This is a genomic window from uncultured Comamonas sp. (assembly GCF_964277875.1).
GTDB classification, from domain to species: domain Bacteria; phylum Pseudomonadota; class Gammaproteobacteria; order Burkholderiales; family Burkholderiaceae_C; genus Comamonas; species Comamonas sediminis.
The window spans coordinates 170,179-223,807 of record NZ_CAXYJV010000038.1; the positions used below are offsets into that span (position 1 = coordinate 170,179).

Below are 53,629 nucleotides of genomic sequence, written 5' to 3' on the forward strand. Positions count from 1 at the left end.
CCATTCAGGAGCATCTAAAGGAGACTGCTTGTGCGCCATGTGAGACTGATAGGGATCGCAGCCGCCATTAGATCCACAACTAGGTGCTTGGTGTATACCATTGGCATAGAATGGATCTCTTCCAAACCCATTGGGTCCTGGAACATTTACACCCAAAGGTCCAGGGACTTTGAATATTGGCATACCTTCTCCATTTGCAAGCATTAAAAATCATAGAGTCGTGAAAAGAATTTGCAACGCTTAATTAATTAATGGATTAAAAATTTTTAAATTCTCACCTCTAAATCATTTATACATAAAATAGCTGATAGCATCATCGGTATCTCCCACCACAACATGAGTTAGTCTCCGCACATAGAGGCTGAATTCCTACATTAACGACACTCAGCCAATAAGGCCACATAACTTTTGGAGTATTTTTTAATTCTGAATCACCGTATTTTATTTCCGAGCCGTTTTTATTCAGGGCCTCTAGCAATCGTTGTATGCTTTCACGACGAGCTAACGAGATTGCATGGGTTCGGCTATCACCAGCTATTGAACTAGTGAACGCATAGGCGTAACTGATACCAATACCATCCCGCAAATCTATAAACCACTCTGCCAGTTTGCGCGCTTCCGTCGCACTCATTGAAGTGCTGTCGTCACCGTATTTCACGTCATATTGCAGTCCTGCAAGACTGCATGCCGAGGCAGAGAATGAAATGAACATCAACAAATAAAGATATATTTTTATTGAATTAAATCTCATATCAAACCAAGCTTTCATGAAGGAATCGTCACCAAGACTACCATGATTGGTTTAGAAAAACTATCGTGCAATTAACTGTATGTGCTTAATACAGACATATACCAAATTAAATAGGTCGATGTGTTAATGGATAGACAGCGCGAATTCGAGATTAAGTCTTCAAGAAGTCATTTTGAAGTCTAAGATGCTATGCGCAGGGAAAAGAGAGTACCGGCCGGCCTTAGCACTGAGCCCGGGAAGGGCGCGACCGATATATCAAGTGCTATACCTGCGACTATCGTTAGAGAAGGTGTTACATCCAATTAACGAACACACTTCATCACACTCCAATGGGGCGCCTGTAGCCCTGCAGAATCGGTCAGAGGAGAAGACAAGCTGATGTTGCGAGGCAGTCGGCCCGTGAAGCGGCGACGTGCGCGCTGGCGCGTGCAGAGAGAGAAACGGCATTGAGCATTGTTAAGGCCCTTGAACACATGCGCGCAATAAAAGAAAAAGGACTTAGCTCTCTCGAGCTAAGTCCTTGTCTTTTTGGTCGGAATGGCGGGATTCGAACTCGCGACCCCTTGCACCCCATGCAAGTGCGCTACCAGGCTGCGCTACATTCCGAAGACTTGAATTATATACCTAGTTTTCCGGGTCTCCGGAAAGAATGCGACGAATTTCTTGCAACTCGACCGCGGCCTGCTGCCAGCTCAGCGGTTCAGCGCTTTCGGGCATGCCGGCAGCCAGCGCATCGGCGCCCTCTTCCTGCAGCGCGAACATGCTGTCGTCTTCCAGCGCATCGAGCATGGCCTGGCCGCGCGGCAGCGACTGGAGCTGGTTGCGCGCGCCGCTGATCGTGAAGCCGCGCTCATAGAGCAGCTCACGGATGCGGCGGATCATCAGCACCTCATGGTGCTGGTAGTAGCGGCGGTTGCCCCGGCGCTTGACCGGGCGCAGCTGCGTGAACTCCTGCTCCCAGTAGCGCAGCACATGCGGCTTGACGTCGCATAGCACCGATACCTCACCGATGGTGAAGTAGCGCTTGGCAGGGATGGGGGGCAGCTGTTTTTCCATGGACAAATTGTAAACAGCCGCGAAAGCGGCCGTGTTGCATATAGGCGAAAGCGGGCAATGGCGGGACCGTCAGTGCTGGTGCGCTGGCGCCCCATGCTCACAGGGCCTGCGTCATCCCATGTCGGCCGGAGCCTGCACCGAATCCTTGAGCTTGCCGCTGGCATGGAAGGTCACCACGCGGCGCGCCTCGATCGGCACCTCTTCTCCGGTGCGCGGATTGCGGCCGGGGCGGGCCTTCTTCATGCGCACCTGGAAGTTGCCAAAGCTCGACAGCTTCACATCTTCGCCCTTGATCAAGCTCTCCGAGATCAGGTCGAAAAAGGCATCGACCATGTCCTTGGCTTCGCGCTTGTTCAGGCCGATGTTGTCAAACAGCATGTCGGCCAGCTGCGCCTTGGTCAGCGCAGGTTGTTCCAGGCTCTCAACGGTGAATTCCATATAGCAATCCTCGCGTGTGGGATCAGCGCAGACGCGCACCCAGGCTTTGTGTGAGTTGTTCCACCACGGCCTGCACGGCCGCTTCGATCTCGGTGTCTTCCAGCGCGCGCTCGTCGTGGCCCAGGCTCAGACGCACGGCCAGGCTCTTCTCGTCCTGGGCCAGGCTGCCGGCGGCGGCCTCTTCACCGGCCTTGAGCTTCTTGGGCCGGAACACGTCGAACAGCACGGCACTGCGCAGGATAGCACCTGCGCTGGCAGCCGTGATGGCCTGCATGATCTGGGCGTGGGTAACGGCTTCCTTGACGACGACGGCGATGTCGCGCTCGACCACCTGGTGCTTGGCCACCGGTGCGAACACCGGCACCTGGCGTGCCAGCACGGCATCGAGGGCCAGCTCGAACATCACCGGCGCCTGGGCCAGATCCCATTGCTGGCGCCACTGGGGGTGCAGCTCGCCGACAAAGCCGATGGCCTTGCCATCCAGCAGCACGCGGGCGCAACGGCCGGGGTGCAGCGCGGGGTGCTCGGCCGCTTCAAACACCGGCTTGAGCGGCGCGAGCAGTGCCTCGACATCGCCCTTGACGTCGTAGAAATCGACCTTGGTCTCGTCGCGGCCCCATTGCAGCTGGTCGGCTGCGCCGTAGGCCAGGCCGGCCACGCGCATGGGCTGGTGGAAGCCCTTGACGGTGGTGTCAGACTCGGCGACCGAGTCGTCCTTGAAGAACACGCGGCCCAGCTCGAACACGCGCACGCGCTGTGCCTTGCGGTCCACATTGAACTTGAGCACCTGCAGCAGCGAGCCCAGCAAAGACGAGCGCATCACGCTCAGGTGGCTGGCGATGGGGTTGAGCAGCTTGATGGCATCTTGGTTGCCGGCCAGCTCTTGCTCCCACTTTTCTTCGACAAAGCTGAAGTTGATGGTCTCCTGGTAGCCCAGGCCGGCCAGCACATGGCGCACGGCGTAAGGGCTGCGGGAATTCTCGGCACGCAGCTTGGGCGAGATCGGCGCCAGCGGCTTGCTGGTGGGCAGGTTCTCGTAGCCAATCATCCGTGCGATTTCTTCAACCAGGTCTTCTTCCAGGTTGATGTCGAAACGGAAGGTGGGCGCGGTCACGCTGATCACGCCTTCTTGCACCACGGTGGCAGGCAGGCCCAGGCCGTTCAGCGCATCCAGGCATTGCTGCTGGGTCACCGGCATGCCGATGACCTTGGCCGCACGTGCCACACGCAGCTGCACCGTCTTGGGCGCAGGCATGTTGGGCTGCTGGTCGTCCATGGCAGCCACCTGCGTCTCAGACGTGCCGCAGATCTCCAGCACCAGCTGGGTGATGCGCTCGATATGCTCGGTGGTGAACTGGGGGTCCACACCGCGCTCGAAGCGGTGGCCCGCGTCGGTCGAGAAGTTGAAGTGGCGCGAGCGGCCGGCCACCGCCTTGGGGAACCAGAAGGCCGCTTCGATGTAGATGTTCCTGGTGTCATCGGACACGGCCGTGGCGTCGCCACCCATGATGCCGGCCAGCGACTCCAGGCCGTGCGCGTCCGCGATCACGCCGACCTTGAGGAAGTCGTCAATGGTGATGGTGTTGCCGTTGAGCAGCTTGAGCGTCTCGCCCTGCTTGCCCCAGCGCACGCTCAGGCCGCCGCTGATCTTGTCCAGATCGAAGATGTGGCTGGGACGGCCCAGCTCGAACATCACGTAGTTGGAGATGTCGACCAGCGGGCTGACAGCGCGCTGGCCGCAGCGGGCCAGGCGGTCCACCATCCACTGCGGGGTCTTGACCTGGGTGTTGACGTTGCGCACGATGCGGCCGGAGAAACGGCCGCACAGGTCGGTCGCCTCGATCTTGACGGGCAGCTTGTCTTGCGAAGCCACCGCAGCGGCCGGGAAGGACAGAGCCTTGAGGGGCGTGCCGGTCAGTGCCGACAGCTCGCGCGCCACGCCGTAGACCGACAGGCAATGCGCCAGGTTGGGCGTGAGCTTGAGGGTGAACAAGGTGTCGTCGAGGTTCAGGTACTCGCGCACGTTCTGGCCCAGCGGCGCATCGGCGGGCAGCTCCAGCAGACCGCCGTGGTCATCGGCAATGCCCAGCTCCTTGGCCGAGCACAGCATGCCAAAGCTTTGCACGCCGCGCAGCTTGCCGATCTTGATCTTGAAAGGCTTGCCGTCTGCGCCGGGTGGCAGCTCGGCGCCCACGGTGGCGCAGGGGATGCGGATGCCGACGCGCGCATTGGGCGCGCCGCAAACGATGTTCAGCAGCTCAGGGCCGCCCACATCGACCTGGCAGACGCGCAGGCGGTCGGCATCGGGGTGCTGCACGGCTTCTTTGATCTCACCGACAACGATGCCGGTGAACGGAGGCGCGACAGGGTCGAGCTCTTCGACCTCGAGACCCGCCATGGTCAAGGTATCGGCCAGCTCTTGGGTGGTCAGCGACGGGTTGCAGTATTGGCGCAACCAGGATTCAGGAAATTGCATAGTCGGACTCTTTGGCGTTCAGGCCTGCAGTGCCATATCGGGCATCGGCAGGCAGGGCGTTCTTGCGTTTCAATGGGGAGCGGGTGGCAGCACCTGCTGCCCGGGCGCTGGGGATGGCATCGCCCATCTGCAGCACCGCCCGCTCCGTTTTCATGACTGGAACTGCGACAGGAAACGGATGTCGCCGTCAAAGAACAGGCGCAGGTCATTGACGCCATAACGCAGCATGGTCAGGCGGTCAGGGCCCATGCCAAAGGCAAAGCCAATGTATTTCTCGGGGTCCAGGCCCATGTTGCGCACCACGTTGGGGTGCACCTGGCCAGCGCCCGAGACTTCCAGCCAGCGGCCGGCCAGCGGCCCGCTCTGGAACTGGATGTCGATCTCGGCCGAGGGCTCGGTGAACGGGAAGAAGCTGGGGCGGAAGCGCAGCACCAGGTCATCCTGCTCGAAGAAGGTCTTGCAGAAGTCGGTGAACACGACCTTGAGGTCCTTGAAGCTCACGTTCTCGCCGATCCACAGGCCTTCGCACTGGTGGAACATCGGCGAGTGGGTGGCGTCCGAATCCACGCGGTAGGTACGCCCCGGGGCGATCACGCGGATCTCGGGCATGGTCTGGCCCGCGTCGATCAGGTTGCGGTAGCGCTTGACGTGCTGCACGGCATGGCGCACCTGCATCGGGCTGGTGTGCGTGCGCAGCAGATTGGGCGCGTGCTGCATGCCGCCTTCCACATAGAAGGTGTCGTGCATGGAGCGCGCGGGATGGTCTTCCGGCGTGTTGAGCGCGGTGAAGTTGAACCAGTCGGATTCGATCTCGGGGCCTTCGGCCACATCGAAGCCCATGGAGCCGAAGATGCCTTCGATGCGCTCCATCGTGATGGACACCGGGTGCAGACCACCGCTGCCACGGCGGCGGCCGGGCAGGGTTACATCCAGCACTTCGGCCTTGAGGTGGGCTTGCAGCTCGGCATCGGCCAGCGCCTTGCGGCGCGCCGTCAAGGCCGCCTCAATCGCCTGCTTGGCCACATTGATGGCGGCGCCGCGCGATTTTTTCTCTTCGACGGAAAGCTGTGCCATGCCCTTCATGAGTTCGGTCATCTTGCCCGACTTGCCCAGAAACTGCGCCTTGGCGTTTTCCAGATCAGCGGGGGTATGGGCCTGCGCAAACAACTGTTGCGCGCTTTCGACCAGAGAATCCAACTCGTTCATATCGACTCTTATCGACTTTGGTGCCGGGCCGCCAAAAGCAGCCTGGCGATAAAAAAACAAGGGCTAGCGCCTTTTCAAGCCCTAGCCCTTGCTGTGTGTGCACCAGCAGCTACCAAATCAACAGTAACTACCGATCGTGACCTTAGGCAGCCAGCTTGGCCTTGACTTGGTCGACGATAGCTGCAAAAGCAGCCTTGTCGTGCACGGCGATATCGGCCAGCATCTTGCGGTCGATTTCAATGGCAGCCTTCTTCAGGCCGTTGGCGAACTGGCTGTAGGTCAGGCCCAGTTCACGGGAAGCGGCATTGATACGGGCGATCCACAGTTGGCGGAACACGCGCTTCTTGGTACGACGGTCACGGTAGGCGTACTGGCCTGCCTTCATTACCGCTTGCTTGGCAACGCGGAAAACGTTACCACGGCGACCGCGGAAACCCTTAGCAAGGGCCAGAACTTTTTTGTGACGGGCGCGTGCCGTTACACCACGTTTGACGCGAGGCATGTGTTTTCTCCTAGTTCGTCAGTGAATTACAGGCCCATGCCGGGCAACATTTGTGCCATGTGACCCATGTTGGTCTCATGCACAGCGGTTGCACCACGCAGATGGCGCTTGTTCTTGGTGGTCTTCTTGGTCAAGATGTGACGCTTGAAGGCTTGACCGCGCTTGACGGTGCCACCTGGACGAACGCGAAAACGCTTCTTCGCGCTGCTTTTGGTCTTCATTTTGGGCATGTGAATGCTCCTTATGTTTGTGCTCGTGAGGCGTTCCATCGCCATGACGGAACTTGTTTTGGCCCCGAGCCACTTCTGTGACAGACCTAGATTACATCTACTCTATCAATGCGCAGAGTGTTGACTGCACCCCTCCGAGGCACCAGAGTCAAGACCCCGGACTCCGGCAGGCGCCGCCGCTGCTCTGCTAAAAACCGAAAGCGGCCTAAGCCGCTTATCGGTAATCCGGTATTCTAACCGCTTCTTTAAGCTGTGGCTACTGGGGAGGAATTTCCCTCCACCGGCTTGCCAGCGGCAGCGCCACCGGGCTTCTTGCGCGCCGGGGCGATCATCATGATCATCTGGCGGCCTTCCAGCTTGGGGAACTGCTCGACCTGGATCAGGTCGGCCAGCTCGTCGCGGATGCGGTTGAGCAGGTCCATGCCCAGGTTCTGGTGGGTGATTTCACGACCACGGAAGCGCAGGGTCACCTTGACCTTGTCGCCGTCAGCCAGGAAGCGGCGGATATTGCGCATCTTGACGTTGTAGTCGCCATCATCAGTACCGGGACGGAACTTGATTTCCTTGATTTCGATGACGGTTTGCTTGGCCTTGGCCTCGGCCGCCTTCTTCTGCTCCAGATACTTGAACTTGCCGTAGTCCATCAGGCGGCAGACTGGAGGCGTGGCCGTGGCGACGATCTCGACCAGATCAACATCCAGCTCTCCGGCCATGCGCAGCGCTTCCATCAGCGGCACGATGCCCAGGGGTTCATTATCAGGACCGGACAGACGCACTTCAGGTGCCTGAATCTCACGGTTCAGACGGTGTTTGCGCTCTTCGCGGTGGCGGCGATCACGGAATTCAGTAGCTATGGCTTTCACCCTAAAAATTTAAAAGCTACGACAGCGTAGCTGCTATTAACGCAGTCCACGCTGTCCAAAGCCTTTCAGTGCCTGGGTAGGCTTGTTACGCTTTAGCGGCGATGTCCTGGGCAATCAGTTCTACGAATGCATCTACGGACATCACACCGAGGTCTTTACCGCCCCGGGCGCGCACTGCTACGGCTCCGGCTGCCTTTTCCTTGTCGCCGGCGACAAGAATATAGGGCAGCTTTTGCAACGAATGCTCCCGTATTTTATACGTAATCTTCTCATTGCGCAGATCGGTAACCACACGCAGCCCTTGGAACGGCAAGGCCTTACGCAGTTTGTCGGCCACTTCCTGCACGTAGGCGCCTTGTGCGTCGGTGATGTTGAGCACCGCCACTTGCGTGGGCGCCAGCCAGGCGGGCAGCGCGCCGGCGTGCTGCTCGATCAGGATGCCGATGAAGCGCTCGAGCGAGCCCACGATCGCACGGTGCAGCATGATGGGGCGGTGGCGCTCGCCGTCTTCGCCGACGAACTCGGCATCGAGACGCTCGGGCAGGTTCGGGTCGACCTGGATGGTGCCGCACTGCCATTCACGGCCCAGTGCGTCCTTCAAGGTGTACTCGATCTTGGGGCCGTAGAACGCGCCCTCGCCCGGCAGGTATTCGAACTCGCAACCCGAGGCACGCAGGCCTTCGGCCAGTGCCGCTTCGGCCGCATCCCAGCTCTCGTCGGTGCCGATGCGCTTTTCAGGGCGCGTCGACAGGCGGTAGAGGATGTTGGTGAAGCCAAAGTCTGCATAGACCTTTTGCAGCAGCGCCGTGAACGCGGTCACCTCGGCCTGGATCTGCTCGGGCAGGCAGAAGATGTGGCCGTCATCCTGCGTAAAGGCACGCACGCGCATGATGCCGTGCAGCGAGCCGGTGGGCTCGTTGCGGTGGCAGGCGCCAAACTCACCAAAGCGCAGCGGCAGATCGCGGTAGCTCTTGATGCCTTGCTTGTAGATGAGGATGTGGCCGGGGCAGTTCATCGGCTTGAGCGCGTATTCGCGCTTTTCCGACTCGGTCGTGAACATGTTCTCGCGGTACTTGTCCCAGTGGCCGGTCTTCTCCCACAAGGTCTTGTCCAGAATCTGCGGACCCTTCACCTCCTGGTAGCCGTTGTCGCGGTACACCTTGCGCATGTACTGCTCGACCTCTTGCCAGATCGACCAGCCCTTGGGGTGCCAGAACACGGTGCCGGGCGAATGCTCGTCGATGTGGAACAGGTCGAGCTCGCGGCCCAGCTTGCGGTGGTCGCGCTTTTCGGCCTCTTCCAGCATCGTCAGGTACTGCTGCAGATCGTCCTTGCTGGCCCAGGCCGTGCCGTAGATGCGTTGCAGCATCTCGTTGTTGTGGTCACCACGCCAGTAGGCGCCTGCCACCTTCATCAGCTTGAAGTGCTTGAGCTTGCCGGTGCTGGGCACGTGGGGGCCACGGCACAGGTCTTCAAACGCGCCTTCGCGGTACAGGCTCACATCTTCATTGCTGGGGATGGAGGCGATGATCTCGGCCTTGTAGTTCTCACCCAGGCCCTTGAAGTAGGCCACGGCTTCGTCGCGCGGCAGCACGCGGCGCACCACGGGCTCGTCCTTGCTGGCCAGTTCGGCCATGCGCTTTTCGATCGCCACCAGGTCTTCGGGCGTGAAGGGGCGCTTATAGGCGAAGTCGTAGTAGAAGCCATTGTCGATCACCGGGCCGATGGTGACCTGGGCTTCCGGGAACAGCTCCTTGACGGCGTAGGCCAGCAAGTGGGCGGTGGAGTGGCGGATCACTTCCAGGCCGTCAGCGTCCTTGGCCGTCACGATGGACAGCGGCATGTCGCGGTCGATGACAAAGCTGGTGTCCACCACCTTGGCGTTGTCGCCCAGACCCACCTTGCCAGCCAGCGCAGCCTTGGCCAGGCCGGCGCCAATCGATGCAGCGACATCGGCCACCGACACGGGGCCCGGATAGTCGCGCTTGGAGCCATCGGGAAGCGTAATTTGAACCATGAGAAATCCTAAATAATCGTGCTGTACAGAGCCGCGCCGCCCAGAAAAGCAAAAAGCGCGGAGCTTGTCCGCGCTTTGGTGTGAGGAGACGAAATCGTCGTACAGGCGCGAACCACCGGCCTTATTGGCCAGTCAAACCCCAAGTGGTTGTAGTTCGCGGTGTCATAACCGATGTTGCCTTTCTCGCTCTTACCAGTGGATGAAATCTAAAACGACTGTCATTTTCCCACATTCTGATGCAATCTGCTGGTCTTCCCGCAATCCAGCCGCCACCGCGCTTGCCATAATCAAAACGATAGCAGACCTTGACGATTAGATATGCCCTATCGCTACGCCCGATCTGTTGGAATGTCCGCCTGCCTGGCTGCGCTATTGCTGCAAGGGGGCTGCACCAGCACCCCCGCCACCCGTGGCAAAGTCCCCGAACGCGACATGCAGGCCCAGGAATGGGGCCAGTCCGATGTGAACCGCATGGCTACCTTGAGCATGCGCGCCAACCTGCAAAGCCTGTATGTGCTGATGGACAAGCTCTACCGCCGCAATCCTCAGGAGTGGCGCAAGGGCGGTTTCGACAACCGGGAAGCAGCGATGAAGGCCGTGCGCGAAGCGATAGAAAACCAGCAACCCTGGCCGGATTTGTTGGATCAACGCGACATTGCCGGCATGAGCATGGCGCTGGCACCCGAATTCGCGGGCGACCGGGTCGCCGCCTTCACCTGGGCCACGGCCGACATGCTGATCACCGCCTACGGGGGCCGCACCACCTTTTATCTGATCCATGGGCTCGATGCCCAGGCGGTGTACAACGCCTCACGCAATCTGGAGATTGCCAACTGGATGCTCACCCACCGCAGGCTGGGCAATGGCCAGGCGATGCTGCTGAGCAACGAGCTCAATGCCAACGAACGCAACCTGAGCTTCGAGCGCGAATTTGGCAAGATGATTGCCCGCAATGACCTGATGGCCGATGTCGTCTCCGAGAAATACCGGCGCGCGGTGATTGGCTATGTGCAGGGGCTGGCCGGCGGCAGCCTGCTGCAGTTCCTGCCGGTGCAGGCGGTGGCGCATTAAGGACCCTCTTCGCGTCGCTGCGCCCCACCCTGCTCGCCCAGACCAGCCGATTCAGCGCGCAGGCAGCGGCAAATGCAGGCTGCATTTGAGGGTGGCCAGCGCAATCGAGGTGTTGAAGCGCTGGATATTCTGGTCGCCACCGAACAGCCGCTGGGTGATGGCCTGGTACTCCTGCATGTCGCGGGCCGTCACCACCAACAGGTAATCGGTCTGGCCGGTGACCATGTAGCACTGCTGCACAGCAGGCTCGGCCGCCACGCGGGCGCGAAAGCCCTGGGTCAACGCATCGAGCTCATTGACCAGCTGCACCTCGATAAAGATGGTCAGCGGCCGGCCCACGGCCTCCGGACTGAGCTGCGCCGTGTTGGTGGCGATGACCCCGCTGTCTTGCAGGCGACGAATGCGGCGCTGCACAGCCGCCGGCGACAGGTTCACCAGCTCGGCCACCTCACGCTGGGGCCGCAGGTTGTCGCGCTGCAGGATGCCCAAGATAGCCAGGTCGAAAGCATCGAGTTCAGTGTTCATCGCAAAGGCCTGGAGGAGAAGCGCACAGCAAGAGCGAAACTTGCATTTGGCACCGAATTTTCGAGCAATTTACTTCGCTCAGCTGCAATATTATCTCGGCCATGCAAGATTCTCTCTGGCAGCGCCTGCTGCCCTCGTTGGCGGTATTGGGCTCGGTCAGTGCGCTGTGCCTGGGCACCAGCTTTGCCAAACACCTGTTCCCGGTCGTCGGCGCCCAGGGCACTACCGCCTTGCGCGTGGGCTTTTCCGCGCTGCTGCTGCTGCTCATCTGGCGCCCCTGGCGCTTTGGGCCCACCAAGGCCAACCTGGGGCAGATTGCCATCTTTGGCGTGGTGCTGGGGCTCATGAACCTGCTGTTCTACATGGCCATCAAGCGCCTGCCTTTTGGCGTGACGGTGGCCATCGAGTTTGTCGGCCCGTTGTCGGTGGCGGTCTGGACCTCGCGCCGCGTGCTGGACCTGGTCTGGCTGGGGCTGGCGGCGCTGGGCTTGTTTTTGCTGCTGGTGTTGCCGATGTTTGGCGTGCAGACCGCCGCGCTCGACCCGGTGGGCCTGTGCTATGCGGTCATGGCCTCCGCCTGCTGGGCCGGCTACATCGTGCTGGGCAAACGTGCTGGCCATATGCATGGCGGCATGGTGGTGTCGCTGGCGCTGCTGACCGCCGCCATCGTGGTGGTGCCCTTTGGCATTGCCGAGGCGGGCGCCAAGCTGCTGCAGCCCTCCATCCTGCTCTATGGGCTGGCGGTGGCCGCTGTCTCCAGCGCCATCCCCTACACCTTGGAAATGTTCGCGCTCAAACGCCTCAGCTCGGGCGCTTTCTCCACGATGCTCGCCACCGAGCCGGCCATTGCAGCGATTGCCGGCATGCTGGTGCTGGGCGAGCTGCTGACCGCCACCCAGTGGGCGGCCATCGGCCTGATCATGGTGGCAGCAATGGGCAGCGCGCTGACGGCCAAGCCCTCTGCACCGCCGCAGGCAGCAGCGCCCAAACCTGAGGGCCAGGCCGTCGCCTGATTGCAGCAGCCCCCAGCCAAGCAAAAAGCGCTTGCCGCATAGACGGCAAGCGCTCTTTTTTAATGCGCAGCAGAAGGCTTAGTTCTCGCCCGCCCACTCCACCTTGGCGCCCAGGCTCTGCAGGTTCTCCACAAAGCGGGGGTGGGCGCGCTTGATGGGCGCGGCATTGCGGATCTCGGAGCGGCCTTCGATGCTGGCGGCCACCATGAACAAGGCAATCGCCACGCGGATGATGTAGGGGCTCTCCACCACCGCAGGGCTCAGCGGGTTGCCGCCGAGGGTGACGATGCGGTGCGGATCGGACGAGAACACATGGGCGCCAAACTTGGACAGCTCGCCCGTCCAGCCCAGCGCGCCGTCATAGACCTTGTTCCAGAACATCGCATTGCCCTCGGCGCGCACACCCAACGCGATGAAGATCGGCAGCAGATCCACCGGGAAGTAAGGCCAGGGCGCCGCCTCGACCTTGGTCAGCACATTGCGGGTAAACGGCGTCTCGACCTTGAGCGGGCCCTTGCGGATGGCGCGTGACCAGCCGTCCTTGTGCTCGATCTGCACGCCAAACTTGGCAAAGGTGCGGTCGATCAGCGGGAAGTTGTCGGGCGTGCGGTTGCGCACCTGTACATCGCCACCCGTGATGGCACCCAGCGCCAGAAAGGTGGTGATCTCGTGGAAGTCTTCCTCGAAATGGAATTCACCGCCGCCCAGCTGCTCGACGCCATGCACCGTCAGGCGCGAGGTGCCGATGCCCTCAATCCTGGCGCCCAGCATGGCCATGAAGCGGCAGAACTCCTGCACATGCGGCTCGCAGGCGGCATTGGTGAGCACCGAGCTGCCCTGGGCAGTGGCCGCGCACAGCACAAAGTTCTCGGTGGTGGTGACCGAGGCATAGTCCAGCCAGTGCTGGGTGGCCTGCAGCGCGCCATCGCAGCGCACGATCAGCGAACCCTCGCCATGCTCGACCCGGCCGCCAAAGCGGCGGAACACCTCGATATGCGGATCAATCTCGCGCACGCCCAGGGTACAGCCCTTGACGTTGTCCTCCAGCCGCGCCACGCCAAAGCGGGCCAGCAGTGGCGGCACCAGCATGATGGACGAGCGCATTTCTTCGGGCAGGTGGTGCTTGCAGGCGTCAAAGTGCGTATCCCGGTGGTGCAGCTTGAGCACGCCGCTGGCGTAGTCCATCTGCACGCTGGAGCCCAGCTTGCCGAAAATGTCCAGGATCTTGCGCACATCGGTGATGTCCGGAACCCCATGGAGCACGAGCGGCTGCGCCGTCAACAATGTGGCGCACAGCACAGGCAGAACGGCATTCTTGTTGGACGAGGGAATGATGCGGCCCTGCAAAGGGGTGCCGCCGTGCACGATGAGTTTGGACATGGATGGGGGGAGGTCGCGAATTCTTGAGTGGCCCGGGGCAGTGTGCGCTATCCGGGCTGACCCTGCATGTTACAGCGTCAAAAACAACAAAAGGCACTCGGTGGGAGTGCCTTTTGTAAATACCCGTCAACAAAATGTGCGGGATGCTGCTAGGCCATGCTAGGGCAGCTTGTTAGCCGATCAGAACGCGGGAACCACGGCGCCCTTGTACTTTTCCAGGATGAATTTCTTCACATCGTCGCCATGCAGCGCACGGGTCAGCTTGGCAATCGCCTCGTCATTGGCGCGGTCAGCACGGGCAGCAATGATGTTGGTGTAGGGCGAGTCGGCACCTTCGATGAACAGCGCATCCTTGGTGGGGTTGAGCTTGGCTTCGATCGCGTAGTTGGTGTTGATCAGCGCCAGATCGACATCACCCAGCGCACGCGGCAGCAAAGGCGCTTCGAGTTCCTTGAACTTGAGCTTCTTGGGGTTCTTGGCGATATCCAATGGGGTGGAGGTCAGCTTGGACGCATCCTTGAGCTCGATTAGACCGTGCTTTTGCAGCAGCAGCAACGCGCGGCCGCCGTTGGAAGGGTCATTGGGGATGGCCACGGTGGCGCCGTCCTTCAAGTCCTTGATGTTCTTGATCTTGCTGGAGTAGGCGCCAAAGGGCTCCACATGCACCTTGCCGTTGGGCACTTGCACCAGCGAGCTCTTGCGGTCCTTGTTGTAGCTGTCCAGGTAAGGCTGGTGCTGGAAGAAGTTGGCATCGAGCTGCTTGTCTTCCACGGCCGCGTTAGGCTGGATGTAGTCGCTGAACTCGCGCACTTGCAGATCCACACCTTCGGCCTTCAGCTTGGGCTTGATGAAATTCAGAATCTCGGCATGTGGCACCGGCGAGGCCGCCACTTTCAGCACTACATCCGCCGCATGGGCAGACACGGCCAGGGCCGCAATAGCAAGAACGGAAAGCGTTTTTTTGAACATGGTGTTTTGACAAATGAGAAAGACCAGCCCCGGCAACTACTTGGATTTCTCTTGATGGGACTGAACCAAGATGGTGCAAGTCTAGCCTTATTTGGCATATCACCCAAAGAAAATAAAGAGATTTGGTTATAAAGAATTTGATCTTTATGCCAGCCCGCTACAGCCTGCGCCTGCACCGGCGGGCTATGCTTGGACCATGTCTACCCCGTTCGACCCCGATCAGCTGCTGCGGCTGCTCACCACCACCATGCCTTTTGGCAAGTACCAGGGCCGCGCCATCGCCGACCTGCCTGGCAACTACCTCAACTGGTTTGCCCGTGAAGGCTTTCCCAAAGGCGATCTGGGCCGGCTGCTGGCACTGATGCACGAGATCGACCACAACGGCCTGGGCGAGTTGCTGCGCCCGCTGCGCGCCAGCCTGCAAGCGAGTGGGCAGGCGGCTGTCCAGCCACCGCGACAATAAAAAACCCGCCGGCTGCAAGCAGCTGCGGGTGGGTTCAGGTTGTTGAGACGCTGATTACTTGACGGCGGAGCGGGCTGCGTCAGCCTTGGCCTTGGCTTCATCGGCCTGCTTTTGCAGCGCGGCGGCTTCGGCTTCTGCCTTCTTGGCTTCCGCTTCCTTGGCGGCGGCTTCTTCCTTGCCCTTGTCACCGCCCATCGCGCCAGCCATCGCACTGCCGGCCATCGTGCCAGCGACGGCGCCCACGGCGGCTGCGCCCATGGTGCCCATCATGCCGGAGCCGCCGGCGGCCGGTGCTGCTGCGGCAGGGGCTGCGCCCGCTGCTGGAGCGGCGGCAGGTGCAGCAGCGGCTGGCGTCGCAGGCTTGGCTGCAGGCGCGGGAGCTGCCTTTTGGGTCGCTGCTGGACGCTTGACACCGCCACCCAGGCGCTTGGCATGGGCCAGGCCTGGCAGAACCAGACCGGCAATGGTCAAAGCAAGAACGGATGCAGAGGTGCGAAAAGAGGGGTTCACTACGGTATTTCCAAATAAAAGGCCGGGGCTACAGGCCGATTGCCTGCTTGCCTACCCTTGGTACATGAGGGGAAACGCTGCAAATTCAAGTGCTTGGCAGCACGGCTTGCAGCGGTATGGCTCGGCTTTGGTTATTCGTTATGCGTAGCGCGCAGCTACAAATATTGTAGAGCAGCGCTGGCATGCACGGGGTGTACAAAACCTTGGGCACCGTCAGCCATCGCAGGCATCAGGCAGCGCCTATGTTCTCCAGCCCGCTGTACACCCACCAGGCCAGGGCCAGCATCATCACGCCGGTAAAGCCATCCATCACGCGCCAGGCCTGGGGCTTGGCAAACAGGGTTTGCAGGCGCCGGCCGGCGCTGGCCAGCATCACAAACCAGGCCAGGCTGGCACAGGCAGCCCCCAGCACAAAGATCCATTTCAGGCTGCCATCCTGGCGCGCACCGATCGAGCCCACCAGCACGACGGTATCCAGGTACACATGGGGGTTGAACAAGGTGATGACGACCAGCGCCCCCAGCACGCGCCACAGGCCGCGCCGGGCGGCGGTGGCGGGCGCACCCCCGTCATCAGCATCGGCAGCGGGCACTGCGCCAGCGGGCATTGCAGCCCGCCACAGCGCCATCACCCCATAGCCCAGCAGGAACAATGCGCCGCCCAAGGTCAGGTAGTAGGCCAGGGTGGGCGAATCTCCCAGCACCTGGGCCATGCCGGCCACGCCGATGCCGATCAGCAGTGCATCGCTGAACACACACCAGGCGACGCAGGCGCGCACATGCTCGCCGCTCACGGCCTGGCGCAGTACATACAGATTCTGCGCGCCGATCGAGACGATCAAAGAAAGGCAGACGGTAAAACCGGCCAGCCAGGTAGAAGTCATGCTTGTTGTCCACATGGCAGCTATTGTGCGGCGCACCAACAAATAAGTAAAATTAAACAATCTTAGTCAAATGAAGCAAAACTAAATGCTCGACTACCTGGGATTGGCCGCGCTGGCGGCTGTGGTGCGCGAGGGCAGCTTTGAGCGCGCCGCCAAGAAACTCCATGTCACCCCGTCGGCGGTGTCGCAGCGCATCAAGCAGCTGGAAGAGCGCACCGGCCAAGTGCTGGTGCAGCGTGGCAACCCCTGCACCGGCACCGAGGCCGGCCAGCGCCTGTGCCTGCATCTGGAGCAGGTGGCCTTGCTCGAAAACGCCCTGCGCCGCAGCAACCCCGACCTGCTGCCCGATGCACCGGTGGCGCCGACGATCAAGCTGGCGGTCAATGCCGATTCGCTCTCCACCTGGTTCATGGAGGCGATGGCCGAGTTCACCGCCTCGGGCAATGAGCTGCTGGACCTGCGCGTCGACGACCAGGACCACACCGCCCAGGCGCTGCGCGAAGGGGCGGTGCTGGGCGCCGTGACCGGCACCAGCGGCCAGATCCCCGGCTGCAACAGCTGGCCGCTGGGCACGATGCGCTATGTGGCCGCAGCCAGCCCTGGCTTTATGGCGCGCTACTTCGCAGAGGGCGTGAACACGCAGACCCTGGCCCAGGCGCCCATCATGACCTTTGACCGCAAGGACCGGCTGCAGGACCAGTGGCTGCAAGCCCAGGGCATGGCCCCCCGGGGCAGCGGTCCCCGGCATTTTCTGCCGTCCAACCAGGGCTATGTGCGGGCCTGCGAGATCGGCATGGGCTGGGGCATGCACCCCACGGTGCTGATTGCCGACCAACTGGCACGTGGCAGCCTGGTGCCGCTGGTGCCCGATAGCCCGCTGGACCTGCCACTGTACTGGGCGCTGCCGCGCAGCGCGCAGGCCAGCCTGGCCCGGCTGACCGATTGCGTCATGCGCGCAGCCAGCCGTGTGCTGACGCCAGCCGCCTGAGCATTGCTGCCGTGGTGTTGTCCGCACAGCGGGGACCGGTGCGCCTATGATGCGAGCAGCTGCAGCGCCAGATAAGCAACTGGGGCACTGCTGCAGAGGGAGGTATCCATGGTTTTCATCAGAAAGAGCACAGCATGATTGAGGTGCAGGATCTCATCGTCGACTACCCCGGCCACCGCGCGCTGCATGGCGTCAGCCTGCAGATCGAGGCCGGCACCGTCACCGCCCTGGTGGGCCCCAATGGCGCCGGCAAATCCACCTTGCTGCGCTGCATTACCGGGCTGGAAGCACCGCTGAGCGGCAGCACCCGGGTGGCTGGCATCGATGTGCAGCAAGAGCCCCGCCGCGCCCACCAGTACATGGGCTACCTGTCGGATTTCTTCGGGCTCTACGAGACCCTGAGCGTGGCCCAGTGCCTGCAATACGCCGCAGAAAGCCAGGGCCTGAGCCGCAAGGACGCCACCGCGCGCGTGCATGCGGTGGCCGAGCAGCTCGCGCTCAGCAGCAAGCTCGGCCATGCCACGCGCAACCTCTCGCGCGGCCAGCGCCAGCGGGTCGCCATTGGCCAGGCCATCATCCACCAGCCCCAGGTGCTGCTGCTCGACGAGCCCGCCAGCGGGCTGGACCCGGAGGCGCGCAGCAGCCTCTCGACCTTGTTCCGCCAGCTGCAGGCCCAGGGCATGACGCTGGTCGTCTCCAGCCACATCCTGAGTGAGCTCGATGAGTACTGCAGCCATATCCTGTCGATCCGCGAAGGCCGCATCACCAGCCACGGGCCGTTGAATGCCGCCAGTGGCCCTGGCGGCAACGGCGCGCTGCCGTCCGAGCTGGTGATGCAGGTCGAGCTGGCCGTCCCCCTGCCCCAGCCGGATGGGGCGCTGGCCGGCTACCGCCTGGTCGACATGCGTGCCGGCCGGGACGCCGGCGCTACCCACCTGCTGTGGATTGCGCTGCCCGCGCAAGACCGTGCTGCCCGCGTGCAGTTGCTGCAGCAGCTGGTGGCCCATGGCGCACAGGTGCTGGGCTACCAGGAGGCGCGCACCAGCCTGCAGGAGCGCTACCAGCAAAGCCTGGAAGCACCCGTCGATCCCCAAGCGCTGTTTGCCAAGGAGTGGCCATGAATCCGGAATTTCGCCGCCAGCTCAGCCTGGAGCTGAGCCCTGCGCGTTTGGTGCTGATGCCCGCCATCTTGCTGATGCTGGCCATCTGCGTGTTTGTCATCGAGGGCAAGCAGCCGCTGCTGTACCTGCACAAGGGCGCCCTCAGCCTGGTGGGCCTGCTGGCCGCCTGCGTGGGCACCTTCACAGCGCTGTCCAGCATCAATGACGAATTGAACGAGCGCACCTGGGACCAGCAGCGCATGAGCGCCATGGGCCCCTGGCGCATGGCCTGGGGCAAGCTGCTGGGTGGCCCCAGCTATGCCTGGTATGGGGCTTTGCTGTGTACGGCTGCGGCACTGCTGTGCGGCTTCTGGCTCGGCGAGCTGGCAGATACGGTGCTGGTGCTCGTGCTCACCATTCTGGGCGCCTGCGCCTTGCACTGCGCGATGATGGCCAGCCGCCTCTACAGCATGGACCCCAACAAACCCGCCACCAGCCGCAATGTCTGGGTGCTGGTGGTGCTGGTGTTCCTGCTGCTGCAACTGGTCAGCAGCGTGGTGGTGGGACTTGACAGCCTGCTGGGCGGCAGCGGCGGCGGCGCTTGGTGGGGCCTGCCGCTGAACGCGGCCAGTCTGCTGCTGGTCTTTGCCATAGCGGGCCTGCTGCTGGGCCTGCTGGCACTGTGGCGGGCGATGTCGATGCAGCTGTCGGTACCCACCACACCCTGGGCCTGGGCACTGGGCAATGCGGCTGGCTGTTTGCTGCTGGTGGGCCTGGTGCCCACCGGCACCGGCCGGGCGCTGACCGCGATGATGCTGTTCGCCCTGGTGACCTACTATGCCGCTGCGCTGGAAAGCCAGGTCGCGCAGCGCTGGCGCGCCCTGCTCTACAGCGCGCGGCACGGCCAGTGGCGGCGCTTTTGGCAGAACATGCCACTGTGGCCCATCAGCTGGTGCATGGCCTTTGCGGTGCTGCTGCCGGCCTATTTGCTGTGGAATGCCGACCCGCTGTCCAACCGCTCGCAGCTGGGCCCCCTGGCCTTCATGGTGTTGCTGCATGTGCTGCGCGACTGCGGCATCTACCTGGTGTTCTCGCTGCGCAAGAGCAGCCGCTCACCGCTGGGCATGACCTTGCTGGTGGTCTTTGTCCTCAGCGCCCTGTTGCCGGCCATGTTCTGGTCGCTGGGCCTGGCGCCGCTGTTCGAGCCCCTGTTTGGCGCGTTTGACCCGCGCCTGTCGTCCAACTTTGCGCATGCACCGGCCCTGGGCTGGCTGGCCTGGGTAGGCATGCTGCTGCAGCTGGCGGTGCTTGCCGTCGTGCTGGTCTGGCGCTTCCAGGCCATCACCCCCCAGGCGGGCGGCAAAGACCTGTTTGCGCGCTAGCCAAACACCCAGGCGCCGACCCAGGGTGCAGCCAGCACATTGAGAGCGCCGGCAATCATCATCACCAGTGAGGCGGCCACACCTTGCTGGGGGCCGGCCATCTGCGCCTTGGCAACCCCCGAGCCGTGGGCCGATCCGCCCAGCATGGCCCCCGCTGCGACCCGGCTGCGCAGCCGGGGCAAGAGGCGCAGTACCAGGCCACCGATCAGCATGCCGGTCACTCCGGTGAGCAGCACAAACAAGGCAGCCAGGTCCAGCGGGCCGCCGATGGCACGCTCGGCCTCCACCGCAAAGGGCGTGGTCACGGAGCGCATTGCTAGCCCTTTTTGCAGCAGCGGCGACAGGCCCAGCCAGCGCGCCAGCCACACCGACGTCAGGATGGACACCGTGCTGGCCACCAACACGCCGGCCAAAATGGACATCCAGTGCTTGCGCACCATCTGGCGGTAGTCATACAACGGCAGCGCGAAGGCGACGGTCGTCGGCCCCAGCAGCCATACCAACCAATGGGTATGGGTGCGATAGTCGTCGTAGCCAATGCCCAGCAGCAGCAGTGCGGCCACCAGCACCAGGGGCGTGCCGATGATGGGCATCAGCACCGTATGCGGATGGCGCTGGTACAGCCGCTTGTTGAGGTAATAGCACAGCAGGGTCAGCAGCAGTGACAGCAGCGCTGCGCTGCCATGGCTCAGCGGCCACAGCGGCATCAGCGAAGCCAGGGGTACAGGCGCAGCAGTCATCGCACCCCTCCGGCAGCGGCCTTGGCGCCACGCTCCTGGCGGCGCTTGTGCTGGGCCAGGCGCAGCTCCAGCCGGTAGACCGCATCGACCACCAGCGCGGTGGCCACCATCACACAGGCAGTGCTCAGCACAATCACGAGCACGATGCGCAGCCCCTGGCTGCGTACCAGGTCGCCATAGTTGATGATCACCAGCATTGCGGGGATGAAGAACAGCAGCATGTCCGACAGCAACCAGCGCGTGCCCTGTGCCAGCCAGCGGCCGGGCACGGCGCGGCTGAACAGCCCCAGCGCCAGTGCGGCAAAGCCAATCAGGCCCGCCGGGATACGCCAGCCCATATGGCTGCGCAGTGCCTCGGCCACCAGCCAGATGGCGCAGAGCACTGCCACCTGCCACAGCGTGCGTGCCGCCTGGCGGGCCTGCCTGGGCAGCCCCTTGTCTGTGGATCTGACCTCGCCCGCCACCCATTTATCGCTTGTCATGCCATCCTTGTGCTGGCTCGTGGGCCAGCGGCAGTGGCGGCGGTGCGGCCCCTTGCCTCACCATGCTGCACTGCACAAAACGGATTGTAGAAACGGCATAATCATTCGTAAAATGACTTATTTTTATAAATTCCATTCCATCTAGGAATTCACCATGGACCTGCGAGCGCTGCGCTACTTTGTCGAGGTGGTCCACCGCAACAGCTTCACCCGCGCGGCAGAGGCGCTGTATGTCACCCAGCCCACCATCAGCAAGATGGTGAAGGGTCTGGAAGACGAGTTCGGCGGCCCCCTGCTGCTGCGCGAAGGCCGCAAGCTGCAGCTGACCGATGCCGGGCGCGTGGTGTTTGAGCGGGGCCAGGCGCTGCTGCAAGAGGCCAGCCGCCTGCGCCAGGAAGTGGCCGAGGTGGACGGCATCGCGCGCGGCACGCTCAGCGTGGGCGTGTCCCCGACCACGGGCCACTACATGGCGCCCATCTTTGCGCAGTACCGCAAACGCTACCCCGGCGTCCAGTTGCAGTTGCATGAGCGCGGCGCCCGGGCGCTGGAACAGGCGGTGGCAGAGGGCGAGATCGATGTAGCCATGGGCCTGCTGCGTGCCGGCAGCCCCCTGGCCAGCCTGCGCATACAAACCCACCATACCGTGGCCGTTTTTGCCCATGCGCGCGCGCCCCAGGGGCAAAGCCAGGTGCGCTGGCGGGAGCTGGCTGCCCTGCCCTTTGTGATGTACGAGAGTGATTTTGCGCTGTACGAAGGCGTGCAAAGCTGCTGCGCGCAAGCGGGCTTTGTGCCGCAGATCGCGCTGCAAAGCCGTTACTGGGACTTGATTGGCGACCTGGTCGCCGCCGATGCAGGCATTGCCATCATGTTCGACCATGTGGCCAGCCGCTTTGACCCGGCCCAGGTGCGCTGCCTGCCCGTGGCTGAGCCCACGCTGAGCCATGATTTCGGCCTCACCTGGCGGCCCCAGCACCTATCCAAGGCCGCCAGCGCCTGGCTGGCGCTATGCCAGGCGCGCTATCCGCAGACCCCGGCATAGACCCAAGGCCTCAGACCTGGGGCATGAAGGCATCCTGGCGGCCGGGCTCGGCAACCACTTTGCGGGGTGCCGCACTGGGCGCGGTGGCCGCGGCTTGGGCCGCTGCCATACAGGGAATCGTGGCCGGCTGGCGCAGCGGGTGGAAGTTCAGCAGCTGCGTGGCCATCATGGTCTCGACCATGAAGCAGCACAGCGCCGAGACAAAGCTGACCACGCCCAGCCCGAAGCTGAACATCGCCGCCAGCGACCAGCTGTTGGCGTCGATCTCGGTCTTGGTGGTCTGGCCGACGAAGAGCAAGATGATGGTCAGCGCAATCAGCGCGCCGCACAGGGTCAGCAGCCCGATGCAGAGGTTGGCCAGGCGTCCGCGCCGGCGCAGAAAGCTGAGCTCCAGCAAGGACCGCTGCACATAGTCCTCGTCCTTGGAGGCCATCATGCGGTCTTCCAGCACACGGCCCCGGTCGATGATGCGCGCCAGCCGGCCGGCGACGGCACCGATCATGCCCGCCACGCCGGTGAGAAAGAAAACGGGAGCCACAGCCAGCTGGATGCTGTGGGTGATGTTGCTGACGTCGATGGACATGGTGTTGGAGCAGAGAGGTTGGACAGACTGCGCTGCAGCACACGCCTAGGGACCCTCTGCAAAACTCCCTGCCGTGGTCTGAACGCGGTCTCGGGCGATCCGCGTCCATCCCGCTTGGCGAGGGTTTTGCAGAGCATCCCTAGTGCAGGCTGCGACGCCTGCGATGAACACTGCAAAATTCAAGCCAACATTCTCGCACCAAATAGGTGCAAACCCTAATACCTTTTTTGCCCTGTTTCCGGGCTGATTTGAAGCAAATTGTGTGCTTCCTCAGGCAGAGGCCTGCGTTCAGTAGTGTGGCGGCAGCTCGTCGCGTGCACCTGGCGCAACAGCTCCGGTCTCGGGCATGCGCTGCTGCAGGTCCTTGACCAGGTGCAGCAAGCGGTCGATCTGCTGCTGTTGCTTGTAGATCGTCAGGTTGAGCTCTTCGAGCAGGTCGTCGGCATAGGCCGCCTTGATCTCCAGGGCTTCAAGGCGCTGCTGCAGGGGTTCGGGCATTGTCGTCATGGCGTCTCCTGGCATCGGATGGGGAGGGAGGGGAAAGAATAACGCCGGCATATGACAGCGCATATGCCGGCGTGGAGAGCGGGAAGGCGGGCTTACAGCGCCTTGGCCAGGCGGGCAATGCCCTCTTCGATGCGGGCGATATCAGCGGTGGCAAAGGACAGCCGCAGGGTCGAGGCATCGGGGTTCTGGGCAAAGAATGGCGTGCCCGGCACAAAGGCCACCCCCTGCTCGATGGCGCGCTTGGCCAGCGCATTGCCATCCTTCTCCTGGCCCCGGGCGCCCGTCAGCTGCACCCAGATGAACATGCCGCCCTGGGGCTGCACAAAGCGCACCGCATCGCCCAGCTGGCTGCGCAGGCCGTCGCCCATGGCCTTGCTGCGCGCCGCGTAGGTGGTGCGCACGCGGTCCAGGGTGGCGGGCATGCGGCCGGCCTTCAGGTACTGGGCGGCGGTCGCCTGGCTGAAGGTGCTGGTATGGGCATCGCTGAACTGCTTGCACATGACGCACTTGCCCAGCAGCTCGGCCGGGGCAATCAGCCAGCCCAGGCGCAGGCCGGGGCTGAGCACCTTGCTCATGCTGCCGCAGTGGGCCAGGTAGTCACGGCTGCCGGGTACGCTGTCCGACAGCGCCAGCAGGCTGGGCGGTGGCGGTGCGTCAAAGTACAGGTCGCCATAGGGGTCGTCCTCGACGACCAGGGTCTGGTGGCGCACAGCCATCTCGAGAATCTGGCGGCGGCGCTCCAGGCTCAGCAGCACACCGCTGGGGTTGCCAAAGGTCGGGATCAGGTAGACCAGCTTGGGCTGGTGTTCGGCTATCAGCTGCTCCAGCGCTTCGGGGATGACACCGTTCTCATCGGTGGGGGCGCTGATGACTTCGGCGCCGTAGAGGCGGAAGCACTGGATGGTGGCCAGAAAGGTCGGGCCCTCGACGATCACCTTGTCACCGGGCGAGATCATCGTCTTGCCCAGCAGGTCGAGCGCCTGCTGGCTGCCGGTGGTGACGATCAGCTGATCGGGCGTCAGCGACTGCACGCCCTTGGCCGCCATCAGGCCCACGATCTGCTCGCGGAAGGGCTGGTAGCCCTCCGTCGCGCCGTACTGCAGCGCAGCGCCCGGCTCCTCTTTCAACGCCGCATTGGCCGCTGCCTGCACACCGTCCACGTCGAACATGGCTGCATCCGGAAAGCCCCCGGCAAAACTGATGATGCCGGGCTTGCCCAGCAGCTTGAACAGTTCACGGATGGCGGACGTCTCGACATTGTCGAGGCGGGAGGCAAAGCGCAGTGTCATGGAATGTTCTCTCAAGTCAAAAAAGCACAGCCCGGTCGATCGCCGGGCCGCACTGGCATTTTGCTACTTTTTACCGGCCCCATGCGTCGCTCTGGCATCCCTGAGCCCGCCATTGCCCCCCGCTATCGACTATGCTTGCGCCCTAAAGGACTGGGTCACCATGCGCATCGCCGCTTTCTTCATTGTTTTGGTCAAATTGCTGGCCTCGTTGCTCATGCTGCTGGGCGTGGTCTGGGCCTGTGGCGCGCTGTGGTTTCAGCTCGCGCAATCGGTCAAGTCGGGCTCGGCCCGGGGGCTGCTGCTGGGGGTCTGGGTGGGGGTCGGCCTGTACTGCATCTACCTGCTGTGGCAGCAGCGCATGCCCAAGGGCCTGCTGATCTATGGGCTGCTGTTTGCCGCGATCCTCGCCTGGTGGGCCAGCATCCAGCCCTCCAACACGCGCAAATGGACGCCCGATGTGGCCCGGCAGCTGTCGGGCACCGTCCAGGGTGATCTGGTGCAGCTGCACAATGTGCGCAATTTTGACTGGCAGACCGACAGCAAGGCCACCGTGCGCTGGGAAGACCGGGACTACGACCTGCGCCAGCTCGTGTCGGTGGACATGAGCACTTCCTACTGGATGGGGCCGGCCATTGCCCACACCTTGGTGTCCTTCGGCTTTGACGACGGCAAGAGCCCGCGCCGCTATGTGACGTTTTCGGTGGAGATCCGCAAGGAACAGGGCGAGCAGTTCTCGGCCGTGGGCGGCTTCTTCAAGCAGTTCGAGCAAAGCCTGGTCGCTGCCGATGAGCGCGACATCCTGCGCGTACGCAGCAATATGCGGGGAGAAGAAGTCTACCTGTACAGCGTGGCCATGCCACGCGCTGCGATGCGTTCGCTGTTCATCGCCTATGTGGATAAGGCCAATGCGCTGGTCGAGACGCCGCAGTTCTACCACACGCTGTTTGCCAACTGCACCACCATCGTGTTCGAGATGGTGCGCCGCATTGTGCCGGGCCTGCCGATGGACTGGCGCCTGCTGGCCAGCGGCTACCTGCCCCAGTATGTGGACAGCCTGGGCGCCCTCGCCCGGCCGCATGACTTTGAGGCCATCCATGAGGCGGCGCATATCAACGCCCGCGCCAAGGCCGTGCGCCCGGGTGAGGATTTCTCGGCCGCCATCCGCCAGGGCGTGCCGCAGGTGCCACTGCAGCCCTGACGCGGGGACCCAGGCTCGGACCTTGCCAGATAATGGCAGCCGAGCCTGCACAAAAACACGATGAAAACCGCTGATATCCAACCCTTTTTCGCCACCTTGAAGGCGGCCAATCCCTCGCCCCAGACCGAGCTGGAATACACCTCGGTGTTCGAGCTGCTTGCCGCCGTGCTGCTGTCGGCCCAGGCGACCGATGTGGGGGTCAACAAGGCCACCCGCAAACTGTTCCCGGTCGCCAACACGCCCCAGGCCATTCTGGCGCTGGGGCTGGAAGGCCTGGAGGGCTATATCAAGACCATCGGCTTGTACCGCAGCAAGGCCAAGCACCTGATGGAGACCTGCCGCATTCTGGTGGAACGCCATGGCGGCCAGGTGCCCGACACGCGCGAGGCGCTGGAAGCCCTGCCCGGCGTGGGCCGCAAGACGGCCAATGTGGTGCTCAATGTGGCCTTTGGCCAGCCCACCATGGCGGTGGACACCCATATCTTCCGCGTCAGCAACCGCACCGGCCTGGCGCCCGGCAAGAACCCGCTGGAAGTGGAAAAGCAGCTGATGCGGCGCGTGCCCGACGACTATGCCGTTGACTCGCACCACTGGCTGATTTTGCTGGGCCGCTATGTCTGCCAGGCGCGCAAGCCGCGCTGCTGGGAATGCCTGGTCAGCAGCTATTGCGATTTCACGCCCAAGACACCGCCACCCCAAGGCGCGCTGCGCTGATAGCGGCGGCGAGGCATCACGTGCTGCTCTGGGTGCTGACCCCCGCCGAGGCAAAGCTGGCCATGTCACGCAGCATCGCACAGGCCGATTCCAGCAGCGGCCAGGCCAGCGCCGCACCCGAGCCCTCACCCAGGCGCAGCTGCCAGTCGAGCAGCGGCTGGGCCTGCAAGGCCGCCAGCAAGTGGCTGTGGCCCGGCTCGCCCGAGCGGTGGGCATAGACGCAGCGCTCCAGCACGGCGGGCTGCAAGCGCGAGGCCACCAGCACTGCGGCACTGGTGATGAAGCCATCGACCACAATCACGCGGCGCTCCAGCGCGGCCTGCAGCACGGCCCCCACCATGGTCGCCACTTCCAGCCCGCCCATTGCCGCCAGCACGGCCAGCGGCTCCTGCACACCGGCATGGCGCGCCAGCACCCGGCGCAGCACCGCGGCCTTGCGGGCCACGCCCTCGCCGCTCAAGCCCGTGCCTGCGCCGGTCACCGTCTCCACATCCAGATTGCAGAGCCGCGCCAGCAGCAGCGATGCGCTGGAGGTGTTGCCAATGCCCATCTCGCCCAGCAGCAAGGCATTGCCAGGCAAGGCCTGCAGCAGCGCGCGGCCATTGGCAATGGCTGCCTCGCACTGCGCCATGCTCATCGCAGGGCCGAGGCTGCTGTCCTGCGTGCCGGGGGCAATCTTGCGCAGCCACAGGCGGGGCGCGCCTGGGGGCAGCGCATCGCTCTGCGGTGCAAAATCGCGGGCCACGCCGCAATCGACCACATTCAGCGCCACGCCATGCTGGCGCGAGAGCACGCTTACTGCCGCGCCACCGGCCAGAAAATTGCCCACCATCTGCCAGGTCACATCGGCCGGGTAGGCTGACACGCCCTGCGCCACCAGGCCATGGTCAGCCGCAAACACGACCATCTGGGGATCGGCCAGGCGGGGCTGGCTGCTGCCCAGGATGCAGGCGATGCGCAACGCCAGCGCTTCAAGCAGGCCCAGCGAGCCCAATGGCTTGGTCTTGTTGTCCAGCAGCTGCTGCACCTGCTCGCGGAAGGCGGCATCGTCCATCGATGCGATACAGGGAATAAGCGGAGAGAACGAGGATTCGGACATGGTCAGGGTACGGAGCGGGAGCACGGCGATACGCCAAGCCGCCAGTATCGCGCTGCCTGCCCCGGTTTGCAGCGCCCTGCGCGCAAACCAATGAAAAACGCTCTGCGCAGCCAAAGCTGGGCAGAGCGTGGATCAGCTAAATCAGTCAGCTTACTTGGCAGGCACCGTGTAGGTGTACTCACGCAGGATGCCACCGCCTTGCACCGAGCCGCTGTCCTGGCCCTGGGCCACGCGGCCCACGCAGGCACGGCGGTCCTCTTCGGTCTTGAAGACTGCGCAGCGTGCGGTGGCATTTTCGCGGAAGCTGGAACCTGGATCCGTCAACTGGCCCTGGCGCGCAGCCTGGCGAGCGGCTGCCGCTTCGCGGGCGCTGGAGCTGCCTTCGGCCACATCGGCATTGGCGCGGGCATCGCCACGCGCTTCACCACGCTTGTGGTGGGCGCCGTGCGGGCCATGGGGCATGGGCTTCACATGCTTGGCAGGGGGTGGTGGGGGTGGCGGTGCGGATTGGGCGCTGGCATAGCCTGCGGTGCCCAAGGCGAGGGCCATCGCGGCCATTTGCAAAGACTGGCGGAACATGTTTTTCATAGCGATCATCCTTATCGGTGATGAGAAGCAACACAAACAGCATGCCTGCGCGGCAGGCGCGCCCCTATCGGCCCAATCCACCAGTGCTTGCAATATTTGGCCTACAGGCAAAGGTGTTGGTCATTCAGGGCAAGCGGTCCCCAAACCATTCACCCACCCCTTGGGCCATGCGCGCAAACACCTGGTCCAGGCTGGGTGCGTCATGGCCAAACAAGGCATGGATGACGGCCGCGTTCTCGAACAGCCCATGCACATAGGTGCCCAGCACCTGCGGCGCGCCGCCCTGCCACAACAGGCCCGGCAACAGCTCTTGCGCCGGCTCGGCTGCACCGGCCTGCATATCGGGGCGCAGTTCGGTCTGGCCATGGTGGATTTCATAACCGGTCACCACCAGGCCGCTCAGTGCCTGCCAGGGTGCCTGTACCTCAGGCAGCGCCAGGCGCGCAGGCTGCACATTCTTTTGCGGTGCAAACAAGGTCACCAGCGGCAGCAGGCCCAGGCCGGCGGCATTTCCGTCCACCCCATGCAGATCGACCAGCGCCTCGCCCAGCATCTGCAGGCCGCCGCAAATACCCAGCACCCGTTTGCCGGCCTGCGCATGGCGGGCAACAGCGGCATCCAGGCCCTGCTGGCGCATCCAGCCCAGGTCGGCAGCGGTGGCCTTGCTGCCCGGCAGGATCACCCAGTCCGCATCGCTCAGCTGTGCGGGCGTGCGCGCCCAGACCACGCGCACACCAGGCAGCTGCAGCAGCGGCTGGAACTCATCGAGGTTGCTGATGCGCGGGTAGGCCACGATGGCGATGCAGGTGTGCACGGCCTGCCCCTGGCCACCACTGCCCCGGTCGTCAAACACACCGTCTTCCTCGGGCAGGCCGTGCTGGAACTGCATCGGAATGCAGGCCACCGTCGGCACCCCGGTCTTGTCTTGCAGCATCTGCGGCGCCGGCGCCAGCAAGGCTGCATCGCCCCGGAACTTGTTGAGCACAAAGCCCTTGATGAGGCCTTGCTCCTCGGGCGGCAGCAGCGCCCAGGTGCCGTAGAGGTGGGCAAAGGCCCCTCCCCGGTCGATATCGGACACCAGCAGGCAATGGGCATCGCAGTGGCGCGCCACGCGCATATTGACCACATCGCTGCTGTGCAGGTTGATCTCGGCGGGCGAGCCCGCGCCCTCGATCACCACCACATCGTTCTCGGCGCGCAATGCATCAAGCGCCTGCGCGATCTGTGGCCAGACCTTGAGGCTGCGGCCGCGCCAGGGCATGGCCGACAGCGCCTCGTCCATCTGGCCAAACAGCACCACCTGGCTGCGGGTATCGGCCTCGGGCTTCAGCAGCAGCGGGTTCATGCGCACATCGGGCACCGCCCCTGCGGCCAGCGCCTGCAGGTACTGGGCAGTGCCGATCTCGCCCCACTGGCCATCGGGCGTGGCTACGACGCGGGCGTTGTTGCTCATGTTCTGCGCCTTGAAGGGCGCCACCTTGTAGCCCTGGGCCCGGTACCAGGCGCACAGCGCCGTGGCCACCCAGCTTTTGCCGGCGCCACTGCTGGTGCCCAGCACCATGATGCAGCGCGCGCTCATCGCGGTGCGCTGCCCAGCGGCAGCACCATGCGCGCCATGATGCGCTCCAGCGCCGAGCCCGCATCGGTGCACAGCCCCGTGTGCACCGGCGAGGTCTGGATCATGCTGCTGCGCTTGGCTGTGAGCCAGTGGAAGCGCGCGCGGTACGGCAGCTGGCCGATGGGCCCGGCCTCGGGCACGCCAGCGCAAATGGCTACGATGCTGCCCAGGTGGCGGTAGACGGCTTGCAGATCGACTTGCGGATCCAGCGCCAAAAGGCGCGCCTCATCGAGCGCCATCGCTGCCTGCAGGTAGCCGCTGCGCTGGCAGGACACGATCACGCCGGCGTTGATGAACTCCTCCCGCTCGACCCGGGGCACCACGCGCACGATAGCGTAGTCATACACATCATGCGCGTGCATCGATGGCTCCTTGCAACCAGCGACCACGCGTTTGCAGGCGGGCCAGAAAATAGTTCACATACGCGGCGCGGTGCGCCTGCGGATCGGCCAGCAGCGGGCTGTTGCGGTCCTCTGCGGCCTTGGCCAGAAAGCAGTCCGGCACCGTGGCCAGAATGGCGGTCAGCACCGGCTCGGTCAGCTGCGCGGCCAGCGCTTCGTCCACCTCGGCCAGCTGGCTGGCCTGGGCCAGCAGCACATGGTCGGCAATCGGCGCAAAGGGCTTGCCCGGGTCGGCCACCGTGCCATCCCAGGCATGGTGGAAGGTCAGGGTCGCGCCATGGTCAATCAGCCAGGGCTTGCGCTGCCACATCAGCATATTGGTGTTGCGGGCCGTGCGGTCCACATTGCTGACCAGCGCATCGAACCAGACCAGGCGCGAGGCGAAATCGTCGCTGACCGCATCCACGGCCGGGTCAAAATTGACCGAGCCGGGCAGGTAATCGAGGCCCACATTGAGGCCATCGCTGGCACGGATCAGGTCCTGGATCTCAGGATCGGGCTCGGTCTGGGCCAGCTTGGCGTGCAGCATGGCCAGCACCAGCTCGGGCAAGGGCAGGCCCAGCGCGCGGGCGATGCCGCCGCAGATGAGCTCACCCATCAGCGCGCGCACGCCCTGGCCAGCCCCCCGGAACTTGAGCACATACATGCCCAGATCGTCCGCCTCGACGACGGCCGGCATCGAGCCGCCCTCGCGCAGCGGCGTCACATAGCGCTCCACCAAGACGGTGCGTAGTTGCAAAGTTTGTAAATCCATACCAAATGGTAGCGGTTGCCGCATGCCCTCGCTAAGTATCTGACAGCGACAGCCAGGCCCGCTCCAGCGCCGCCTGCGCCACCGGCGCCATCACCCCCAGGCGCACATGGCCGGGCAGGCCAAAGCTGCGGGCATCGCGCAGCTTGATGCCCTGGCTGCGCAGTGACGCCAGGCGCGCGGGCAGGTCCGCCGGGTCCAGCGGCAGGCGCGCGACAAAGTAATTGGCCTGGTGGCCGGGCAGCACTGCCCAGCCCAGGCGCTCGCACAGCGCCAGCTGCCGGGCCTTCCAGTGGCGCAACGTATCCAGACTGCGGGCCAGCCAGGCCTGCACCTCGGGCGTGACCCAGGCCTGCAGCATGGCCACGCCATGCGCGCCCACCACCCACGAAGGCGCCAGCGCCCGCAGCGCGTCGATCTGCGCCTGCGCCGTGCCCTCGGGCGCAATCGCATAAGCAGCGCGCACCCCCGTCATGCCCAGCGCCTTGTTGGGCGTCCACAGCTGCCACAGCGCGGCCATGTCGCGCGGCGGCGCAGGGCCTTCCAGCCACAGCGGCCGGTAGGCGCAATCGAGCACCAGGCCATGGTGGCTGGCATCGGCGGGCAAGGCTTGCCAGACGTCCTCTTGCGCACCCAGCGGGCTGGAGGGCTCGCAGGCCCAGTGCAGGCCTTCGCCCCAGGCCGGGCTGCGGGCGCCGGTGTGCAGGCCCCACACCTCCGCCGCCTGGGCGTAGTCGCCATAGCTATGGCGCGGCAGGCTGACCTTGGTGGCACCCTGGCGCAGCGCATGCTGGGTCAGGCGGTGGATCAACTCACTGCTGCTGCCGCCGATGACCAGGCGCTCAGGGGCGACCGCATGGAAGTCCGCCAGCTGCAGGCGCAGCGCTGTGTAGTGCGGGTCGGGGTACTGCGCCAGATGCGCGGCCTGCAAGGCCGCCACGGCCTCCGGGCAGGGGCCGCAGGCATTGCGGTTGGTGGAAAAATCATGCGCCGGCACGCCCAAGGCGTCGGTACCACCATGCTCGTTATCAGCCATGGGCCAACACTCCTTGCGCCATCGAGGCGATTCCTATCTTTGCCGCCAAACCCAGGGCCAGCAACAAGGCACACAGCGCCTGCACCCACACCACGCGGCCCGCCAGGGCCAGTGCCCGCTGCACATCCGGGGCCTGCGGCGGCCGGCCTTGCGGGTGGAGCTGGTACACGCCGGGTTTGGACAGATGCACGCCCAGCGCCCGCGCCATTGCGCCCATGGGCCAGCCGCCATTGGGCGACGGCGTGACTGCCGCATCGCGCCGCAGCCCGGACCAGGACAGGCCCCCCGCCAGCAGCGCCAGCCAGGCCGCTGTGATGCGGGCAGGCACCCAGTTCAGCACATCATCGGCCCGGGCCGCCCATTTGCCCGCCCATTGCCAGTGGCGGCGCTGTGCACCCTGGCCGCGCCAGCCGGGGTAGCCCCACATCGCATCGGCCGTGTTGGCCAGCCGGTACAGCGCCGCCCCCGGCAGGCCGGCGACGGCAAACCAGAACAACGGCGCCAGCACCGAGTCGCTCAGGTTCTCGGCCAAGGTCTCGATCGCGCTCTCACGCACCGTGGCGGCATCGAGCTGTGCGGTATCGCGGCTCACCAGCCAGGACAAGCGGGCCCGGCCCGCCTGCAGTGATTCGCCGAGCGCGGCCTCCACGGCCAGCACCTCGCTGCGCAGCATGCGCCAGGACAGCAGCGGTTTGAGCAGCAACCCAGCCACAAGGCCATTCAGCCACCAAGGCACTGCCTGCAGCAGATACATGAGGGCCGCATACACCAGCCAAGCACCGCCCGCCAGCAGGCACCAGGCCAGAGCCGCCAGCACAAAGCGCTCATAGGCGCGCTCGTCCGCCTGGCGCGGTGCAATCGCCTGGCCGAGCAGGCCCAGCAGCTTGCCCATATAGACAACCGGGTGCAGCCGCAGCGGCGGCTCGCCCCAGAGCCAGTCCACCAGCAACGCCACCAACACGGCCAGCAAGGCCGCCATCGGCGCCTGCCAGTGCAGCGCAGGGCCAGCATCCATCAAGGGCTGCGCCAGTTGCAGCAGCGGGCTACCACCGGCCAGCACCAGCGCCCACAGGCCACCATCGCTCATGGCTGCGGTCCTGAGTCTGGCTGCCAGCACCCATCCATCAGCATGTCCTGCAAAGGCGCACGGCGGGCCCAGCGTTCCTGCTGCAGCATGGGTTCGGCATAGTAGACCTGCACGGGTCCCAGGCACAACACGGCCAGCGGGTGCGCGCCGGCAGGCATGGCCAGCAACTGCGCCAGCGCCTGGGGCTCGAACAGCGACACCCATCCCATCCCCAGCCCTTCGGCGCGCGCGGCCAGCCACAGGTTCTGGATCGCGCAGGCGGTGCTGGCCACATCCATCTCGGGCAAGGTGCGGCGGCCAAACACATGGGCTTCGCGCCCGGGCGGCATGGCCACGACCAGCACCTCGGCCGCCTGCAGCACGCCCTGCACCTTGAGCTTCATGAAGTCCGCCTCGCGCTCGCCCAATGCCTGGGCAGTGCGCAGGCGCTCGTCTTCCACCAGCGCATGGATGCGGCTGCGCATCTGCGCATCGCGCACGCGGATGAAGCGCCAGGGCTGCATAAAGCCAACGCTGGGCGCATGGTGCGCGGCCCGCAGCAGGCGCAGCAGCACCGCCTCGTCGACCTGGCCGCCGGCAAAGTGGCGCATGTCGCGCCGCTCGTGGATGGCGCGGTAGACCGCAGCGCGCTCAGCCTCGCTGAAGGCCGTGGCGGCGATGGTGGGGGCGTTGAAAGGGGTATCGCTCATGCCAGCAATCGGCTGCGGTGGCTCAGTCTTCAATGCCGCGCTGCGCCGGGATGCCGGCCTTGAACGCATGCTTGACCATCGTCATCTCGGTGACGGTATCGGCCATGTCAATGATCTCCTGCGGACAGCGCCGGCCGGTGAGGCAGACATGCACCTCCTTGGGCCGGGCGGCCAAGGTGTCCAGCACCTCCTGCAGCGGCAGCCAGCCATAGATCAGCGGGTAGGTGATCTCGTCGAGCACCACCAGAAAATACGCGCCTGACAGGATCGCCGCCCTCGCCTTTTCCCAGCCCTCGCGCGCCAGCTGGCCGCTGTGCTCGAGGTCGCGGCTCTTCCAGCTGAAGCCATCGCCCAGCCCTTCGACCGGCAGGCCCACTTGCTCGGACAGGCGGTGCTCGCCAAAACGGGCGGTCGGCACCTTCATGAACTGGTAGACCTTGACAGCCTTGCCCCGGCCGGTTGCGCGGAATGCCAGGCCAAAGGCTGCTGTGGTCTTGCCCTTGCCGTCACCGGTGTTGACGATCACCAGGCCACGGCGCTCGCCCTCGGGCTTTTCATAAGGCTTTTCGCTGGGTGGCGTTTCAATCTGCATTGCAATCTTTCCTTGTTTCGTTGTGTTGTTGGAAGCGGGGCCAGGCCCGGTTCGCAGGGGTTCAGCGCCCGCGCTGGCCGGCCTGCGCGGCAGTGGCGGTACGCGGCAAGGCCATCCACATGCCATCGATGGCGCGCACCTGGATGCGGTGGTCAAACACCGCCTCCAGCGCAGCATGGGTAGCAGGGTCGTCACAGCGGCCTTGGTGCAGCACCCGGCCCGCCTGCAGCACCAGCATATGGTCGGCCAGCAGCGCCACCGATATTTCATGGAGCACGCTGACCACCGTGGTGCCCTGGGCCGTCAAGGCCCGCATGCTGTCCACCCAGTCGGTCTGGTGCGGCGGGTCCAGGTTGGCCAGCGGCTCGTCCATCAGCAGCACAGAGGCCTGCACAGCCATCGCGCGGGCCAGCAGCACCCGCTGGCGCTCACCGCCCGAGAGCTCGGCCACCGGCCGGTGGCGCCAATCCCAGGCATGCGCCGCCCGCAGGCATTGCTCCACCACCGCATGGTCTTCGCCGCTGGGTGCTGCAAACCAGGGCTGGTGCGGCAGGCGGCCCAGCATGGCCACGTCCATCACCGTCAGCTCCTGCGTCACCACCTCGCCCTGGCCCAGCCAGGCCAGCGCCTGGGCGCGCTGCTTGCGCGGCCAGCGCTCCAGGCTTTTGCCCAGCAGTGCCACATCGCCCTGCAGCTGTGCCGCCGGCCACAGGCCGCCCAGCACCTTGAGCAGGCTTGATTTGCCCGCGCCATTGGGGCCGACAATGCTGGTCCAGCGGCCTTGCACAAACTGGGCGTTGACGCCTTGCAGAATCGGCCGCGCATGCACAGCGGCATGGATATTGGTGGCGCTCAGCGCCGCGGGGCTTGCAGTGCCGCGCATCACAGGCCTCCTGCCGAACGGGTGCTGCGGTGCATGCGCCACAGCAGATAACTGCCGCCCAGTGCCGCAGTGAGCACGCCCACCGGCAGCTCTTGCGGGGCGACCAGCCAGCGCGCCAGGATATCGGCCGCCAGCAGCAGCACGCCGCCCATCGCGGCGGCCAGCACGGTGCTGCGGCCATGGCCCACCTGCACCAGGCTGCGTACCAGGTGCGGGGCAGCCAGGCCCACAAAGGCAATCAACCCGGTCTGCGCGACCGAGGTGCCGGTGGCCAGCGCCAGCACCGCCACCAGGCCATAGCGCAGCGGCGCCAGCGGCAGGCCCAGGCTGGCGGCCGTCGCCTCGCCCAGGGTCAAACCATCGAGCACCCGGGCGCAGCTCCAGGTGGCCAGCACACAGACCAGCAGCACGCCGGCCATCAGTGCGCAGCCTTCCCAGCCGACAAAGGCCGAGGTGCCCAGCGTAAAGGCCTGCATGGCCTGCAGGATATCGGGGTGGCGCAACTCCAGCAGATCGCGCATGGCGCCCAGCACCACACCGACGATCACGCCGGCCAGCAACAGGCGCAAGGTGTTTTGCACATTGCGCGCCAGCACCACCGTCAACGCCACCGCACAGGCCGCGCCGACAAAGGCCATGCCGGTCATCCCCAGGCGGTAGAGCAGATTGAGGCTGGTGACGGACGAGCCCAGCAGCACCAAACCCAACGCACTGCCCAGCGACGCGCCGGAAGCACTGCCTAGCAGATAGGGATCGGCCAGCGGGTTGCGGAACAGGCCCTGGGCGACGGCCCCGGCCAGGCCCAGCAGGCCACCGGCGAGCCAGGCGCCCAGCGAGCGCGGCAGGCGGATATCGACCACGATCTGCCACGAAGTGGGGTCATCGCGCATGCGCAGCACACTCTCCCAACCGGTGCTGCCGACACTGGCGCCTACCAGCAGCAGCACGGCACTGAGCACCAGCAGCACCAGCGCCAGCCAGGCACTGCGGCGCAGGCCGGGAGCCGCTTCGCGCCGCGCTGCCGGTGCAGAGGTGGGCGGAGCAGCCATCAGCGCGCCACCGCCGCCTTGCCTGGCGCCTTGTCGGCCAGGCAGCGTGCCATCAGCGCCGCCGCCTGGGCCATGCGCGGGCCGGGCCGCACGATGGCATACGACTCTTCATCGCTGAACACGCAGACCCTGCCCGCCTTGACGGCCTGGAGGTTGTGCCAGCCCGGGTAGCTGGTAGCAGCCTGCATGCTGCGGTTGCCGAGCATGATCACCTCGGGCTGGGCGCGCAGCAAAAACTCCGGGCTCAGCCGGGGAAAGGGACCCAGCTCGGCTGGCACGACATTGTCGGCGCCCAGCTGGGTCAGGGTCTCGCCGATAAAGGACTGGGGGCCGGCCGCATAAGGGCCTCGGCTCACCTCAAAATAGACCCGGGTATGGCGCGTGCGCTCGGGCAGCTCGCGCACAACGGCATCAATGCCCGACTCCAGGTCACGCCAGACCCGCTCTGCGCCCTGCGCCTGCGGCACGCCCAACAGCTGGCCCAGGGTGCCCAGCACGCGGTGGATGTCGGCCTTGGACTTTACATCCAGCGCCACCACCTTCAGGCCCAGCGCCTGCAGCCGCTCGGCCGCCTTGGAGGCATTGGACAGCAGCACCACATCGGGCTTGAGCGCCACGACCGATTCAACGCTCGGGTCCAGACCGCCGCCCACCACCGGCAGCTTCTTGACCGAGGCAGGCCAGTCCGAATAGCGATCCACCCCCACCAGGCGCTCGCACAGGCCGAGTGCGCAGGTGCTCTCGGTCAGCGATGGCAACAGGCTCACGATGCGCTGCGGCAGTTGGCCCAGCTGCACCTGGCGGCCCCGGTCATCGACGATGGCCACCGGCGTGACCAGATCCTGGTCCTTCCAGACCGGCGCATTCGCAAAGGGTTGCAGGCGCAGTTCATCGATGCTGGCAGACGGCGCCGCATGCGCCATCGGCCATGCGGCCACTAGCGCCATGCAGGCCAGCGCTTGCCGCAGACGGGGTCGGAGAGCAAAAAACAAAGCCATCATTTCATCTGCAGCGGCAAGCCGGCCGCCATCAGTTGCACGCGGTTGCAGGCCGCTGCCGCTTGCTGGTTCAGCAGACCGAGCGCATCGACAAACGCGCGCACCTCGCGGCCCATCGGAATCACGCCCAGGCCAATCTCATTGCTGACCAGAATGACGGGGCCAGTGGCGGCCTGCAGGGCAGAGATAAAGGCATCGCACTGCGCCTGCCAGGCTTGCGCAGGCGCTGGCGCAGTGGCGGGCGCTGGGGTTGGCGACTCCATCGGCATCAGCCAGTTGGTGAGCCACAGGGTCAGGCAATCGACCACCAGCAGGTGCTCTGGCCGGCTGTGGGCCTGCAGCAGCTGGGCGACGTCGCGCGGCGCTTCCAGGGTCGCCAGTTGCGGCACGCGCTCGCGGCGGTCACGCTGGTGGCGCGCAATGCGCTCGTGCATCTCGAGGTCATACGCAGTGCCGGTGGCGACCAGGCTGGCGCTGCGGCCGGCATCGGCCTGCAGCCAGGCGCGCGCCAGCAGCTCGGCCTGGCGCGATTTGCCCGATTTCTGCCCGCCCAGCAGCAGCAGCTTCAGCGGTGCTCCATCGATGTGGAATATAGATTGATCCATGCCGCGCATCTTAGGCGTTCAGCGCCCCGCTGTGCCAGGCCTGCGGATCGACCACCGGCATCTCCGCCCCGAGCAAGGCGGCCACCGCCTGCGGGCACGAGGGGAACCAGGCATGGAAATAGCTGGCATGGATGCTGCCCTGCTGGTAGACGGCTTCGCCCTTGCCGCTGTCGGCCGCTTGGCCCGGGCGGCTGCTGCGCGCCACTTGCTGGGCTTCGCTTTGCAGCTTCGAATAGTGAAAGGTGTGGCCGCGCAGCATGCCCCAGGGCGTCAGCAGCTGCTGCATGCCCAGCCCTGCCAGGCGCTGCTGCATCACGGCCTGCGCCGGCAGCAAGCCCCACAGGCTGTGCCAGCGGCTGTCCAGATCGGTCAGGCCTTCGGCCAGCGCCACCATGCCGCCGCATTCGGCCCAGACCGGCTTGCGCTGCTCTACGTGCGCCTGCAGATCGAGCTGCAGACCGGCATTGGCCTTCAGTGCCTGCAGGTGCAGCTCCGGGTAGCCCCCGGGCAGCCACAGCGCATCGCAGGCGGGCAGGCGCTCCCCGGCGACCGGCGAGAAAAAGGCCAGCTCGGCCCCCATGGCCTGCAGGCATTCCAGATTGGCAGTGTAGATAAAGCTGAAAGCGGCATCGCGGGCGACTGCAATGCGCCGCCCGGCCAGCCAGGCGGGCACCGGGGCGGTGGGCGCAGGCGCGGTAAAGGCCACCGTCCAGCGCTGCTGCCACTGCTGCCAGGCCAGCTGGCCCAGCGGCGTTTGCGCCAGCACATCGGCAGCAGCATCCAGGCGTTCGGCGGCGTCGTGCAGCTCATGGGCTGCCACCAGTCCCAGATGGCGCTCGGGCAGCAGGTTGGCGCGCGGCTTGGCGGCATCCAGGCTGACCTGGTTCATCGCGCCCAGCCACAGGGCCGGGTCGCGCAGGCCGCTGCGCAGCATCTCGCCATGGTGGGCGGTGGCCACGCGGTTGGCCAGCACGCCGGCCAGTTGCAGGCCCGGGTCATAGTGCTGCAAACCATGGGCAATGGCGCCAAAGGTAGCGGCCATCGCCGATGCATCGACCACCACCACGGCAGCGATGCCCAGCGACTTGGCCAGCTCGGCGGCGCTGTTGGCGCCATCGAACAGGCCCATTACGCCTTCGATCAGCAGCACATCATTGCACTGCGCGGCTTGGAACAGGCGCGCGCGCACATCCGCTTCACCGTTCATCCAGCGGTCCAGCGCATGCACTGGCTGGCCGCTGGCCAGGCGCAGCCACTGCGGATCAAGAAAATCCGGACCACACTTGAACACCTGCACCCGCCGGCCCTGGCGGGCATGCAGGCGGGCCAGGGCCGCTGTCACCGTAGTCTTGCCCTGGCCGGATGCGGGCGCCGCAATCAGCAGCGCCACACAAGAGGCCGTTGGGCGGTCCTGAACCGTCATCTCTGTCATGGCTCGCTTATCCCCTCTGCGCTCAGCGCGGCATCCACTTCACACCCACATACACGCTGCGCCCTTCGGTGGCGTAGGTGCGTGCGGTCTGGTAGCGCTTGTCCGCCAGGTTGTTGATCCGGGCGATCAGGTTCACATCCTTGGCCACCTCGGTCTGCGCCGACAGGTTGAACAAGGTGTAGCCGCCCAGCACATTGGTGTTGGCGGCATTGTCAAAGCGCTTGGCGCTGGTCTGCAGGTCGGCGGCCCAGGTCCAACCTGCGGCACGCGTCTCGGCGCCCAGGGTGGCATAGCGCTTGGCGCGGCGCGCCAGCAGCTTGTCGTTTTCGGTGTCGCGCGGGTTCTGGAAATCAACCGAACCATGCAGGTTGAAGGCGCCCAGCTTGGTGGTGCCCGCCAGGGTGATGCCCTCCAGGCGTGCCTTGCCCACATTGGCATAGCAGCCGAATGGGCTGTCGCAGCTGCCGGGTGACGAGAAGTTGATCAGGTCGGTCACCCGGTTGCGGTAGGCCGTGGCCGAGAAGCTGTGCGCACCTTGCGCCCAGCGCAGGCCCAGCTCGGCATTGCGGCTTTTCTCGGGCTGCAGTGAGGCATCGCCATATTCGCTGAAGCGCTGGTAGAGCGTGGGCACACGGAAGGCGGTGCCCACCGTTGCCGTGGCGCGCCAGTGGGTTGCAAACGCATAGCCGTAGGCGGCGCTGCCGGTGGTCTTGCCGCCAAACTCGCTGTCGTCATCCCGGCGCAGGTTCAGTTGCACCGTGTGCGGGCCGGTGTTCAGGCCATAGCCTAGCGCCAGCGCATTCTGGTGGCGATCCCGGTCAATGCCGCCATTGGTCAATGCGTCGTCACGCCGCTCCAGCGCTGCCGTCAAGGTGTGCACACCCAGGCGCCATTCGTTCTGGAACAGGTAGTTCTGCAGGCGGGTGTCCGTCTGGTAGGGCGAGGGCCGGGTTTCGTAATAGTCGCGCGACTGGCTGAACTGCAGCTTGGTGCTGTATTGCGCGGTCCACTGCGCCTGCCAGTTCAGGCCCAGCGCATACATTTTGTTGAGGCTGCGGTCATCATCCACCGGACTGATGTCATAGCCCGAGTTCACATCGCTGGCCAGCAAGGTAGCCTCCAGCCGGTGCTGGCGGTTGAGCTGGTAGCCCAGACGGCCGCTGACCGCATTGCTGCGGTAGTCGTCCTTGTCCGGGTTGGCGGTGGCGACCGTACGCGCATTGAAGCCATCGGTCTGCGAGCGGTTGAGGCCCAGCGCGTAATCCCATCCGCCCGCGCCGCCGGAGATACCCGCCTCTGCAGTGAACATGCCCCGGCTGCCCACCCCCAGGCCGGCATAAGGCTGGGCGGGGCCGTCGCCCTTCTTCGTGAAGATCTGCACCACACCGCCCATGGCGTCCGAGCCGTAGACGGCAGCCGCCGGGCCGCGCAGCACTTCGATGCGGTCGATCAGCGCCAGCGGAATCGATTGCCAGGAGGCGCCGCCAGTCGATTGCGAATCCATGCGCACGCCGTCAACGTAGACGGCGGTGAAGCGCGAATCGGCGCCGCGCAGAAACACGCTGGTGGTCGTGCCGGGCCCGCCGTTGCGCGTGATCTGGATACCCGGCACCCGCGCCAGCACATCGGCGACACTGCCCGGGCCCTGGCGCTCGATGGTTGGCGCATCGATGATGGACATATCGGCCACCAGATCGGACAGCGGTTGTTCGATGCGGTTGGCAGTCACCACCATCTCCTGCAGGTTCTTACCCGCTGTTTCCTGGCCGGAGGGCAGCTGCTGCGCCTGCGCGGACAGCGCCACGCAAGGCAGCGCTGCGCTCGCCGCCCAAGCGATGGTGGAGCGGGAGGGGAACAACCGGGAACGGGGCGTGCAGACGGGACGCGCGCAGCGGCGTGTCGTGAAAGGCGAGAAAAACATGGACTGAGCTGGCGATGAACCACCCCGCGCCAGCCTCCCCGCCGGCAATGGGGAACACGGAAGCTGTGGCAGCACCTGGGCCACGCACCTCCACTATGTTGGCCGGTATCCGGGCTGGCGATGACACAGCACACGCCTTCCCAAACACTTGTTCAAGGTATTCAGTGGCATAGTGGTGGCTGTGGATGGCGCAAAAGCCAACCATCGCTTACCGTTGCGGGGGCAGCGCAGGTTGCGCAACGCTTGTAGGGCACAAGCAGCGCTCCTGCTTCCCGTTGAACTGCCCCCATGTGAACCACTGGGGCGAGCACCAACGGGTACAATTTTAGCGTTAAACCCATTGCGCACTTAAGAAGACTGTCTCTCTATGGCCACTACGCCTTCTATGGATCTGATGCTTGAGCGGGTGGAAGCACTGCTGAGCCGTCATGAGGCTTTGCAACGCGCCCACGCCCAACTGCAAGAGCAGGTCACCACCCTTACCCAGGAGCGCGACTCCCTCCAATCGCGCCTGACTGCGGCCCGCGCCCGCGTGGACGCACTGATCGAACGCCTGCCCAAGACCTTTGACCAGGACGAATGATGAAACAGCTGGAAGTACACATCATGCAGCAAAGCTATATGCTGGGCTGCCCCGAAGGCCAGGAGGCACGCTTGCTGGCCGCCGTCAAGCATGTGGATGAGGCCATGAGCGGCATCCGCGACGCGGGCAAGATCCGTGGCCGCGAGCGCATTGCCGTGCTGGCGGCGCTCAATGTGGCCTTTGATCTGCTCGACCTGCAAGTGCAAAACAGCCAGTTGAGCCAGACGGCCGATGCATTGCAAGCGCAGGCCGCCGCCCAATCGGCTGCAATGGCCGAGGCCCAGAGCCAGCCCGCCGCCGCTGCGCAGGCCAGCCTCGACTGGGACGAGCCCCGTCTGCAATCGGTGCTGCAACGGCTCGATGCGGCACTGGCTCCCGCCCCCTCCCCGGGTGCCGAAACGCTGGCCGCCAGCGCCTGACAGCAGCGTGTTAGCAGCCGCTAACACCAAATACTGGCGCCATGCAATGCATTGGCTAAAAATACCGTTCCATGCGTTCTACGAGCTGTGTAGGACGCTATCTTTTTTGACCAATCTCAGCACATTGAATTGCGATTTTGGGGGGTGCAGCAGGTGCGAGCGATTACAATGGAAGCGTTCGCAGCCCTGCTGGACTTTATAGTTCCTTGAACCAATGCTCTACGAGCACGGGCTTGGTACATTACCTATTGAGCGTGATCGTCTCGCGTCAGATGAACCCAACGATAGGTTGCCCTCGCCCACCTGAACCCCCGGTTCAGGATGACGGTCCAGTGGATCCGCTGCGAACACCTGATTTTTTCGGGCAGGCTGCCCAACCTGTCTTCTCCTCTCCGCGACAGCGGGGTTTCAGGCCACCTGTTTCAGGTGGCCTTTTTACTGCGCACCATGGCTGATCCTCTCGTTCTGCTGCCGCTGTCGCTGCCGGGATTGATCGGCGGCTTTCTGGCAGGCCTGCTGGGCATCGGCGGCGGCATGGTGCTGGTGCCCTTCATCACCTATATCCTGGGCACCCAGGGCGTGGCGCCTGAGCTGGCGATCAAGATGGCGATCGCCACGTCGATGGCGACCATCGTGTTCACATCGATGTCCAGCGTCCGCGCCCACCACCAGCATGGTGCCGTGCGCTGGGATCTCGTCAAACGCCTGGCCCCGGGCATCGTGCTGGGCGGCCTGTTGGCCAGCCTGGGCATTTTTGCGGTGCTCAAGGGCAGCTACCTGGGCTTGTTCTTCGGCCTGTTCATTGGCTACTCGGCACTGCGCATGTTCCGCAAGCCCAACAGCCAAGGGACGCGCCCGATGCCGGGCACCGCCGGGCAGCTGGCGGCCGGCGGCGTGATTGGCTGCCTCTCGGGCCTCGTCGGGGCCGGCGGTGCTTTCATCAGCGTGCCCTTCATGACCTGGTGCAGCGTGCCGATGCACAACGCGGTGGCAACCAGCTCGGCACTGGGCTTTCCGATCGCCGTCACCAATGTCGCCGGCTTCATGGTGGCCGGCCTGCACCTGCAGGGCCTGCCACCGCATTCGCTGGGCTACATCTGGCTGCCGGGCCTGGCCGCCATCGCCACCTGCAGCGTGCTGACCGCACCGCTGGGTGCCCGCGCCGCGCACCGCCTGCCGGTGGCACAGCTCAAGAAGATCTTTGGTGGCATCCTGCTGTGCCTGGCGCTGTACATGCTCTACAAGAGTCTGGCAGCGTGGCAGGTCTGAGAGAGGCCACAGCAGGCTAGATGATGCGCGAGAAGCGCGCGCGGTTGCGGTCGGCCTGCAGGTTCTTGTCGAACACCATGGCCACGCCGCGCACAAAGTACCAGCCCAGCTCGGTCACGTTGATCACATCGTCTCGCACGTCCACCAGGCCCTGCGCCTGCAGCTCGCGCAGCTGGGCCAGCTCGGCGGCAAAGTACTGCGCAAAGTCGATCAGCCAGGCCTGCTCCAGCGATTCGATCGCCAGGCTGCCCTGGCACATCAGACCCATGATCACCGCGCGGCGCAGCAGGTCATCGCGCGTCAGCGCCAGCCCGCGCACCACGGGGATCTGGCCCTGGTCGATCAGGTCGTAATACTCCTCCAGCGTCTTGGCATTCTGGCTGTAGGTGGCGCCGATGCGGCCGATGGCCGAGACGCCCAGTGCCAGCAGATCGCAATCGGGCTGCGTGCTATAGCCCTGAAAATTGCGGTGCAGGCGGCCCTGGCGCTTGGCCACCGCCAACGCATCCTCGGGCAGCGCGAAATGGTCCATGCCCACGTAGACATAGCCAGCACCCTCCAGCGCGGCCAGCGCCTGGGCCAGCATGGCCAGCTTGTCCGCCGGGCTGGGCAGGTCCTGCGTCAGAATGCGGCGCTGGGGCTTGAAGCGCTCGGGCAGATGCGCATAGGCGTAGAGCGCAATGCGGTCAGGCCGCAGCGCATTGACCTGCTCCATCGTGCGGGCGAAGCTGGCCGGGCTTTGCAACGGCAAACCATAGATCAGATCAATATTGATGGATTCAAAGCCGATTGCGCGCGCCTGCTCGACCAGCGCAAACACCTGGTCGGCGGGCTGCTCGCGGTGCACGGCCTTTTGCACCAGCGGGTCGAAATCCTGCACGCCAAAGCTCAGGCGGTTAAAGCCCAGTTGGTAGAGGTGCAGCAGGCGCTCGCGGCTCACGGTGCGCGGGTCGATCTCGATCGAGTACTCGCCGCCCGGCTGCAGATGGAAGCGCTGCTTGACCATGTCCATCAGGCGGCTGAGACCCGCATCGCTCAGGAAGGTCGGCGAGCCCCCGCCCAGGTGTAGCTGGCTGATGGTCGAGCGTGTGCTGAGGTGGGCGAGCTGCAGATCCAGCTCGCGCTCCAGGTAATCCAGGTATTCGTCGGCCCGCTCGGCATGCTTGGTGATGATCTTGTTGCAGGCGCAGTAGTAGCACAGCGAGGCACAGAACGGCACATGCACATACAAGGACAGTGGCGCCAGCCTGGCCGCCAGGCCACTGCCGCGTTGCGCCAGCGCCTGCTTGTACTCATTCGCAGCAAAGGCTTCAACAAATCGGTCTGCGGTAGGATACGACGTGTAACGGGGGCCGGGGACGTCAAAACGGCGCAGCAGTTCGGGGGTCAGGGAAATCATGGGCTTTATCCTTGCGGACCCCCAATGTGCCCCAAGGCTCGCCACCCGTCCTTGATATACATCAAGAACCCATTTGGCGCCTGCACGCACAATAGGCGCATACAAGGAACGCCGTTCCTACACGAATATTTGTTCACGGGTATTGATACATGACATCCAACTCCATCAAAGTGGCGTGCTCCAACTGCAATCTGCGCGAGCTGTGCATGCCCGTGGGTCTGTCGGCCGAACAAATGGAGCGTATTGACGAGATCGTTGCCACCCGCCGCAAGATCAAGCGCGGCAGTGCGCTGTTCCGCAATGGCGAGACCTTCACCTCGCTGTATGCGATTCGCACCGGCTTCTTCAAGACCAGCATCGCCACCGAAGACGGGCGTGACCAGGTCACCGGTTTTCAGATGGCGGGCGAGATCATCGGCCTGGACGGCATCGTCAATGACCGCCACTCCTGCGACGCGATTGCGCTGGAAGATGCCGAGGTCTGCGTGATGCCCTACTCGACACTCGAGGACCTGTCGCGCGAAGTGACGGCCTTGCAGCACCATGTGCACAAGGTCATGAGCCGCGAGATCGTGCGCGAGCACGGCGTGATGCTGCTGCTGGGCAGCATGCGTGCCGAAGAGCGTCTGGCCGCCTTTCTGCTGAACCTGGTGCAGCGGCTGCACGCCCGGGGCTTTTCGCAGCATGAACTGATCCTGCGCATGACCCGCGAGGAAATCGGCAGCTACCTGGGCCTGAAGCTGGAGACCGTGAGCCGCACCTTCTCCAAGTTTGCCGAGGAGAGCATCATCGAGGTCAAGCAGCGCCATGTGCGCATTCTCGACACCGACAAGCTCCAGGGTCTGATCAACACCCAGGCCTGCTCGGCCTGAAAAGTGCAGGCCAGAGACACGAACGCGGCCTGATCCGACATCGTTCCGCGCGATAAGCGGCGATGCTTGGAGATGAAACCAGGGCAAGGCAGCAGCCTGTGGCCCTGTCCGGAGTCTGACCCGAAAGGAGCCTGTCATGTACCAACATATCCTGCTTGCCACCGATGGCTCTGAGCTGTCCGAGAAAGCGGTCCGCCATGCGCTGGCGCTGGCCAAGCTGAGCCATGCCACCGTCACCGCCGTCAATATCTCGCCGAACTACCCGCGCAGCTACTTCGAAGGCAGCACGATGCAGAACCCCGATGACATCGCACGCATCGAAGAAGGCTGGCAGCGCGCTGCGCAGAGCGTGGTGGACAAGGTCGTGGCCGAAGGGGCCGCAACGGGCGTGCCGATCAAGACCTTGGTGATCAAGTCCGACCTGATTGCCGAGGCCTTGCTGGAGACGGCCAAGAAGGAAAACTGCGACCTGATTGTGATGGCCTCGCACGGCTACCGGGGCTTGAAGCGTTTGCTGCTGGGCAGCGAAACCCAGCATGTGCTAACCCATGCGACGATACCGGTGCTGGTGCTGCGCTGACCGCTGCATAACTTCAACCCCGATAAAAAACCCTCGCTTGCGGCAGCGGATACGCTGCAACAAGCGAGGGTTTTGTCATGGCGGCTCCAAACCGCCACTGCAGGGTATCAACCCTTGAACAGGCCCTGGTACTGGTCGCGCAACAGGTTCTTCTGCACCTTGCCCATGGTGTTGCGGGGCAACTCGGCCACGACAAAGCAGCGCTTGGGTATCTTGAAGTTGGCCAGCTGCTTCTTGAGGGTAGCAATGATGGCTTCGGCGTCCAGTTGCTGGCCTGCCTTGGCTATGACCACCGCCACACCGACCTCGCCAAAATCCGGGTGTGGCACCCCCACCAGCGCGCTTTCGGCAACGCCCGGAAGCTCGTTGATGAAGCCTTCGATCTCGGCGGGGTAGACGTTGTAGCCGCCGGAGATGATCAAATCCTTGCTGCGGCCCACAATGGTCACATAGCCACGCGCATCGATCTTGCCGACATCGCCGGTCTTGAACCAGCCATCAGCGGTGAACTCCTGGGCGGTTTTCTCGGGCATGCGCCAGTAACCGCTGAACACATTGGGGCCTTGCACCTGGATATGGCCGATCTCGTCGGCGCCCAGTGCCTGGCCATCATCGCCCTGCACCCGCACGCCCACACCCGGCAGCGCAAAGCCCACCGTGCCGCCCCGGCGCTCATCCTGGCCGCCATGGCGGGCATCGGCCTGGTAGGGGTTGGAGACCAGCATGATGGTCTCACTCATGCCATAACGCTCCAGGATGGTGTGGCCGGTGCGGGTCTGCCATTCGCGGAAGGTCTCGATCAGCAACGGCGCCGACCCCGAGATGAACAGGCGCATGTGCCGGGTGGCCTCCTTGGTCAGGCCGGGCTCGGCCAGCAGGCGCACATACAGGGTCGGTACGCCCATGAAGACCGTTGCCCGTGCCATCGCGGCAATCACTGCCTTGGGCTCGAACTTGGCAAACCAGATCATCTTGCTGCCGTTGAGCAGCGCCGCATGGATCGCGACAAACAGGCCGTGCACATGGAAGATCGGCAGCGCATGGATCAGCACATCGCCCTTCTTCCAGCCCCAGTAGTCCTTGAGCATCACCGCATTGCTCAGCAGGTTGCCGTGGCTCAGCATCGCGCCCTTGCTGCGGCCCGTGGTGCCGCTGGTGTAGAGGATGGCGGCCATGTCGCCGGCGGATTTCTGCGCCGGCGTGTGGGTATCGGCACAGTGCACCGCGCGCTCCAGCAAGGTACCGCTGCGGTCATCACCCAAGGTGAACACGCTTTGCGTGCCGCACTGGAAGGCGATCTTGGAGACCCAGCCAAAGTTGGCGGGCGAGCAGACCACGACTGCCGGTTCCGCATTGGTGATGAAGTACTCGATCTCGGCACTTTGGTAGGCGGTGTTCAGCGGCAGAAAGACATGGCCTGCGCGCAAGGTGGCCAGGTACAGCGCCATCGCCTCGACCGATTTTTCCACCTGCACCGCGACCCGGCTGCCGGAAGGAATGTTCAGCGAATCGAGCAGGTTGGCGATGCGCGCACTCATGCGATCGAGGTCACGCCAGCTGTAGTGCAGCGGCGCGCCGCTGGCCGAGGTGGTCTCCACCGCGATGGCATCGAGGTCGTCAGGAAAGGCTGCGCGCAGCGCGCAGAACAGGTTGTCGTTGGTCATGTTGGTCTACGTGGTTGGTGGTTTTCTTGGCGCCTGCAGCCGGGCCGCTGGCCCGCGCAGGCAGCGTCAAAACTGGGGACTTCTCTTGGCTACAAAGGCGGCAATGCCTTCGCGGTGCTCTGCAGAATCGGCATAGGCATAGGGCTGCTGCAGCACCGGGGCCTGGGCATCGCCGTCGGCCAGCGCACGCAGCAGTTGCTTGGTCATGCGGGCGGCCTGGGGGGCCAGGCCACAGATGCGGGCAACCGTGCGCGCCAGCTCGGCCTGCAGCTGGGCGGCCGGGAGGACCTGGCTCAAAAAGCCCGAGGCCTGCATCTGGTCGGCACCAAAGACCGCCGCCTCCAGCAGCATCTGCCGCGTCTTCGCAGGCCCCACCTGGCTCAGCACCAGCGCCGCCTCCCTGGGCGCCATCGGAAAGCCGAGCTTGGCAATGGGCGCGCCAAACTGGGCCGTGTCTGCCGCCAGGCGGCTGTCGCAGCAGCTGGCCAGCTCCACGCCCGCGCCCATGCAGGCCCCTTCAATGGCGGCGACCAGGGGCACATCGCATTGCAGCATGGCATGCAGTGCAGGCCATACCTCGCCTTCATGAAAGGCGGCCAGGCTCTCGGGGTGAAAGCGAAAATCCGCGTATTCCGAGATATCGCCGCCAGCGCAAAAGGCCTCGCCCTCGCCCTGGAGCACGATGCAGCGCAGGCCTGGCCGGAGCTGCAATTCCTCGAACACGCGGCGCAGCTGCCGCCACATCGCCCGCGACATCGCATTGCGCTTGCCCGGATGGGCCAGCACCACGCGCACCGCCTGTGCGTCGGCTGCGTCCTCGCCCGCCGTCCACGATTCCACACGAACCTGCCCCGCCATCACATCGCTCCTGCTGTCATTCAATCTTCGCGCCCGAGACCTTGACCACCTCAGCCCAGCGCTTGACCTCATCGGCCACAAAGGCCGCAAACTGCGGCTGCGTCATGCTGCCATATTCCGCGCCGTTCTTGGCCCAGATGGCCTTGATCTCTTCCGAGGTGCCCATGCGCTTGACCTCTTCGAACATGCGCGCCTGCAGCTCGGGCGACGTGCCCTTGATGGCCCAGAGGCCGTACCAGGTGGTCACGTTGTAATCGGGCAAGCCCACCTCCGCGGCGCAGGGCACATCGGGCAACGAGGGGTTGCGCTGGCTGCCCGAGACCATCAGGCACTTGATGCGCCCGGCGGCAATATGCGCGGCGGACGAGCCCAGTCCATCGAACAGCATGTCCACATTGCCGGCAATCAGGTCCTGCAGCGCCGGGCCGGCGCCCTTGTAGGGCACATGCAGGATGTCGGTCTGGCTCTGGATCTTGAACAGCTCGCCGGCCAGGTGGTGGCTGGTGCCGGCGCCGGCCGAGGCAAAGCTCATCTTGCCGGGGTTGGCCTTGAGCTGGGCCAGCAGCTGCTGCATATTGGCCGCCGTCACCCGCTTGGGGTTGACGACCAGCACCTGCGGCACCGTGGCCAGCAGCGCCAGCGGCACCAGGTCCTTCTGGATGTCGTAATCCAGCTTGGGATAGACCGAGGGCGCAATCACATGGTGGGTGCCGCCCATGAAGAAGTGGTAGCCATCGGCGGGCTGGCGCGCCGCAAAGCTGGCCCCCAGGGTGCCGCCGGCGCCGCCTTTGTTGTCGATCACCAGCGTCTTGCCCGACAACTTCGAGAATTGCGAGGACAGCGGCCGCGCGAAGGCATCGGTGCCGCCCCCTGCAGGAAAAGGCACGACCCAGGTTACCGGCTTGGCCGGCCAGTCGCGTGCCGCAGCTGCACTGGCCCAGCTCCAGGCGGGCAGCGCCGTGCCCGCCATGCCGGCAGCCAGGCCCAGCAAGGTTCGTCTTCTGGACGGCGAAGGTGTTTTGCTCTTGGTCATCTTGTCTCCTAACGTTTGTTTTTTAAGATCCACGCACACCCGCCTGCGCGCGCCGACAGCAACGCGCGGGCCCTGAATGGTCAGCAAAGCCTGCCCACCACCCAGGCTGCGGCCCTTATGGGAGCCTGCAGTTCTCTCCAGGCCAGCGCAGCACCCGGGGGCGCCATGCTGGCCTGCCATCCATCAAAACAGGTTCAGACCTTGGCCAGCGCCTCGATGCCCGAAGACACCGGAATCTTGCCCTGTGCCAGCAGGTTGCGGTGCTTGTCCAGGCGTTTGAGGTCGTACAGGTAGTTCACCATCAGGCCGTAGGACTGCTTGATGCCCTTGGTCGAGGTGTCCCCCGCCCAGTTCAGGCGCTCGACCCGCGAGCCATTGCCCAGGTGAAAACGCGCGACCGGATCCACCGGCTTGTCCTTGACCAGGCTCTTGCCCAGGTAGCGGGCAGCGGCATGCATCAGCAGCTTGGCAGCCGGGTCGCCCGGCTGCCATTGACCGGGTTGCTCCAGCGCTGCGATCCAGTCGTCCGCCGTGGGGTCGGCCTTGTCCAGCGCCTTGCCCAGCTCGGCGCGCAGGCGCTTGTCGGCGCTCTCCCAGACATCGGCTGCGTTCTTGCCCAGCCAGCTGCGAAAGCCAGGGATCGGCGACAGCGTGGCAAACTGGCGCAGCTTCGGAAACTCCTGCAGCAGCTGCTCCACCACGGTCTTGATCAGCGAATCGCCAAAGCTCACGCCGCGCAAGCCGGTCTGGGTGTTGCTGATCGAGTAGAAGATGGCCGTACTGGCCTTGTTCACGTCGGCTGCGGCAGCGGCCTCGTCCAGCAGCGGCGCAATGCTGTCCGACATCTTGTCGACCAGCGCCACCTCGACAAAGATCAGCGGCTCATTGGGCAGGCGCGGGTGGAAGAAGCCGTAGCAGCGGCGGTCGCTGTCGAGGCGGTTTTTCAGGTCGGTCCAGCTGCGGATGTCATGCACCGCCTCGTACTTGATGAGTTTTTCCAGCAGGGATGCGGGCGAATCCCAGCTGAGGCTGCGCAGCTGCAGGAAGGCGATATCGAACCAGGTGGAGAACAGGTACTCCAGATCGGCATCGACCGCGACCAGCCATTCATGGCTTTTGATCTGCGGCAGCATCTGCGCACGCAGATCCAGCAAAAAGCGCATGCCCTGCGCCGGCACCGCAAAACGCTGGAACAGCCGCATGCGCGGCGTCTGCAAGGCCTTGCGCAACTGGCGCTCGGCAGCGGCCATGCTTGCAGTGCCGATGGCGTCTTCATAGCGCTGGCGGGCCTGGCCGATCTTGGCCACGTCGGGCACAAACTGCTCGCACAGCAGGCGCCAGCAGTCCAGGCGCTGCTCGGGCTGGGCAGCGGCATACCACTGCATCACCGGCTCGGCCAGGCGCCCGCCTTCGGCATCGCTCACTTCACTGGCCGCCACCGCCTGCAGGTCGGCCAGCAGCCGGCGCAACTCGCGCGGCGACAGCGCTTCATTGCCGCGGCGCAGGGTCGCCTTCAGGCGCTCGGTCGTGTCACGCTCGCCATCGGCAGCGCTGCTGCTGCCCAGCTCGGTAGGAATGCCGACCGAGCGCAGCCAGGCCGCACTTTTTTGCAGCCAGCTGTTGGCAGCGCTGTCCACCCCGGCAGCGGGCGAAGTTTCAGTAGCGGTGGTCATAAAGCAATCCTCGACGGTGATAGTGGAGTGGTGCGCAGCAGCGCCTTGCGCTGCTGCAGCAAATGGTTGCGCATGGTCTGCTCGGCGGCATCGGCGTCGCCGGTCAGCATCACGGCGTAGATATCCAGGTGCTCCTGCAAGCTGGCCTGCAGGCGGCCCGGCGCGCGCAACTGGTGCAGCCGCGCCAGGCGCAGAATGCGGCGCAGATCGGCAATCGCCTGGGCCAGCCAGCGGTTGTCGGCCAAGGTAATGAAGGCCTCGTGGATCTGGTGGTTCATGCGGTAGTAGGCGGCAATGTCGCCCGCCTCGGCGTAGTCGACCAGCTGCTCGTGCATCACATCGAGCACCGCGCGGTCGGCGCTGCTGAGTTTTTTGGTGGCCTCGTAGGCGGCACGCCCCTCCAGCAGGGCGATGACCGGAAAGATATCGTCCAGGTCACGCTCGGTCACGGTCTCGACGAAGCAGCCGCGCCGGGGCTCATGGCGCAGCAGGCCTTCGGAGACCAGCAACTTCAGGGCTTCACGCAACGGCGTGCGCGACACGCAGAGCTGGTCGCACAGCGCCTTTTCGTCCAGCAGTTCGCCCGCCGCCAACGTGCCGGCAAAGATCAGATCCCGTACCTGGATCGCCACCGTGTCGTGCAAAGGCTGTCCGGCAACTGCCATCCGCTTGCTCCTTTGTGAAGGCCATCGTTCTGCACCGGGCCAGCGGCCCCATCTGCAGTGCGTGCCTGTAATTATGAGAAATTACAGCGCATTTTGGCACCCGTGTTAATACCCGGTTCGTAGTCCGCAATCACTGTTACCGGTGCAAACGCTCACGTCAGGCATCTTGGGTAAAAAAAAGCAGGCACCGGTTCCACCGGGCCTGCCTGCTCTTGCGCTGGGGCCGTGGGCCCGCAGCGTGTGACGAGGTTCTCAGTCCTTGCCGTAGGGGTCAAAGTCAAAGTACTTGTCGGCAATCTTCTTGTAGCGGCCATCGGCGCGGATGGCGGCAATCGCATCATTGAGCGACTTCTTCAGCTCAGGCTGGCCCTTGCGCATCGCAATGCTGGCGCCTTCGCCAAAGATCTTCTTGTCCACCAGGGTATCGCTGACGAATTCAAAGTTCTGGCCTTCGGGCTTCTTCAAAAAGCCATAGGCAATCTCGACGCTGTCAGCCACCGAGCCATCGAGACGGCCGGAGTTGATATCCAGGTACACCGGGTCACGGCCCGGGTAGGACACCACATCGACGCCGGCAGGCTTGAGGTAGGTCAGCGCCCATTTTTCCTGGATGCTGGCCTTGAGCACGCCGATTTTCTTGCCCTTCAGCGATTCGGGACCGGTGTATTTGAAGCCTTTGGGCATCACGATGCGCGCACCGGTGTGGTAGTACTTGTTCGTGAAGTCCACGACACGGGCGCGGTCCTCGTTCTTGGCCATCGAGCTGATGATGACGTCGTATTTCTTGGCCTGCAGACCGGGGATCATGCCGTCCCAGACCTGCTCGACGAAGACGCACTTGCGCTTGATCTCGGCGCACAGCGCATTGGCGATATCCACGTCGAACCCGGCAGGCTGGCCTGTAGGCAGCTTGTAGGTAAAGGGCTCATAGCTCAGGTCCACGGCCACTTTCAGATCGGGCAAGGCCTGCTGCGCGGACACCGCCGCACCGCCCAGCATGCACACACCGGCCACCAGGCCCAGCACCCATTTTCTTGTCATATCGTCCTATCTCCGCTCAGGCAAAAAACAAAGCCGCTGGGCCAGATAAACCCGGCACAGCCGCTGATCAGTATAGCCCTATAAAACCAGGGATATAAGCGGTTTACGGCGTGGCCAGCACCGGTTGGCTGCGGCCCCGGTTCCAGAGGTAGATGCCCAGCAGCACCATCGGCAGGCTGAGCCACTGGCCCATGCTGAGGTTCAGCGACAGCAGGCCCAGGAAGTCATCGGGCTCGCGGAAATACTCGGCAATGAAGCGCAGCAGGCCGTATCCGATCAGGAAGACGCCGGCCACCTGGCCCTCACCACGCTGCTTGCGCGAGTACAGCCACATGATGACAAAGAGCAGCACACCTTCGAGCAGGAACTGGTAGATCTGCGAGGGGTGGCGCGGCAGCATCGAGCCGCTTTGCGGAAACACCATGCCCCAGGGCAGATCGGGGCTGGAG

The 53,629-nt window shown here is 64.4% G+C and carries 58 protein-coding genes, 1 tRNA gene and 1 riboswitch (2 of these 60 running past the window's edge); of the genes, 14 read left to right on the top strand and 45 right to left on the bottom strand.

Annotated features, from left to right (window positions below):
• From ACHWUQ_RS14360 to thrS, 12 genes are all read right to left on the bottom strand, one after another.
• Positions 1–183: the beginning of a M35 family metallo-endopeptidase gene (locus ACHWUQ_RS14360; protein ID WP_394681542.1), read on the bottom strand. It extends 597 nt beyond the left edge of the window; only the first 183 of its 780 coding nucleotides appear in the window; its start codon is at positions 181–183; the stop codon falls past the left edge of the window.
• Between the two features lie 130 nt (positions 184–313).
• Positions 314–769, bottom strand: a complete 456-nt coding sequence (locus tag ACHWUQ_RS14365; protein ID WP_312459172.1) for a hypothetical protein — start codon at positions 767–769, stop codon at positions 314–316.
• A gap of 511 nt (positions 770–1,280) precedes the next feature.
• Positions 1,281–1,357 (bottom strand) — tRNA-Pro (locus ACHWUQ_RS14370).
• Between the two features lie 18 nt (positions 1,358–1,375).
• Positions 1,376–1,807, bottom strand: coding sequence for a MerR family transcriptional regulator (locus tag ACHWUQ_RS14375; RefSeq protein ID WP_239811227.1), 432 nt, complete (start codon positions 1,805–1,807; stop codon positions 1,376–1,378).
• Positions 1,808–1,918: 111 nt separating this feature from the next.
• A complete protein-coding gene (locus ACHWUQ_RS14380) occupies positions 1,919–2,245 on the bottom strand; it encodes an integration host factor subunit alpha (RefSeq protein ID WP_239811226.1) in 327 nt (108 codons plus the stop codon).
• A 22-nt stretch (positions 2,246–2,267) separates the two neighbouring features.
• Positions 2,268–4,721 carry a phenylalanine--tRNA ligase subunit beta gene (gene pheT / locus ACHWUQ_RS14385; RefSeq protein WP_394681543.1) on the bottom strand — a complete coding sequence of 818 codons (2,454 nt, stop codon included), beginning with the start codon at positions 4,719–4,721 and terminating at the stop codon, positions 2,268–2,270.
• The gene (locus ACHWUQ_RS14390) at positions 4,708–4,875 is read right to left on the bottom strand and encodes a hypothetical protein (RefSeq protein WP_394681544.1); all 168 of its coding nucleotides are present in this window, start codon (positions 4,873–4,875) and stop codon (positions 4,708–4,710) included. Before ACHWUQ_RS14390 ends, pheT begins: the two co-directional genes overlap by 14 nt.
• Positions 4,872–5,927, bottom strand: coding sequence for a phenylalanine--tRNA ligase subunit alpha (pheS, locus tag ACHWUQ_RS14395; protein ID WP_394681545.1), 1,056 nt, complete (start codon positions 5,925–5,927; stop codon positions 4,872–4,874). Before pheS ends, ACHWUQ_RS14390 begins: the two co-directional genes overlap by 4 nt.
• A gap of 142 nt (positions 5,928–6,069) precedes the next feature.
• Positions 6,070–6,429, bottom strand: coding sequence for a 50S ribosomal protein L20 (gene rplT, locus ACHWUQ_RS14400; RefSeq protein ID WP_021025157.1), 360 nt, complete (start codon positions 6,427–6,429; stop codon positions 6,070–6,072).
• 26 nt (positions 6,430–6,455) lie between these two features.
• Positions 6,456–6,659, bottom strand: coding sequence for a 50S ribosomal protein L35 (rpmI, locus tag ACHWUQ_RS14405; RefSeq protein WP_021025158.1), 204 nt, complete (start codon positions 6,657–6,659; stop codon positions 6,456–6,458).
• A 245-nt stretch (positions 6,660–6,904) separates the two neighbouring features.
• Positions 6,905–7,522 carry a translation initiation factor IF-3 gene (infC, locus tag ACHWUQ_RS14410; protein ID WP_239811223.1) on the bottom strand — a complete coding sequence of 206 codons (618 nt, stop codon included), beginning with the start codon at positions 7,520–7,522 and terminating at the stop codon, positions 6,905–6,907.
• Between the two features lie 85 nt (positions 7,523–7,607).
• Positions 7,608–9,539, bottom strand: a complete 1,932-nt coding sequence (thrS, locus tag ACHWUQ_RS14415; RefSeq protein WP_230771777.1) for a threonine--tRNA ligase — start codon at positions 9,537–9,539, stop codon at positions 7,608–7,610.
• Positions 9,540–9,887: 348 nt separating this feature from the next.
• On the opposite strand from thrS, the gene ACHWUQ_RS14420 reads away from it, so the two are divergent.
• Positions 9,888–10,610, top strand: a complete 723-nt coding sequence (locus tag ACHWUQ_RS14420; protein ID WP_394681546.1) for a hypothetical protein — start codon at positions 9,888–9,890, stop codon at positions 10,608–10,610.
• 51 nt (positions 10,611–10,661) lie between these two features.
• On the opposite strand, the gene ACHWUQ_RS14425 is transcribed toward ACHWUQ_RS14420, so the two are convergent.
• Positions 10,662–11,135 carry an Lrp/AsnC family transcriptional regulator gene (locus ACHWUQ_RS14425; RefSeq protein ID WP_394681547.1) on the bottom strand — a complete coding sequence of 158 codons (474 nt, stop codon included), beginning with the start codon at positions 11,133–11,135 and terminating at the stop codon, positions 10,662–10,664.
• Positions 11,136–11,236: 101 nt separating this feature from the next.
• Between ACHWUQ_RS14425 and ACHWUQ_RS14430 the strand changes: the two genes are divergently transcribed.
• Positions 11,237–12,148 carry a DMT family transporter gene (locus ACHWUQ_RS14430; protein ID WP_312459201.1) on the top strand — a complete coding sequence of 304 codons (912 nt, stop codon included), beginning with the start codon at positions 11,237–11,239 and terminating at the stop codon, positions 12,146–12,148.
• Between the two features lie 78 nt (positions 12,149–12,226).
• On the opposite strand, the gene ACHWUQ_RS14435 is transcribed toward ACHWUQ_RS14430, so the two are convergent.
• A complete protein-coding gene (locus tag ACHWUQ_RS14435) occupies positions 12,227–13,528 on the bottom strand; it encodes a UDP-N-acetylglucosamine 1-carboxyvinyltransferase (RefSeq protein WP_312459205.1) in 1,302 nt (433 codons plus the stop codon).
• A gap of 180 nt (positions 13,529–13,708) precedes the next feature.
• Positions 13,709–14,497, bottom strand: a complete 789-nt coding sequence (locus ACHWUQ_RS14440) for a MetQ/NlpA family ABC transporter substrate-binding protein (RefSeq protein ID WP_021025165.1) — start codon at positions 14,495–14,497, stop codon at positions 13,709–13,711.
• A gap of 196 nt (positions 14,498–14,693) precedes the next feature.
• Between ACHWUQ_RS14440 and ACHWUQ_RS14445 the strand changes: the two genes are divergently transcribed.
• On the top strand, positions 14,694–14,960 hold the full coding sequence (locus ACHWUQ_RS14445; RefSeq protein WP_239811217.1) for a DUF3820 family protein: 267 nt from the start codon (positions 14,694–14,696) through the stop codon (positions 14,958–14,960).
• A 54-nt stretch (positions 14,961–15,014) separates the two neighbouring features.
• On the opposite strand, the gene ACHWUQ_RS14450 is transcribed toward ACHWUQ_RS14445, so the two are convergent.
• Together ACHWUQ_RS14450 and ACHWUQ_RS14455 are read right to left on the bottom strand one after the other, a co-directional pair.
• Positions 15,015–15,470: an ABC transporter substrate-binding protein gene (locus tag ACHWUQ_RS14450; protein WP_312525720.1), complete on the bottom strand. Its 456-nt coding sequence runs from the start codon at positions 15,468–15,470 to the stop codon at positions 15,015–15,017.
• Positions 15,471–15,699: 229 nt separating this feature from the next.
• On the bottom strand, positions 15,700–16,368 hold the full coding sequence (locus ACHWUQ_RS14455) for a LysE/ArgO family amino acid transporter (protein WP_394681548.1): 669 nt from the start codon (positions 16,366–16,368) through the stop codon (positions 15,700–15,702).
• Between the two features lie 70 nt (positions 16,369–16,438).
• On the opposite strand from ACHWUQ_RS14455, the gene ACHWUQ_RS14460 reads away from it, so the two are divergent.
• The 3 genes from ACHWUQ_RS14460 to ACHWUQ_RS14470 all read left to right on the top strand — a co-directional run bounded on the left by ACHWUQ_RS14460 (position 16,439) and on the right by ACHWUQ_RS14470 (position 19,823).
• The gene (locus ACHWUQ_RS14460) at positions 16,439–17,341 is read left to right on the top strand and encodes an HTH-type transcriptional regulator ArgP (RefSeq protein WP_312451437.1); all 903 of its coding nucleotides are present in this window, start codon (positions 16,439–16,441) and stop codon (positions 17,339–17,341) included.
• 134 nt (positions 17,342–17,475) lie between these two features.
• Positions 17,476–18,462, top strand: a complete 987-nt coding sequence (locus ACHWUQ_RS14465) for an ABC transporter ATP-binding protein (protein ID WP_312525724.1) — start codon at positions 17,476–17,478, stop codon at positions 18,460–18,462.
• A complete protein-coding gene (locus ACHWUQ_RS14470) occupies positions 18,459–19,823 on the top strand; it encodes a hypothetical protein (protein ID WP_239811212.1) in 1,365 nt (454 codons plus the stop codon). Before ACHWUQ_RS14465 ends, ACHWUQ_RS14470 begins: the two co-directional genes overlap by 4 nt.
• Here the strand turns inward: ACHWUQ_RS14470 and ACHWUQ_RS14475 are convergent.
• Together ACHWUQ_RS14475 and ACHWUQ_RS14480 are read right to left on the bottom strand one after the other, a co-directional pair.
• The gene (locus ACHWUQ_RS14475; protein ID WP_394681549.1) at positions 19,820–20,563 is read right to left on the bottom strand and encodes an LrgB family protein; all 744 of its coding nucleotides are present in this window, start codon (positions 20,561–20,563) and stop codon (positions 19,820–19,822) included. The two genes, ACHWUQ_RS14470 and ACHWUQ_RS14475, sit on opposite strands and share 4 nt — an antisense overlap.
• Positions 20,560–21,045, bottom strand: a complete 486-nt coding sequence (locus ACHWUQ_RS14480; protein ID WP_394681550.1) for a CidA/LrgA family protein — start codon at positions 21,043–21,045, stop codon at positions 20,560–20,562. Before ACHWUQ_RS14480 ends, ACHWUQ_RS14475 begins: the two co-directional genes overlap by 4 nt.
• A 154-nt stretch (positions 21,046–21,199) precedes the next feature.
• Here ACHWUQ_RS14480 and ACHWUQ_RS14485 point away from each other — a divergent pair, with 154 nt between their 5' ends.
• Positions 21,200–22,084 carry a LysR family transcriptional regulator gene (locus tag ACHWUQ_RS14485; protein ID WP_394681551.1) on the top strand — a complete coding sequence of 295 codons (885 nt, stop codon included), beginning with the start codon at positions 21,200–21,202 and terminating at the stop codon, positions 22,082–22,084.
• Between the two features lie 10 nt (positions 22,085–22,094).
• Here the strand turns inward: ACHWUQ_RS14485 and ACHWUQ_RS14490 are convergent, their stop codons facing one another.
• The 3 genes from ACHWUQ_RS14490 to ACHWUQ_RS14500 all read right to left on the bottom strand — a co-directional run bounded on the left by ACHWUQ_RS14490 (position 22,095) and on the right by ACHWUQ_RS14500 (position 24,463).
• The gene (locus ACHWUQ_RS14490) at positions 22,095–22,667 is read right to left on the bottom strand and encodes a DUF2721 domain-containing protein (RefSeq protein ID WP_239811208.1); all 573 of its coding nucleotides are present in this window, start codon (positions 22,665–22,667) and stop codon (positions 22,095–22,097) included.
• Positions 22,668–22,955: 288 nt separating this feature from the next.
• Positions 22,956–23,174, bottom strand: coding sequence for a SlyX family protein (locus ACHWUQ_RS14495; protein WP_239811207.1), 219 nt, complete (start codon positions 23,172–23,174; stop codon positions 22,956–22,958).
• A gap of 92 nt (positions 23,175–23,266) precedes the next feature.
• Entirely contained in the window at positions 23,267–24,463 is a 1,197-nt protein-coding gene (locus tag ACHWUQ_RS14500) for a PLP-dependent aminotransferase family protein (RefSeq protein ID WP_239811206.1), read from the bottom strand.
• Between the two features lie 160 nt (positions 24,464–24,623).
• Between ACHWUQ_RS14500 and ACHWUQ_RS14505 the strand changes: the two genes are divergently transcribed.
• Together ACHWUQ_RS14505 and nth are read left to right on the top strand one after the other, a co-directional pair.
• Positions 24,624–25,661, top strand: coding sequence for a DUF4105 domain-containing protein (locus tag ACHWUQ_RS14505; protein WP_394681552.1), 1,038 nt, complete (start codon positions 24,624–24,626; stop codon positions 25,659–25,661).
• A gap of 60 nt (positions 25,662–25,721) precedes the next feature.
• On the top strand, positions 25,722–26,375 hold the full coding sequence (gene nth / locus ACHWUQ_RS14510; protein ID WP_313335417.1) for an endonuclease III: 654 nt from the start codon (positions 25,722–25,724) through the stop codon (positions 26,373–26,375).
• A 16-nt stretch (positions 26,376–26,391) separates the two neighbouring features.
• On the opposite strand, the gene cobT is transcribed toward nth, so the two are convergent.
• The 15 genes from cobT to ACHWUQ_RS14585 form a co-directional block, all read right to left on the bottom strand.
• The gene (cobT, locus tag ACHWUQ_RS14515; RefSeq protein ID WP_394681553.1) at positions 26,392–27,474 is read right to left on the bottom strand and encodes a nicotinate-nucleotide--dimethylbenzimidazole phosphoribosyltransferase; all 1,083 of its coding nucleotides are present in this window, start codon (positions 27,472–27,474) and stop codon (positions 26,392–26,394) included.
• 150 nt (positions 27,475–27,624) lie between these two features.
• Entirely contained in the window at positions 27,625–28,062 is a 438-nt protein-coding gene (locus tag ACHWUQ_RS14520) for a hypothetical protein (protein ID WP_239811202.1), read from the bottom strand.
• 124 nt (positions 28,063–28,186) lie between these two features.
• Positions 28,187–29,641, bottom strand: a complete 1,455-nt coding sequence (locus ACHWUQ_RS14525) for a cobyric acid synthase (protein WP_394681554.1) — start codon at positions 29,639–29,641, stop codon at positions 28,187–28,189.
• On the bottom strand, positions 29,638–30,042 hold the full coding sequence (locus ACHWUQ_RS14530) for a DUF3037 domain-containing protein (RefSeq protein WP_312410136.1): 405 nt from the start codon (positions 30,040–30,042) through the stop codon (positions 29,638–29,640). The genes ACHWUQ_RS14525 and ACHWUQ_RS14530 overlap by 4 nt, the downstream gene beginning before the upstream one ends.
• Positions 30,029–30,835: a HipA family kinase gene (locus tag ACHWUQ_RS14535; RefSeq protein ID WP_394681555.1), complete on the bottom strand. Its 807-nt coding sequence runs from the start codon at positions 30,833–30,835 to the stop codon at positions 30,029–30,031. The genes ACHWUQ_RS14530 and ACHWUQ_RS14535 overlap by 14 nt, the downstream gene beginning before the upstream one ends.
• Positions 30,836–30,866: 31 nt before the next feature.
• Positions 30,867–31,868: an aminotransferase class I/II-fold pyridoxal phosphate-dependent enzyme gene (locus tag ACHWUQ_RS14540; protein ID WP_394681556.1), complete on the bottom strand. Its 1,002-nt coding sequence runs from the start codon at positions 31,866–31,868 to the stop codon at positions 30,867–30,869.
• Positions 31,861–32,955, bottom strand: coding sequence for an adenosylcobinamide-phosphate synthase CbiB (cbiB, locus tag ACHWUQ_RS14545; RefSeq protein WP_394681557.1), 1,095 nt, complete (start codon positions 32,953–32,955; stop codon positions 31,861–31,863). The genes ACHWUQ_RS14540 and cbiB overlap by 8 nt, the downstream gene beginning before the upstream one ends.
• A complete protein-coding gene (bluB, locus tag ACHWUQ_RS14550; RefSeq protein WP_394681558.1) occupies positions 32,952–33,644 on the bottom strand; it encodes a 5,6-dimethylbenzimidazole synthase in 693 nt (230 codons plus the stop codon). Before bluB ends, cbiB begins: the two co-directional genes overlap by 4 nt.
• A 22-nt stretch (positions 33,645–33,666) precedes the next feature.
• Positions 33,667–34,236 carry a cob(I)yrinic acid a,c-diamide adenosyltransferase gene (cobO, locus tag ACHWUQ_RS14555; protein WP_239811196.1) on the bottom strand — a complete coding sequence of 190 codons (570 nt, stop codon included), beginning with the start codon at positions 34,234–34,236 and terminating at the stop codon, positions 33,667–33,669.
• A gap of 61 nt (positions 34,237–34,297) precedes the next feature.
• Entirely contained in the window at positions 34,298–35,119 is an 822-nt protein-coding gene (locus tag ACHWUQ_RS14560) for an ABC transporter ATP-binding protein (protein WP_394681559.1), read from the bottom strand.
• The gene (locus tag ACHWUQ_RS14565; protein WP_394681583.1) at positions 35,119–36,096 is read right to left on the bottom strand and encodes a FecCD family ABC transporter permease; all 978 of its coding nucleotides are present in this window, start codon (positions 36,094–36,096) and stop codon (positions 35,119–35,121) included. Before ACHWUQ_RS14565 ends, ACHWUQ_RS14560 begins: the two co-directional genes overlap by 1 nt.
• A gap of 71 nt (positions 36,097–36,167) precedes the next feature.
• Positions 36,168–37,166 (bottom strand): ABC transporter substrate-binding protein, encoded by a 999-nt coding sequence (locus tag ACHWUQ_RS14570; RefSeq protein WP_394681560.1) that lies wholly within the window; start codon positions 37,164–37,166, stop codon positions 36,168–36,170.
• On the bottom strand, positions 37,166–37,771 hold the full coding sequence (locus ACHWUQ_RS14575; RefSeq protein ID WP_394681561.1) for a bifunctional adenosylcobinamide kinase/adenosylcobinamide-phosphate guanylyltransferase: 606 nt from the start codon (positions 37,769–37,771) through the stop codon (positions 37,166–37,168). The genes ACHWUQ_RS14570 and ACHWUQ_RS14575 overlap by 1 nt, the downstream gene beginning before the upstream one ends.
• Positions 37,772–37,781: 10 nt before the next feature.
• The gene (locus ACHWUQ_RS14580; protein ID WP_394681562.1) at positions 37,782–39,203 is read right to left on the bottom strand and encodes a cobyrinate a,c-diamide synthase; all 1,422 of its coding nucleotides are present in this window, start codon (positions 39,201–39,203) and stop codon (positions 37,782–37,784) included.
• Positions 39,204–39,225: 22 nt separating this feature from the next.
• Complete coding sequence (locus ACHWUQ_RS14585; protein WP_394681563.1) at positions 39,226–41,124, bottom strand: TonB-dependent receptor domain-containing protein; 1,899 nt, start codon at positions 41,122–41,124, stop codon at positions 39,226–39,228.
• An 82-nt stretch (positions 41,125–41,206) separates the two neighbouring features.
• Positions 41,207–41,454: riboswitch (cobalamin riboswitch) on the bottom strand.
• Positions 41,455–41,491: 37 nt separating this feature from the next.
• Here ACHWUQ_RS14585 and ACHWUQ_RS14590 point away from each other — a divergent pair.
• From ACHWUQ_RS14590 to ACHWUQ_RS14600, 3 genes are all read left to right on the top strand, one after another.
• Complete coding sequence (locus ACHWUQ_RS14590) at positions 41,492–41,707, top strand: hypothetical protein (RefSeq protein ID WP_021027064.1); 216 nt, start codon at positions 41,492–41,494, stop codon at positions 41,705–41,707.
• A complete protein-coding gene (locus ACHWUQ_RS14595; RefSeq protein ID WP_394681564.1) occupies positions 41,707–42,126 on the top strand; it encodes a cell division protein ZapA in 420 nt (139 codons plus the stop codon). Before ACHWUQ_RS14590 ends, ACHWUQ_RS14595 begins: the two co-directional genes overlap by 1 nt.
• Before the next feature lie 447 nt (positions 42,127–42,573).
• Positions 42,574–43,395 (top strand): sulfite exporter TauE/SafE family protein, encoded by an 822-nt coding sequence (locus ACHWUQ_RS14600; RefSeq protein ID WP_394681565.1) that lies wholly within the window; start codon positions 42,574–42,576, stop codon positions 43,393–43,395.
• 16 nt (positions 43,396–43,411) lie between these two features.
• On the opposite strand, the gene hemN is transcribed toward ACHWUQ_RS14600, so the two are convergent.
• Positions 43,412–44,794 (bottom strand): oxygen-independent coproporphyrinogen III oxidase, encoded by a 1,383-nt coding sequence (gene hemN, locus ACHWUQ_RS14605; RefSeq protein ID WP_394681566.1) that lies wholly within the window; start codon positions 44,792–44,794, stop codon positions 43,412–43,414.
• 149 nt (positions 44,795–44,943) lie between these two features.
• Between hemN and fnr the strand changes: the two genes are divergently transcribed.
• Positions 44,944–45,666, top strand: coding sequence for a fumarate/nitrate reduction transcriptional regulator Fnr (fnr, locus tag ACHWUQ_RS14610; protein WP_394681567.1), 723 nt, complete (start codon positions 44,944–44,946; stop codon positions 45,664–45,666).
• Positions 45,667–45,802: 136 nt separating this feature from the next.
• On the top strand, positions 45,803–46,246 hold the full coding sequence (locus ACHWUQ_RS14615; RefSeq protein WP_239811187.1) for a universal stress protein: 444 nt from the start codon (positions 45,803–45,805) through the stop codon (positions 46,244–46,246).
• A 107-nt stretch (positions 46,247–46,353) separates the two neighbouring features.
• Here ACHWUQ_RS14615 and ACHWUQ_RS14620 read toward each other — a convergent pair whose 3' ends face one another.
• The 7 genes from ACHWUQ_RS14620 to lgt form a co-directional block, all read right to left on the bottom strand.
• On the bottom strand, positions 46,354–47,910 hold the full coding sequence (locus ACHWUQ_RS14620; protein ID WP_239811186.1) for a malonyl-CoA synthase: 1,557 nt from the start codon (positions 47,908–47,910) through the stop codon (positions 46,354–46,356).
• A 66-nt stretch (positions 47,911–47,976) separates the two neighbouring features.
• On the bottom strand, positions 47,977–48,768 hold the full coding sequence (locus tag ACHWUQ_RS14625; RefSeq protein ID WP_394681568.1) for an enoyl-CoA hydratase/isomerase family protein: 792 nt from the start codon (positions 48,766–48,768) through the stop codon (positions 47,977–47,979).
• A 16-nt stretch (positions 48,769–48,784) separates the two neighbouring features.
• Complete coding sequence (locus ACHWUQ_RS14630) at positions 48,785–49,801, bottom strand: Bug family tripartite tricarboxylate transporter substrate binding protein (RefSeq protein ID WP_394681569.1); 1,017 nt, start codon at positions 49,799–49,801, stop codon at positions 48,785–48,787.
• A 194-nt stretch (positions 49,802–49,995) separates the two neighbouring features.
• Positions 49,996–51,474, bottom strand: a complete 1,479-nt coding sequence (locus ACHWUQ_RS14635; RefSeq protein WP_394681570.1) for a malonyl-CoA decarboxylase — start codon at positions 51,472–51,474, stop codon at positions 49,996–49,998.
• Complete coding sequence (locus ACHWUQ_RS14640) at positions 51,471–52,139, bottom strand: GntR family transcriptional regulator (RefSeq protein WP_239811183.1); 669 nt, start codon at positions 52,137–52,139, stop codon at positions 51,471–51,473. Before ACHWUQ_RS14640 ends, ACHWUQ_RS14635 begins: the two co-directional genes overlap by 4 nt.
• 252 nt (positions 52,140–52,391) lie before the next feature.
• Positions 52,392–53,180 (bottom strand): transporter substrate-binding domain-containing protein, encoded by a 789-nt coding sequence (locus ACHWUQ_RS14645; protein ID WP_239811182.1) that lies wholly within the window; start codon positions 53,178–53,180, stop codon positions 52,392–52,394.
• Between the two features lie 103 nt (positions 53,181–53,283).
• On the bottom strand, positions 53,284–53,629 hold the final stretch of the coding sequence (gene lgt, locus ACHWUQ_RS14650) for a prolipoprotein diacylglyceryl transferase (RefSeq protein WP_239811181.1). It continues 485 nt past the right edge of the window; the window shows 346 of its 831 coding nt (coding positions 486–831); its start codon lies beyond the right edge, outside the window; its stop codon occupies positions 53,284–53,286.

Bases quoted from the DNA above. Each gene is read 5' to 3' on its own strand.
- ACHWUQ_RS14630 (WP_394681569.1), bottom strand. From the start codon at position 49,801: ATGACCAAGAGCAAAACACCTTCGCCGTCCAGAAGACGAACCTTGCTG.
- rpmI (WP_021025158.1), bottom strand. From the start codon at position 6,659: ATGCCCAAAATGAAGACCAAAAGCAGCGCGAAGAAGCGTTTTCGCGTT.
- ACHWUQ_RS14485 (WP_394681551.1), top strand. From the start codon at position 21,200: ATGGACCTGCGAGCGCTGCGCTACTTTGTCGAGGTGGTCCACCGCAAC.
- ACHWUQ_RS14455 (WP_394681548.1), bottom strand. From the start codon at position 16,368: ATGTGGACAACAAGCATGACTTCTACCTGGCTGGCCGGTTTTACCGTC.
- ACHWUQ_RS14425 (WP_394681547.1), bottom strand. From the start codon at position 11,135: ATGAACACTGAACTCGATGCTTTCGACCTGGCTATCTTGGGCATCCTG.
- cbiB (WP_394681557.1), bottom strand. From the start codon at position 32,955: ATGAGCGATGGTGGCCTGTGGGCGCTGGTGCTGGCCGGTGGTAGCCCG.
- pheT (WP_394681543.1), bottom strand. From the start codon at position 4,721: ATGCAATTTCCTGAATCCTGGTTGCGCCAATACTGCAACCCGTCGCTG.
- ACHWUQ_RS14590 (WP_021027064.1), top strand. From the start codon at position 41,492: ATGGCCACTACGCCTTCTATGGATCTGATGCTTGAGCGGGTGGAAGCA.
- fnr (WP_394681567.1), top strand. From the start codon at position 44,944: ATGACATCCAACTCCATCAAAGTGGCGTGCTCCAACTGCAATCTGCGC.
- ACHWUQ_RS14600 (WP_394681565.1), top strand. From the start codon at position 42,574: ATGGCTGATCCTCTCGTTCTGCTGCCGCTGTCGCTGCCGGGATTGATC.
- ACHWUQ_RS14480 (WP_394681550.1), bottom strand. From the start codon at position 21,045: ATGACAAGCGATAAATGGGTGGCGGGCGAGGTCAGATCCACAGACAAG.
- ACHWUQ_RS14580 (WP_394681562.1), bottom strand. From the start codon at position 39,203: ATGACAGAGATGACGGTTCAGGACCGCCCAACGGCCTCTTGTGTGGCG.
- ACHWUQ_RS14475 (WP_394681549.1), bottom strand. From the start codon at position 20,563: ATGACTGCTGCGCCTGTACCCCTGGCTTCGCTGATGCCGCTGTGGCCG.
- ACHWUQ_RS14390 (WP_394681544.1), bottom strand. From the start codon at position 4,875: ATGAAAACGGAGCGGGCGGTGCTGCAGATGGGCGATGCCATCCCCAGC.
- ACHWUQ_RS14645 (WP_239811182.1), bottom strand. From the start codon at position 53,180: ATGACAAGAAAATGGGTGCTGGGCCTGGTGGCCGGTGTGTGCATGCTG.
- ACHWUQ_RS14420 (WP_394681546.1), top strand. From the start codon at position 9,888: ATGTCCGCCTGCCTGGCTGCGCTATTGCTGCAAGGGGGCTGCACCAGC.
- ACHWUQ_RS14470 (WP_239811212.1), top strand. From the start codon at position 18,459: ATGAATCCGGAATTTCGCCGCCAGCTCAGCCTGGAGCTGAGCCCTGCG.
- ACHWUQ_RS14585 (WP_394681563.1), bottom strand. From the start codon at position 41,124: ATGTTTTTCTCGCCTTTCACGACACGCCGCTGCGCGCGTCCCGTCTGC.
- ACHWUQ_RS14595 (WP_394681564.1), top strand. From the start codon at position 41,707: ATGAAACAGCTGGAAGTACACATCATGCAGCAAAGCTATATGCTGGGC.
- ACHWUQ_RS14465 (WP_312525724.1), top strand. From the start codon at position 17,476: ATGATTGAGGTGCAGGATCTCATCGTCGACTACCCCGGCCACCGCGCG.
- ACHWUQ_RS14620 (WP_239811186.1), bottom strand. From the start codon at position 47,910: ATGACCAACGACAACCTGTTCTGCGCGCTGCGCGCAGCCTTTCCTGAC.
- ACHWUQ_RS14535 (WP_394681555.1), bottom strand. From the start codon at position 30,835: ATGGATTTACAAACTTTGCAACTACGCACCGTCTTGGTGGAGCGCTAT.
- cobO (WP_239811196.1), bottom strand. From the start codon at position 34,236: ATGCAGATTGAAACGCCACCCAGCGAAAAGCCTTATGAAAAGCCCGAG.
- ACHWUQ_RS14445 (WP_239811217.1), top strand. From the start codon at position 14,694: ATGTCTACCCCGTTCGACCCCGATCAGCTGCTGCGGCTGCTCACCACC.
- ACHWUQ_RS14495 (WP_239811207.1), bottom strand. From the start codon at position 23,174: ATGACGACAATGCCCGAACCCCTGCAGCAGCGCCTTGAAGCCCTGGAG.
- ACHWUQ_RS14525 (WP_394681554.1), bottom strand. From the start codon at position 29,641: ATGAGCGCGCGCTGCATCATGGTGCTGGGCACCAGCAGTGGCGCCGGC.
- hemN (WP_394681566.1), bottom strand. From the start codon at position 44,794: ATGATTTCCCTGACCCCCGAACTGCTGCGCCGTTTTGACGTCCCCGGC.
- ACHWUQ_RS14520 (WP_239811202.1), bottom strand. From the start codon at position 28,062: ATGAAAAACATGTTCCGCCAGTCTTTGCAAATGGCCGCGATGGCCCTC.
- ACHWUQ_RS14640 (WP_239811183.1), bottom strand. From the start codon at position 52,139: ATGGCAGTTGCCGGACAGCCTTTGCACGACACGGTGGCGATCCAGGTA.
- ACHWUQ_RS14490 (WP_239811208.1), bottom strand. From the start codon at position 22,667: ATGTCCATCGACGTCAGCAACATCACCCACAGCATCCAGCTGGCTGTG.
- ACHWUQ_RS14440 (WP_021025165.1), bottom strand. From the start codon at position 14,497: ATGTTCAAAAAAACGCTTTCCGTTCTTGCTATTGCGGCCCTGGCCGTG.
- ACHWUQ_RS14540 (WP_394681556.1), bottom strand. From the start codon at position 31,868: ATGGCTGATAACGAGCATGGTGGTACCGACGCCTTGGGCGTGCCGGCG.
- nth (WP_313335417.1), top strand. From the start codon at position 25,722: ATGAAAACCGCTGATATCCAACCCTTTTTCGCCACCTTGAAGGCGGCC.
- ACHWUQ_RS14625 (WP_394681568.1), bottom strand. From the start codon at position 48,768: ATGGCGGGGCAGGTTCGTGTGGAATCGTGGACGGCGGGCGAGGACGCA.
- thrS (WP_230771777.1), bottom strand. From the start codon at position 9,539: ATGGTTCAAATTACGCTTCCCGATGGCTCCAAGCGCGACTATCCGGGC.
- rplT (WP_021025157.1), bottom strand. From the start codon at position 6,429: ATGCCTCGCGTCAAACGTGGTGTAACGGCACGCGCCCGTCACAAAAAA.
- ACHWUQ_RS14380 (WP_239811226.1), bottom strand. From the start codon at position 2,245: ATGGAATTCACCGTTGAGAGCCTGGAACAACCTGCGCTGACCAAGGCG.
- ACHWUQ_RS14615 (WP_239811187.1), top strand. From the start codon at position 45,803: ATGTACCAACATATCCTGCTTGCCACCGATGGCTCTGAGCTGTCCGAG.
- pheS (WP_394681545.1), bottom strand. From the start codon at position 5,927: ATGAACGAGTTGGATTCTCTGGTCGAAAGCGCGCAACAGTTGTTTGCG.
- ACHWUQ_RS14635 (WP_394681570.1), bottom strand. From the start codon at position 51,474: ATGACCACCGCTACTGAAACTTCGCCCGCTGCCGGGGTGGACAGCGCT.
- cobT (WP_394681553.1), bottom strand. From the start codon at position 27,474: ATGTCCGAATCCTCGTTCTCTCCGCTTATTCCCTGTATCGCATCGATG.
- bluB (WP_394681558.1), bottom strand. From the start codon at position 33,644: ATGAGCGATACCCCTTTCAACGCCCCCACCATCGCCGCCACGGCCTTC.
- ACHWUQ_RS14460 (WP_312451437.1), top strand. From the start codon at position 16,439: ATGCTCGACTACCTGGGATTGGCCGCGCTGGCGGCTGTGGTGCGCGAG.
- ACHWUQ_RS14430 (WP_312459201.1), top strand. From the start codon at position 11,237: ATGCAAGATTCTCTCTGGCAGCGCCTGCTGCCCTCGTTGGCGGTATTG.
- ACHWUQ_RS14375 (WP_239811227.1), bottom strand. From the start codon at position 1,807: ATGGAAAAACAGCTGCCCCCCATCCCTGCCAAGCGCTACTTCACCATC.
- ACHWUQ_RS14530 (WP_312410136.1), bottom strand. From the start codon at position 30,042: ATGCACGCGCATGATGTGTATGACTACGCTATCGTGCGCGTGGTGCCC.
- ACHWUQ_RS14570 (WP_394681560.1), bottom strand. From the start codon at position 37,166: ATGGCTTTGTTTTTTGCTCTCCGACCCCGTCTGCGGCAAGCGCTGGCC.
- ACHWUQ_RS14560 (WP_394681559.1), bottom strand. From the start codon at position 35,119: ATGCGCGGCACTGCAAGCCCCGCGGCGCTGAGCGCCACCAATATCCAT.
- ACHWUQ_RS14505 (WP_394681552.1), top strand. From the start codon at position 24,624: ATGCGCATCGCCGCTTTCTTCATTGTTTTGGTCAAATTGCTGGCCTCG.
- ACHWUQ_RS14575 (WP_394681561.1), bottom strand. From the start codon at position 37,771: ATGGATCAATCTATATTCCACATCGATGGAGCACCGCTGAAGCTGCTG.
- ACHWUQ_RS14500 (WP_239811206.1), bottom strand. From the start codon at position 24,463: ATGACACTGCGCTTTGCCTCCCGCCTCGACAATGTCGAGACGTCCGCC.
- ACHWUQ_RS14365 (WP_312459172.1), bottom strand. From the start codon at position 769: ATGAAAGCTTGGTTTGATATGAGATTTAATTCAATAAAAATATATCTT.
- ACHWUQ_RS14435 (WP_312459205.1), bottom strand. From the start codon at position 13,528: ATGTCCAAACTCATCGTGCACGGCGGCACCCCTTTGCAGGGCCGCATC.